This is a genomic window from Flavobacterium aquidurense, assembly GCF_001404985.1.
In the GTDB taxonomy this organism is placed as follows: Bacteria; Bacteroidota; Bacteroidia; order Flavobacteriales; family Flavobacteriaceae; genus Flavobacterium; species Flavobacterium aquidurense_B.
In genome coordinates, this window is record NZ_JRLF01000001.1 from 1 (window position 1) to 57,671 (window position 57,671).

Annotated in this window: 41 protein-coding genes and 1 pseudogene (1 of these 42 running past the window's edge); 14 read left to right on the forward strand and 28 right to left on the reverse strand. The window is 34.3% G+C overall.

The annotated features are described in order from the left end of the window. The 13 genes and pseudogenes from RC62_RS00005 to RC62_RS00065 all read right to left on the reverse strand — a co-directional run. Positions 1 to 405: pseudogene (locus RC62_RS00005) on the reverse strand (hypothetical protein); the annotation flags it as partial. 1,214 nt (positions 406 to 1,619) lie between these two features. Next, a complete protein-coding gene (locus RC62_RS00010) occupies positions 1,620 to 2,360 on the reverse strand; it encodes a rhamnogalacturonan acetylesterase (RefSeq protein WP_055091356.1) in 741 nt (246 codons plus the stop codon). A 249-nt stretch (positions 2,361 to 2,609) separates the two neighbouring features. After that, positions 2,610 to 3,953, reverse strand: a complete 1,344-nt coding sequence (locus tag RC62_RS00015) for a glycoside hydrolase family 28 protein (protein WP_055091358.1) — start codon at positions 3,951 to 3,953, stop codon at positions 2,610 to 2,612. Between the two features lie 94 nt (positions 3,954 to 4,047). Beyond that, complete coding sequence (gene pelA / locus RC62_RS00020) at positions 4,048 to 6,048, reverse strand: pectate lyase (RefSeq protein ID WP_055091360.1); 2,001 nt, start codon at positions 6,046 to 6,048, stop codon at positions 4,048 to 4,050. A gap of 233 nt (positions 6,049 to 6,281) precedes the next feature. Beyond that, positions 6,282 to 7,880 (reverse strand): glycoside hydrolase 43 family protein, encoded by a 1,599-nt coding sequence (locus RC62_RS00025; protein ID WP_055091362.1) that lies wholly within the window; start codon positions 7,878 to 7,880, stop codon positions 6,282 to 6,284. Positions 7,881 to 7,962: 82 nt separating this feature from the next. Continuing rightward, complete coding sequence (locus tag RC62_RS00030) at positions 7,963 to 9,186, reverse strand: glycoside hydrolase family 105 protein (protein WP_055091364.1); 1,224 nt, start codon at positions 9,184 to 9,186, stop codon at positions 7,963 to 7,965. A 22-nt stretch (positions 9,187 to 9,208) separates the two neighbouring features. Next, entirely contained in the window at positions 9,209 to 10,429 is a 1,221-nt protein-coding gene (locus tag RC62_RS00035) for a glycoside hydrolase family 105 protein (protein ID WP_055091366.1), read from the reverse strand. Positions 10,430 to 10,446: 17 nt separating this feature from the next. Further along, entirely contained in the window at positions 10,447 to 11,649 is a 1,203-nt protein-coding gene (locus RC62_RS00040; protein WP_055091369.1) for a glycoside hydrolase family 105 protein, read from the reverse strand. 111 nt (positions 11,650 to 11,760) lie between these two features. Then, positions 11,761 to 12,726, reverse strand: a complete 966-nt coding sequence (locus RC62_RS00045) for a DUF4861 family protein (RefSeq protein ID WP_055091371.1) — start codon at positions 12,724 to 12,726, stop codon at positions 11,761 to 11,763. 13 nt (positions 12,727 to 12,739) lie between these two features. Then, positions 12,740 to 13,675, reverse strand: coding sequence for an alpha/beta hydrolase (locus RC62_RS00050; protein WP_055091606.1), 936 nt, complete (start codon positions 13,673 to 13,675; stop codon positions 12,740 to 12,742). A 101-nt stretch (positions 13,676 to 13,776) separates the two neighbouring features. Further along, a complete protein-coding gene (locus RC62_RS00055) occupies positions 13,777 to 15,462 on the reverse strand; it encodes a RagB/SusD family nutrient uptake outer membrane protein (RefSeq protein ID WP_055091373.1) in 1,686 nt (561 codons plus the stop codon). Between the two features lie 11 nt (positions 15,463 to 15,473). Then, positions 15,474 to 18,578, reverse strand: a complete 3,105-nt coding sequence (locus RC62_RS00060; protein ID WP_055091375.1) for a SusC/RagA family TonB-linked outer membrane protein — start codon at positions 18,576 to 18,578, stop codon at positions 15,474 to 15,476. Positions 18,579 to 18,610: 32 nt separating this feature from the next. Beyond that, positions 18,611 to 20,050, reverse strand: coding sequence for a glycoside hydrolase family 28 protein (locus RC62_RS00065; protein WP_055091377.1), 1,440 nt, complete (start codon positions 20,048 to 20,050; stop codon positions 18,611 to 18,613). 285 nt (positions 20,051 to 20,335) lie between these two features. On the opposite strand from RC62_RS00065, the gene RC62_RS00070 reads away from it, so the two are divergent. Next, positions 20,336 to 21,358 carry a LacI family DNA-binding transcriptional regulator gene (locus tag RC62_RS00070; protein WP_055091380.1) on the forward strand — a complete coding sequence of 341 codons (1,023 nt, stop codon included), beginning with the start codon at positions 20,336 to 20,338 and terminating at the stop codon, positions 21,356 to 21,358. Positions 21,359 to 21,540: 182 nt separating this feature from the next. Here RC62_RS00070 and RC62_RS00075 read toward each other — a convergent pair whose 3' ends face one another. From RC62_RS00075 to RC62_RS00115, 9 genes are all read right to left on the reverse strand, one after another. Then, a complete protein-coding gene (locus RC62_RS00075) occupies positions 21,541 to 23,163 on the reverse strand; it encodes a UxaA family hydrolase (protein ID WP_055091382.1) in 1,623 nt (540 codons plus the stop codon). A 2-nt stretch (positions 23,164 to 23,165) separates the two neighbouring features. Continuing rightward, positions 23,166 to 24,629, reverse strand: a complete 1,464-nt coding sequence (locus RC62_RS00080) for a tagaturonate reductase (protein ID WP_055091384.1) — start codon at positions 24,627 to 24,629, stop codon at positions 23,166 to 23,168. Between the two features lie 225 nt (positions 24,630 to 24,854). Continuing rightward, positions 24,855 to 25,523, reverse strand: coding sequence for a bifunctional 4-hydroxy-2-oxoglutarate aldolase/2-dehydro-3-deoxy-phosphogluconate aldolase (locus RC62_RS00085; protein ID WP_055091386.1), 669 nt, complete (start codon positions 25,521 to 25,523; stop codon positions 24,855 to 24,857). Positions 25,524 to 25,534: 11 nt separating this feature from the next. Beyond that, the gene (locus RC62_RS00090; protein ID WP_055091388.1) at positions 25,535 to 26,557 is read right to left on the reverse strand and encodes a sugar kinase; all 1,023 of its coding nucleotides are present in this window, start codon (positions 26,555 to 26,557) and stop codon (positions 25,535 to 25,537) included. 193 nt (positions 26,558 to 26,750) lie between these two features. Next, positions 26,751 to 28,157 carry a glucuronate isomerase gene (gene uxaC, locus RC62_RS00095; protein WP_055091389.1) on the reverse strand — a complete coding sequence of 469 codons (1,407 nt, stop codon included), beginning with the start codon at positions 28,155 to 28,157 and terminating at the stop codon, positions 26,751 to 26,753. A gap of 22 nt (positions 28,158 to 28,179) precedes the next feature. Continuing rightward, the gene (locus tag RC62_RS00100; RefSeq protein WP_055091391.1) at positions 28,180 to 28,971 is read right to left on the reverse strand and encodes a gluconate 5-dehydrogenase; all 792 of its coding nucleotides are present in this window, start codon (positions 28,969 to 28,971) and stop codon (positions 28,180 to 28,182) included. Positions 28,972 to 28,976: 5 nt separating this feature from the next. After that, a complete protein-coding gene (gene kduI, locus RC62_RS00105) occupies positions 28,977 to 29,816 on the reverse strand; it encodes a 5-dehydro-4-deoxy-D-glucuronate isomerase (RefSeq protein WP_082421182.1) in 840 nt (279 codons plus the stop codon). A 98-nt stretch (positions 29,817 to 29,914) separates the two neighbouring features. Continuing rightward, positions 29,915 to 31,231, reverse strand: coding sequence for an MFS transporter (locus tag RC62_RS00110; RefSeq protein WP_055091395.1), 1,317 nt, complete (start codon positions 31,229 to 31,231; stop codon positions 29,915 to 29,917). A 58-nt stretch (positions 31,232 to 31,289) separates the two neighbouring features. Further along, positions 31,290 to 32,759, reverse strand: a complete 1,470-nt coding sequence (locus RC62_RS00115) for an MFS transporter (protein WP_055091397.1) — start codon at positions 32,757 to 32,759, stop codon at positions 31,290 to 31,292. A 442-nt stretch (positions 32,760 to 33,201) separates the two neighbouring features. Here RC62_RS00115 and RC62_RS00120 point away from each other — a divergent pair, with 442 nt between their 5' ends. Next, positions 33,202 to 34,143: an alpha/beta hydrolase gene (locus RC62_RS00120; protein ID WP_055091399.1), complete on the forward strand. Its 942-nt coding sequence runs from the start codon at positions 33,202 to 33,204 to the stop codon at positions 34,141 to 34,143. Positions 34,144 to 34,232: 89 nt separating this feature from the next. Here RC62_RS00120 and RC62_RS00125 read toward each other — a convergent pair whose 3' ends face one another. The 3 genes from RC62_RS00125 to RC62_RS00135 form a co-directional block, all read right to left on the reverse strand. Continuing rightward, positions 34,233 to 35,663: a PepSY-associated TM helix domain-containing protein gene (locus tag RC62_RS00125; protein ID WP_055091401.1), complete on the reverse strand. Its 1,431-nt coding sequence runs from the start codon at positions 35,661 to 35,663 to the stop codon at positions 34,233 to 34,235. 74 nt (positions 35,664 to 35,737) lie between these two features. After that, positions 35,738 to 36,973 (reverse strand): DUF4374 domain-containing protein, encoded by a 1,236-nt coding sequence (locus RC62_RS00130; protein ID WP_055091403.1) that lies wholly within the window; start codon positions 36,971 to 36,973, stop codon positions 35,738 to 35,740. 23 nt (positions 36,974 to 36,996) lie between these two features. Continuing rightward, positions 36,997 to 39,390 (reverse strand): TonB-dependent receptor, encoded by a 2,394-nt coding sequence (locus RC62_RS00135; protein WP_055091406.1) that lies wholly within the window; start codon positions 39,388 to 39,390, stop codon positions 36,997 to 36,999. Positions 39,391 to 39,497: 107 nt separating this feature from the next. Here RC62_RS00135 and RC62_RS00140 point away from each other — a divergent pair, with 107 nt between their 5' ends. From RC62_RS00140 to RC62_RS00180, 9 genes are all read left to right on the forward strand, one after another. Then, complete coding sequence (locus RC62_RS00140; RefSeq protein ID WP_055091409.1) at positions 39,498 to 40,529, forward strand: helix-turn-helix domain-containing protein; 1,032 nt, start codon at positions 39,498 to 39,500, stop codon at positions 40,527 to 40,529. Between the two features lie 933 nt (positions 40,530 to 41,462). Continuing rightward, entirely contained in the window at positions 41,463 to 41,777 is a 315-nt protein-coding gene (locus RC62_RS00145) for a hypothetical protein (protein WP_055091411.1), read from the forward strand. 229 nt (positions 41,778 to 42,006) lie between these two features. Then, a complete protein-coding gene (locus RC62_RS00150; RefSeq protein ID WP_055091413.1) occupies positions 42,007 to 42,696 on the forward strand; it encodes a hydrolase in 690 nt (229 codons plus the stop codon). A 199-nt stretch (positions 42,697 to 42,895) separates the two neighbouring features. Continuing rightward, positions 42,896 to 44,680, forward strand: coding sequence for an amidohydrolase (locus RC62_RS00155; RefSeq protein WP_055091415.1), 1,785 nt, complete (start codon positions 42,896 to 42,898; stop codon positions 44,678 to 44,680). Positions 44,681 to 44,683: 3 nt separating this feature from the next. After that, the gene (locus tag RC62_RS00160; protein WP_055091417.1) at positions 44,684 to 46,054 is read left to right on the forward strand and encodes an alginate export family protein; all 1,371 of its coding nucleotides are present in this window, start codon (positions 44,684 to 44,686) and stop codon (positions 46,052 to 46,054) included. A 25-nt stretch (positions 46,055 to 46,079) separates the two neighbouring features. Beyond that, a complete protein-coding gene (locus RC62_RS00165; RefSeq protein WP_055091419.1) occupies positions 46,080 to 46,643 on the forward strand; it encodes a 2'-5' RNA ligase family protein in 564 nt (187 codons plus the stop codon). A 252-nt stretch (positions 46,644 to 46,895) separates the two neighbouring features. Then, a complete protein-coding gene (locus tag RC62_RS00170; protein WP_055091420.1) occupies positions 46,896 to 47,819 on the forward strand; it encodes a helix-turn-helix domain-containing protein in 924 nt (307 codons plus the stop codon). A gap of 151 nt (positions 47,820 to 47,970) precedes the next feature. Continuing rightward, positions 47,971 to 48,699 carry an SDR family oxidoreductase gene (locus tag RC62_RS00175; RefSeq protein WP_055091421.1) on the forward strand — a complete coding sequence of 243 codons (729 nt, stop codon included), beginning with the start codon at positions 47,971 to 47,973 and terminating at the stop codon, positions 48,697 to 48,699. A gap of 137 nt (positions 48,700 to 48,836) precedes the next feature. Further along, complete coding sequence (locus tag RC62_RS00180; RefSeq protein ID WP_055091424.1) at positions 48,837 to 49,601, forward strand: SDR family NAD(P)-dependent oxidoreductase; 765 nt, start codon at positions 48,837 to 48,839, stop codon at positions 49,599 to 49,601. Positions 49,602 to 49,757: 156 nt separating this feature from the next. On the opposite strand, the gene RC62_RS00185 is transcribed toward RC62_RS00180, so the two are convergent. Further along, positions 49,758 to 50,231 carry a hypothetical protein gene (locus RC62_RS00185; RefSeq protein WP_055091426.1) on the reverse strand — a complete coding sequence of 158 codons (474 nt, stop codon included), beginning with the start codon at positions 50,229 to 50,231 and terminating at the stop codon, positions 49,758 to 49,760. A 150-nt stretch (positions 50,232 to 50,381) separates the two neighbouring features. Here RC62_RS00185 and RC62_RS00190 point away from each other — a divergent pair, with 150 nt between their 5' ends. Beyond that, the gene (locus RC62_RS00190) at positions 50,382 to 51,104 is read left to right on the forward strand and encodes a DUF4386 domain-containing protein (RefSeq protein ID WP_055091429.1); all 723 of its coding nucleotides are present in this window, start codon (positions 50,382 to 50,384) and stop codon (positions 51,102 to 51,104) included. A 146-nt stretch (positions 51,105 to 51,250) separates the two neighbouring features. Here the strand turns inward: RC62_RS00190 and RC62_RS00195 are convergent, their stop codons facing one another. After that, positions 51,251 to 51,949, reverse strand: coding sequence for a LytR/AlgR family response regulator transcription factor (locus tag RC62_RS00195; RefSeq protein ID WP_055091431.1), 699 nt, complete (start codon positions 51,947 to 51,949; stop codon positions 51,251 to 51,253). Next, positions 51,946 to 52,986: a sensor histidine kinase gene (locus tag RC62_RS00200; RefSeq protein ID WP_055091434.1), complete on the reverse strand. Its 1,041-nt coding sequence runs from the start codon at positions 52,984 to 52,986 to the stop codon at positions 51,946 to 51,948. Before RC62_RS00200 ends, RC62_RS00195 begins: the two co-directional genes overlap by 4 nt. A gap of 164 nt (positions 52,987 to 53,150) precedes the next feature. On the opposite strand from RC62_RS00200, the gene RC62_RS00205 reads away from it, so the two are divergent. Further along, the gene (locus RC62_RS00205; RefSeq protein WP_055091435.1) at positions 53,151 to 54,536 is read left to right on the forward strand and encodes a TolC family protein; all 1,386 of its coding nucleotides are present in this window, start codon (positions 53,151 to 53,153) and stop codon (positions 54,534 to 54,536) included. Between the two features lie 10 nt (positions 54,537 to 54,546). After that, a protein-coding gene (locus tag RC62_RS00210; protein ID WP_055091436.1) for an efflux RND transporter permease subunit crosses the window boundary here: on the forward strand, positions 54,547 to 57,671 show its 5' portion. The gene runs 160 nt beyond the window's last position; 3,125 of the gene's 3,285 nt are visible here — the first part of the coding sequence; its start codon is at positions 54,547 to 54,549; the stop codon falls past the right edge of the window.

Genomic DNA, 57,671 nt, shown 5'->3' on the forward strand with positions numbered 1-57,671 from the left:
AACCGTTCCTGTAGTCGTATCTGTATAGATACTAACATTTTTTCCAGGGTAACCTGGTTCACCCTCTTTTCCCGGCGCACCTGCACCAGCCGAGGTACCGCCATTTCCTGTAATTTCACTTGCAAGCGCTATTCTATTCCATTTATTGTTTAACCAATAGTAATATCCTGGCGTCACATCTAAAGAAGTCGCTGTATTAAAAATTAATAAGCTTTCAGCCGGACTACTAATTTTACTTACATCTGTAGTATTTTCTAGTGCAATATTTGGAATTAAAACACCTCTATTTGATGCCTTAACATGTAATTGTGCTGAAGGATCAGGGTTATTTGTTCCAATACCTACTTGTGAGTAGGCAGAAAGACTTCCTAACACAAGAAATAATGGGAGTAATTTATTCTTCATAACTTTAATATTATGGGTTATTATTTATTTTTTACGTATTTCTTTATTCAAACAGTATTATTTGAAAGTGCAAAGGTCTATCGAAATACCACCCGCTTTAGCCTGTAGAAGTTTTTATACTTACAGATTAAGACAAATATTTACGTCTGATAAAAAAATACAAAAGTCTAAACAACAACACATTAACACCTAAACTATACAATATAGATGTCATGCCTTATTTAACGTTAATGAATTTTAAATTGTGGATTTTAAAACTATCCTGAGGAATCTCATAGAGAATCAAACAAGTACATCAGATCTGGTAACAATACCAGCAACATTATTTAATCTAATGCAAAATGGTATCAAAAAGCAGATACAAAATGTAATGAATGACAAGTAGGTTTGTAAATTTTAAGAAATTTACAGAAGGACTAGAAAAAGTAATTTAAAAAGAAATAAATAAACTTTCTTTTTTACTCATTACTAACAAAAAAAGAATTGAATGAAATATTAATCCTTTTATTAGAATAAAGGATTTTATATTATCAGAAACTATTTAGAAAAGAATTGAATCAAATTTAGTATCAATAAAATTATTATCAAACCATACAGCATTATTCTTGTTCCGTGCCAAAAAGTATTATTATCAGATTTCATTTTACTTCTTATTTATAATTTGATGTTCCTTCTTTTACTTAATTGTTGATTAGACAGTATATAGCCCCAAAAACTTAACAACGTCTAAAATTTTATCCTACTATAAATTAAAAACATGTTTATATACTGTCTAAAACAACAACAAAAAAAAATAATTATGAAACTTTTAATCCTCTCAATTAAGTAGTTTAGATTAGAAGTCAAATATCCTTTTAATTGCTCATCAATATTGTCCTTAAAAGTTTTTTAAATAATAGATTAGGACAAATTTTAAAATTCAAAAAGAAACAAGAGAAATACATATTCTGAATTCAGTTTTGAAGATCAAACGTACTAAAACAAAAGAGAGAGAACCTAAGTTCTCTCTCTTTCTAAATAATCATCAAAATATTTAAAGTAGAATATTAAGAATAAAAAAAACAATTAACTTACAACCACAAACTTAATATCTGTTGCAAATTTCTGAATCATTACCAACTCTTTTTACTTCTAAAAGTTTTTAAACTTGTAGTTTAAGACATTTATTATAGATTAGTGTTTTTTTAATTCAAATTGAGGTTAAAAATTTACTGCTACTTAATACTTTTTTTAAGTTTTTCGATAGAAGTATCTTCTAATAATCTAATCTGGTTTATTACAATTTGCGCAATAGACGTCGCTCCTTTTAAAGAAAGATGTGTATCATCTGCTTTATCTTTATCGTAATATGGATTTTCTCCTGCTTTAAAATGCAAATGCAATTGCTTTGATTTTTCCGGTCCATAAGATTGCTCCAGTAATTCGGTATAATATTCCAGGTCAATAAAAGGGACTTTGTATTCTTGTGCCACGAGTCTTGTTTCTAAAGGATACTCTCCATGAGTGGGTACCAAAACTCCTTTTTCATTAAAATTACGTCTTGCAATTGAAGTCAATAATATAGGTGTTGCCCCTTTTTCACGGGTTTGTTTTACAAAACGGATCAAATTGTATCGATAACTGGTGTGTGGATTTGTATATCGTGTAGAATCTTCTATTTTTTCATCGTTATGTCCAAATTCAATAAAAACATAATCTCCTTTTTTAAGCTTTTTATAAACAGAATCCCAACGTTTTTCATTAATGAAACTTTTGGTGCTTCTGCCATTTACAGCTTTATTTTCGATTGCGATATTTTCCTTAAAGAAAGGTTGTAAAACTTGTGCCCATCCATGTTCAGGATTTTTGTCCGGATCTTTTTTATTTGCCATTGTAGAATCACCAATTGTGTATACCGTTGTTTTTTGAGCGAAACTGGCTGTAGTGATTAGCAGGAGGATTATTAAATACTTCATAATTAGACTTCTTAGATTTTTAGACTACTTAGATTGTTGGACTTCTTAGATTGTTGGATTGTTAGACTACTTAGATTGTTGGACTTTTTAAATAGTGGTTACTTTGTGTTGTTTCTGGTGTGATCCTTCCTGCGTCAGGATGACAAGATTGTGATTACTTTGTGTAGACGCACTGCAGTGCGTCTCTACGGAAAATCTTTGTCCTTTGAACCTTTGTTACTTCGAACCTTTGCACCTACTAAAAAAGAACTATTTTGCTGCCGATGGAGTGGTTGCTTTTTCTCCAATAAAAACCTCATTTAATAACACATTTTCAGCATTTGTACTTGAGATTGCATTTTTGGCCCATTTTATCTCTATATTATTTAAGGAGATATTACGAACTTTTTTATCGGGAAATCCCTGAATTACAATTCCCGATGCCGTTGCTTTATTGCAGGTTATATTCGAAAAAGAAATATTCGATATTTCAGACTGGAAACCGTTTCCTTCTCCGTGATAATTTGCAGTGATATACAAACAATCTTCTACTTCATCGAGTTCTATATTTCGAACAAAAATATTTTTTATAAAACCTCCTCTGTCGGCATTGGTTTTTAAATAGATCCCTCTTTTTAAATATCCAATAGTTTTACAATTTTCTACGTATACATTTTGTACTCCTGCTGACATTTCACTTCCTATCACAACGCCATGTAAACCTTTGAAATTGCAATTTCTAATTACAATATTTTCACTGGGCGTAGCAGAGTTTGCTCTTCCTTCATGATCTCGTCCTGCTTTAATGGCAACATTATCATCACCATTATCAAAAGACACGTTTTCGATCAAAACATCTTTGGCATACTCCGGATCAATACCGTCATTATTATAATTTAATGACTTATAACTTATACCGCGAATGGTAATACTTTGGGATTTCAACAAATGTAAACACCAAAAAGGGGAATTTTCTATACGGATGTTTTCAACCAAAATATTTTTGCAATTAAAAAACTGAATCATCTGTGGACGTAAAAAATACCCATCGCCAAACTTTCTGTCTTTAATTGGAGTATTATTATGATTCATATCACGACTCCGGTTTTTTCCTGTTGCTTCTTTCGCCTTAAAGCTTTTCCAGGTCTTGCCTCCTTCTCCATCAATTGTTCCTTCGCCGGTTATGGCGATATTCGAGCATTCGTAGGCATAAATTAACGGACTGTAATTGTAAAGCATCGTACCTTCCCAACTGGTTAAAACCATGGGCAAATAATCTTCGGGTTTATCGCTGAATTTAATTTTTGCTCCTTTTTCTATTTTAAGGTTTACATTGCTTACAAAATGAATTGGACCGTTTATTTTATAAATTCCTCTGGGTACAATAATAGTTCCTCCGTTATTCTTTTTGCACAACGCCATGGCTTTGTCAAAGACTGTTTTGTTATTGGTTAGGGAATCTCCTTTAGCCCCCAACTTCAAAACATTAATTTGATAAGAAGGAATTACCGGAAGCTGAATTCTATTAACTATGGCATCTGCTTTTGCCGATGGAAATTCGTTGTTTTGTGCAAAAGAAGTGCACGAAATCAATAAAAGGAGTAAATATTTCATAGTTTATTTTTTAGTTGCTAAGCTACTAAGCTGCTAAATTTCTAAGATTATGACTTAAATTTTAAAAAACTTAGCATCTCAGTAACTTAGTGTCTTATTTCGAATACCAATTCACGATTGAATCTTTCAGAATATTTTCTATGGTATATTTTTGAGCTTCTTTTTTTGAAAGCTGATGCGACCATATAACTCTTTTTGTGGGTTGAAATCCTTCACCTTTACAATTATATTCAGCATACAAAGCATTCTTTTCTGCTTCTGGTTTCGACCAGTTTTCCCATCCTTCAGGTTTTATATGTTTTCCCATCTCACAATTGATATAAACAGTTTTAGCATAAATGCGCCATGGTCTTCCTAAATAAACTGATGTCGCTGATGGTTCAGCCGTAAGTTTGCAATCTTTAAAAACAAAACCAAAAGGCGTTCCTTCAGGTGTTGAAGCTGCTGTAATATAAGAGCTTTTTATACTATGGATTTCACAGTTTTCGAATAATGCAGTAGCGCTTCCAAAAATAAAATCAGTGGTACCTTCAATATAACAATCTTTAAAATATTGTTTTGCTTCTTTTCCCGACAGGTATAAAGTATCCTGGTTTCCTAAAATATTACAATTTAAAATTTTAGCACGATTTGCCACAACTGATAATGCAATTGCCTGACCTTTATCTCCTGAAGTATTTTTAATGGTTAAATTTAATGCTGTAAAATCATCTCCTTCAACCAAAACGGCTGGTGTATAAAAAGTACTATTTCGGCCTAAGCCAATTTTGGAGAAATTATCATCAAAAGTAATAATAGTTTGTTCTTTGCTTTCTCCCTGTAAAACTACCTTTGTATTCCATTCCGGAATTCGGACTTTTTCATTATAAATTCCGTTTTTCACATAAATGGTAACCTTTTCATAAGGAAATGCAGGGCACGCGTAAATAGCATCCTGAATTTTTGTGAAATCTCCGGAACCATCTTGTGCAACGGTAATTAAACTAATATTTTTTTTTTCTGAATCTGAAACTTTTGTTCCGTTTTTAGTCGCCCATGCTGTATATTTTTTCAGCACTTCTTTAGGAGCATCTGTATACCAGGAATAACCATTACGCCTTTCAGAACCTATTTCATCAATAGATTTTTTCCTGATTCCGTCGCGATCACAAAAGAAGGGTTCATTTGTGTTCAGGTCCATAAATCTTGCCCAAATTGGTGCCGCATTTTGTGTTACAATCATTTTTTTATCAATGATTTTTCCAACATCATTCAAAGTACGTTTTTCTTCAAGATTGGTGATTTTAGTTTTTTCAAACCAAACCTGAGCATTTTTAACTGCGGTAACTATCTCCGGCGAAGGTTTTTCTATCGACATTAAAAGCAATACAATTTTAGCCGACTCGTATCCGCTAAGGGAAGCCAGTTCAAAAGCTCTTGCATTTGCGGGAGCTAATGTAACCTCATCATGCTGAGCACACCAAGCTGTCAATATTTCGTTTTGTTTGTATTGGGTTTTTAAGATACAATCTATTCCTTTATCAAATGCCTGTTTTGTTTTCGCAACAATTTCCTTTGAAGGCTTTATGCTATAAAAATCAGTTTCTTCGCTTACCTGTTTCATGATGTTCATAATATTTACCATCGAATCATCATTATAGGTAATGTGGGTATAATATCCTTTTTTAAGCGGATAAAACTGAGGCCAGCCCCCATTATTGTATTGAGCTTCCAACAAATAATTAAGTCCTTTCAGAAACGATTGTTTGTAACGTTCGTCTTTTATCTGTGCATACATTTTAGACATAAAAAGCATTTCCTGACATGTAGCACCATTATCGGTCGTAATTTCATGTAAATCACTCTTTAATGCCATCAGTTTTTGTTTTTCTGTTTCAGTGAGCGGGTTTTGCATCTGAATATTTTTTGGCCATCCGCCAATGTCTCTTTGATAGAGCAAAACATTTTCGGCAATCTTTTTTGCTTCCTCAGTACCAAACCACGCTGCATCATTTTTACGAATGACATCAGACCAGTTTTTATAGGTGTTTTGGGCATTTATACTAAAACAAATGCTAAAGAAAACTAATGCTATATATTTTTTTAATTGATTCACTTGTATGTTTTTATTTTCACGCAGATTTTAAAAAGACCTAAGCAAATATGCGCAGATTATTATAAAAATAAATATGCTTAACGTGCAAATCTGTTCTAGCTTTCCAAAGTTTTTGTGTATTGATTTTTTTCTTTCACGCAGATTTGGCAGATTAAGCAGATTCCTTCGACTTAGTTGCTTTCTTACTTGCTTTTTTCCTTTGTTACTTTGTTCCTTTGTCCCTTTTTTCTAACCTACTTCGTAACTCTAAACCAATCAACGGCTACATTTCCTGAATCATTGGTAACTTTTTGGCTTAGTGCAAAAAGGCCTGTTTTGGCGCCAATCCATTTTCCTTCTTTAGAAACAAAATCAGTTCCTATTGACTGGTATTTTTTATCATCCAGGCTATAGAAGAAACTGCAAACGCCTGCTTTTTTAACTTTTACCCTGAGATAAATGGTATTGTTTGCTATTAAAACTGATGTTGTTTCTGTCTCTGCAACTTTTTTATCGAAAGTTCCGGTTTTCTGATTGAGATATAATTTTCCGTTGTCGTTTTTAAAGTTCAAATAACTATAATCCAATCCCATGATTATAAGTCCTGTCGATTCTCCGTTTAACCTTGTATTAAAGGTTAGTTTGGTTGTCACGGTAAATTCTTCGGCGGGAAATTTTTGAAGCAATAAATTTGGTGCATCAAAAATTTTCTGATTGTCTTTTAAAGTGGTCTGACAAAATAAATTAAGATATCCTAAACTGGTAGGAAACCCCCAATTGATTTGAGAATTTGCCTGCCATTGCCATTGCAATCCTAATTTGGGTTCATTAAACTCATCTGATTCTGCCGGAGTTTCTATTGGATATTTCTTGCCTACATTTGGTTTTTTGAATGTTGTAACGGGTTCTCCAATTCCGTTTTTATCGAAATCCTGTCCCATTACTGGCCAGTCTTTTTCCCATTTCATGGGCTGAAGATGAACAATCCTGCCGTAAGCGCCTTTATCCTGAAAATGTATAAACCAGTCTTCTCCGGTTTGTGTTTGTACCCAGGCACCCTGATGCGGACCATTTATAGCAGTTTTTCCCTGTTCTAGGACTTTCTTCGTTTCATAAGGACCATATACATTTTTTGATCTTAAAATAGTCTGCCATCCTGTAGCAACTCCGCCGGCAGGAGCAAAAATGTAATAGTAATTATTGCGTTTATAGAATTTTGGACCTTCAATTGTTCCTTCGCTCTCATGTCCGTCAATTACCATTACTTCATCATTGTTTGCAACTGTTCCTTCAGGATTCATACTGCAAACAACCAATAAACTTTTTATTTGTGCACGGCTTCCCGCAAAAGCATGAACGAGATATACTTTACCATCATCATCCCATAAAGGGCTTGGATCTATAAGTCCTTTTCCTGCTTTTACCAAAAGCGGTTCAGACCAAGGACCTTCTGCTTTTTTGGCTTTTATCATATAAATACCAAAATCAGGGTCCGGATAATAAATATAAAATTCATTATCATGAAAATTAATACTTGGTGCCCAAACCCCATTACCGTGCTGTACGCTATTAAAAGTTTCAAATGGAGGCTGTTTTGGCAAAGCATAACTTAAAATCTTCCAGTTTACAAGATCTTTAGAATGCAGAATTGGTAATCCGGGAATGCAATTAAAAGAGGATGCGGTCATATAAAAATCATCTCCTACACGAACGACATCAGGATCTGAATAATCGGCGTGAATAATAGGATTTGTATAGGTTCCGTTTCCATTATCCGGTATCCAGACCTGAGCAAAATTATTTTGTAGCTGGAGTACTGATAATAAGAGAAAGAGGACTTTTAAGTTTTTCATTTTTTGAATAATTACTTTGGTTAAACCCGAAAAGTTTTAAAAATATGTCGGGTTTCTTTTGAACTTAAAAAGTTGGTTTACATTATCTGTTTAATTCTAATGCAGCCAGAATAAAAGGTCCGGTTGCTTTAGGATCATTGTCTTTCTTTTTTTCATTTACATAATATTCATAAGTTCCGTCACGATATGGTGTACCACCCAAACCTGCTACCTGACAGCAATTTGTTAAAGTAATACCTCCGTCTTCGTCTACTTTTTTGATTAGGATTTTAGTCAATCCGTCGAAAGCTTTGTTTGCCAGTTTTTTATATTTTGCAGGTAAATATCCTTTGTTTACTCCTTTTGCAAAAGCATAAGCAAACATTGATGATCCTGAGGCTTCAAGATAATTTCCTTCTTTCCCTCCTTTATCTGTTACCTGATACCATAAACCAGATTTGTCCTGAACTTTAGCTAAAGCCTCACAAGCATTATTTAAATACTTTACTAATTCTTTTTGTTTTGGATGGTCTTTTGGCATATAATCCAACACATCAACAAGTGCCATAACATACCAGCCTAAGGCTCTTGACCAGAAGTTTGGTGAGTTACCTGTTTCTTTATTTGACCATGGCATTTGTTTGCTTTCATCCCAGGCATGGTATAATAATCCTGTTTTTGGATCTGTTGCATGCGCCTGGATTAACTCAAATTGTTTTGCGATATCATCAAAACTTTTTCCGTTTTCGAATGTCAGTGTATATTGTGCATAAAATGGTTCTCCCATGTACAAACCGTCTAACCACATTTGATTTGGATAAATTTGTTTGTGCCAGAATCCACCACTTGCAGTTCGTGGCTGTTCAGCAATTTGTTTGCGTACCAATTGCATTGCTTTTAAATATTTATCTTCTTTTGAGGTCGCATAAATATCAAAAAGCAAACGTCCGGGCACAACTAAATCAATATTATATTTATCGAATTCATACGTTTTTATTGTTCCGTCATTTTGTACCAGTTCATCTACATAACCTCTTATATAAGCTTTATATCGTGGATCAGGATTTTTTTTATGCAATTCTTCAATAGAGTGTAAAACCAAAGCATGAACATAATCCCATTTTGGTTTTTTAGAATCGTCGATCATGTATGCTTCAGGATGACGTTTCATCAAGGTCAAAGCCATTTTATCAGACCATTTTAAATCTTTAGAAATTACGATCTCTTTTTTTGCAGGTTCTTGCGAAGTTACTTTACAGCTTGTAAAAGCCATTAAACAAACTAACACTACCGATGCAAAATAACCTTGTCTTTTATTATTTTTCATTTTAAAATATATTTAAATTCTACTATTTTTCTAATTCAAGTGCTGCGAGAATAAAGGGCCCTAACCCATGTGAGTTATCTATTTTTATTTTCTCTTTGATATAATATTCATAAGAACCATCGCGATACGGATTGCCTCCTAATCCTGCACTGGCACAAACTTGTGTAATATGAATTTCTCCATCAGGATCTACTGTAATCAATTTATTAAGGAGACCGTCAAATCCTTTTTCGGCAAGTTTTTTATACTGTGATGGTAAATATCCTTTTTTTACTCCTTTTGCAAAAGCATAAACAAACATTTCAGATCCTGAGGCTTCAAGGTAATTTCCTTCTTTTGCTGCTGAATCTGTCACCTGATACCATAATCCTGAAGGATCCTGATATTTTGCAACTGCAGCCGAAATTTCATTTAGGTACTGAATTAATTCTTTTCTTTTTGGATGATTTTTTGGCATATAATCCAACACATCAACCAGTGCCATCATGTACCAGCCAATAGAACGTGACCAAAAATTAGGTGAAGTACCGGTTTCTTTATTTGCCCACGGCATTTGTTTGCTTTCATCCCAGGCATGAAAAAGCAAACCTGTATTTTTATCGATGGTATGCAGGTGTATTTGCTCAAACTGTTTTGCGATATCATCAAAATCTTTTCCTTTATTAAATTCTGTGCTGTAACGTGCATAAAATGGTGTTCCCATATACAAACCATCAAGCCACATTTGGTACGGATAGATTTTTTTATGCCAGAATCCGCCTGAATTTGTTCTGGGATGTGTTTCTAATTGTTTTCTTAATGTTTGCATGGCAATTAAATACCTCTTGTCTTTTGTTCTTTTGTAGAGATCAAAAAGTATTTTACCGGCATTTACATTATCGATATTGTAATCTTCGAGTTTATAATTCATGATTTCTCCTGAACTATTAATTACCGTTTCTCCGTATTCGTTTACGTAATTGGCATAAACAGGATTTTTTGTCTTTTTGTAAAGTTCTTCAAAAGACATCGTTACCAAACCTAGTTTATAATCCCATTTAGGTTTCTCGTTATTATCGATTTGCCAGGCTTTTGGCGCACGTTTTATAATAGAAAGAGCCATTCGTTCTGACCATTTTAAATCTTTAGAAATTACAACTTCTTTCTTTGCAGATTCCTGAGCAGTAATTTCACCAACCGAAAATACCATCAGGCTTACTAACATGACTGAAGCAGCATAAATTTTCTTTCTATTATGTATCATTTTAAAATGCTTAATGGTTATTTATTCAATTCGATTGCGCTCAGCAAAAATGCTGCTAAAGCCGGCGAGCTATTGTCTTTTGTTTTACTGTTGATGTAATATTCATTAGTACCATCGCGAAAAGGTTTTCCTCCCAATCCAACATTCGATGAAACATTCGAAATAATGATTTGTCCTTTCTCGTCTTTTTTAACGAATTCTTTTAGATAGGCATCAAATGATTTTTGGGCAGTCTTTTTATACGATGAGACTAAATATCCTTTGTCTGCCCCTTTTGCCATACTATAAATAATCATGGCTGATGACGACGATTCTAAATAATTTCCTTTTAATTCCGGTTTATCTGCTACCTGATACCATAAACCTGATTTGCTTTTATGCTGATCTGCACTTTTTGCAATCTGATTCAAATATCCAACCAGCGTTTTATACTGCGGATGTGTCTTTGGATAATAATCTAATGTTTCTGTCAAAGCCATCATGTACCAGCCAATACCGCGTCCCCAAATGGTTGGCGATGTTCCAGTTTCAGGATTTGCCCACACAATTTCTTTACTTTCATCCCAAGCCTGATATACCAAACCTGTTTTTTTATCTCTAAGGTGATTTTGTACCAATTCAAATTGTTTTGCAATATCATCCAGTGCTTTTCCATTTTCAAACTTTACTGTGTATTGTGTATAAAATGGTTCTGCCATGTACAAACCGTCAATCCACATTTGATTGGGATAAATTTGTTTGTGCCAAAATCCACCACTTGCTGTTCTGGGCTGAGTTTCAAGCTGTGCCCTCAGTTGTTGTATAACTTTTAGATAGCGATTGTCTTTTGTTATCTCATATAAATTAAATAATAATTTTCCGGGATTTGCACAATCAATATTATATTCTTTTATATCATATTTTTTGATATTCCCCTCTGCATCAATCATTTCATCAGCATAATCTTTGATATAATCGAGGTACTTTTTATCGTTTGTTTTTTGATATAACTTTTCAAAACCAGATAATACAAGTCCCATTTTATAATCCCATTTTGGCTTTTCGGTTCCATCGATCTGATACGCCTTTGGATATTTATTCAAAATGGTAATGGCTGTTCTTTCTGACCATTTCAGTTTATCCGCCAGAACAGGATTTTCATTCGTCTGTGCGATTGTTTTACTGCTAAAAATCAATAGCAAAACGATTAAATGGATATTCTTAAAAGACGATTTAGACATGTTTTCTATATATTGAAAATAATTTTTCCCGCAGATTCAGCAGATAGAGCAGATTTTTTTTCTCTCTTTTCTCTTTCCTCTATTCTCTTTCCTCTATTCTCTTTCCTCTAACTACATTTTACCTTTTTTGTTCAGTACTTCTAATTGTGCATCTAAATATTTTACAAATTCTTCTTTAGATTTAATTCCGTTTGGTTCTTGTTCCCAAGCTCCCAGAAAGTAAAAAGAAGTTGCTTTTGTGGTTGGTTTAAAAACCAAAAGGTAATCTAAATCTGTATCAGCAACGTTTTCGATCGTATTGGTTTGATAAAAAATCGCCATTCCTAATTTGTCCGGAACTAATGATTGTTCACCGTAAGTCGCTAAATAAGCCCATTTTTTATTTTTACTTTCTTTCCTGAAGGTTTCCGTATTTTTTTGCTTTACGATTCCGGTACAGATTCCTTTAATTTCTTTAGATGCCTGAATGGTGTGTTGCGTGTAAAGCTGATCTGGTTTAATCGTTAGTACAGATGTAAAATTGATTTTATCAGCTGCTGTTTTCCAGCCGTAATAATTCACTTTTACACCAGATTCGTTTGTTTTATTGACTACACTTGCAATAGTAGAATCAACTTCACGGAAGTGTAATTTTTCGTTGTTTAAATAACGATCGATAGATCCAATTCCGATTCCTTTTCCTGCTTTCAGGATATCTGCTCCCCAATCGCTCATATTATGATACGAATCAAAATTATCCTGACCCACTAATGGCAGAATATTTGCCGAAGTTTTCTTCCCGAAAATGTCAATTGCATTTCTCCAATCCAGGTACAAACGATACCCAATTCGGTTGCTTTCCCAACCCGGACCTTCATAACGAATATCAAAAGAATGGTCTGTATGTTCCGGAGCCAGTTTTAGTCTTTCAACATTTTTAAAAACAGTTCCCCCAATATATTTACGTCCTTCCCATTTTCCATCTGTTTTTGCAGATATTTCGGCATATGTCTTAGCGGTTTTTATATCGTATTTTTGAGCATTTACTGCTGTTATACCCACTAAAAATAAGGTTGCTAATGTGATTTTCGTTTTCATCTTTTATTGTAAATTATTTAAATATTCTGTCTAAAAATTGTGTGGTATATTGTACTGTTTCATCAAACCAGGGTTCAAAAAACCAAAAGGAATGTGGGGAATTTTCTATGGTGTGTACTTCATTATAAATCTTATTTTGATTTAAAATCGCAATCATATCATCTCTTCCTGCATGAAATCTCGGGATACTACTGTTGATAAATAGTATTGGAGGTGTATTTTTATCGGTGTGATTTAATGCTGATGCTTGTTTCCAGTTTTCTGTTTTTTCATCATAAGAACCTCCAAGCCAAAACGATGCCATTTCTCCTTCTGAAGATTCAGGATGTCTAAATGCTAAAACTCCATCTACATTGATAATTGCATTTACTTTTGATGATGATTTGCTTTTATTTAAAGGATCATCAAAAGCAGGCTTTTCATTTGTAGTACCAATCAAAGCTGCCATTTGACCTCCCGAAGAGCATCCTAAAACCGCAATTTTGCCTGGATCTACATTGAATTTCTTTGCGTTATCTTTTATAAATTTAATTGCATTTTTTACATCATAAACTCCGTTTGGATATTTTGCCTCAAGCGATAATCTGTATTCTACTGTAAAACACGAATATCCTTTTGAAGCGATTTCCTGTGCTAAAAAATTCATCTGGCTTTTATTTCCGGAACGCCATCCGCCGCCGTGAATCATAACTACAGCAGGATTTTGCTTTTTTGATTTATTGATAAAACCATCAATATGCAATGTTCTTTCTTTTGTTTTGAAATAAACGACATCATAAACTTCATCAACATTCTTGTTTTTACCAACAACAGGAATTGTGATCGCAGGATATTTTTTTATCAATTTATTGTATGTACTTTTTACAGTATATGATGTATCTACACTGTAAGATTGCTGCGCTGAAACTACGCCTGAAAACAACAATAAAAGGAATACAATTTTTCGCATTAAAATCATCTATTTTATTGAGTTAAGAAAGGAGCCCGATTCATGATCGAACTCCTTTTTAACTTTCTTCAAAAAACTAAGCCTCAAAAATTTTAAAATTACTAATAACCAGGATTCTGAGGGAAATCCTTATTTTGATTTAAATCTAATGCCGTTTGTGGTATTGGTCTTAAAATTTTAAGTTTACCATCTACTCCCACAAAATTTGCAGCTTTGATTTTATAATTATAAGCCGATGCTCTTGCTACCAATGTTCCGGTACGTTTTAAATCGAACCAGCGTTTGTATTCTCCTACAAGTTCTCTTCCTCTTTCGTCTAGAATATAATCGATATTAAACTGAGCAGCTGTTGCATTTGCTACACCAGCTCTTCTTCTTACTTCGTTTAAACGATCTAAACCTGTTGCCGGGTTTCCAGCTTTTAAATATGCTTCTGCCGCTACTAAATAAGTTTCACCAAGTCTTGATATAATAATATCTCTTGTACTTACAGGACCTGTACTTGATGGTGTTGTTGGATTTGCATCGTCAAATTTCTTAACCGGAATTGTATAACAGTCCAGATTTTGGATTAAAGTATGTGCTGCAGAATATTCTCCCCAAGGATGGTATACAAATGTGGCCGATTTTCTGGAAGCATTTGCAGTATTCCATGCTGCTTTATCAGCTGGTGTGAACCATTTTGGCTCATAAAAATGTCTCACTTTTACCGCACTTGCATTTGTAGGTCTATAATAAGGATAATATAGAGTTGTTTTTGCTTTACCATCAACAGTTACTGTTTCTTCCAGAATTTCTGTCATAAAAGTAGCATCCCATCTTTTGTCGCCTTTTTCATACAATCCTAATGTATAATCAGTTGGGCATAAATTGTAGCTTCTTAACGGAGCTCCAGTTTCTGCACCTCCTAAATACGAACTAAAATAATAAAACTGATTGTTACCTAATGTTGTAGGACTTGTACTTGTAGAATTTTTATCATATTGAACAGAGAAAATGGTTTCTGCATTCAAATCGTTATCACTGGTTGCAGTCGTAACAAATAATTGATTAAAAGGGATATTTAGAGCTTGTCCTGCAATTGCTGCATCTGCGTACGCTGCTGCTTTTGTAAAATCAGCCGGAGTACCAAAAGTTTCGTAACCTCTTGTTAAATAAACTTTTGCCAATAAATCGTTTACAGCTCTTTTATTTACTTTTCCTGATGCAGCATAAGCTGCAGTTCCTACAGATGCCAAAGAAGCATCCAGATCTGCTATAATTTGTGTGTAAACTTCTTCGGCAGTATTTCTTTTAAAAGATAAAACCGGAGTCGTAATATTATCCAGCACAATTGGAACTCCACCGTAAGTCTGAACTAATAAAAAATAAGCATTTGCTCTTAAATAACGTGCTTCACCAACAAGCGTATTTAAGTTTGATGTTTGCTCTGTTAAAGTCGAATAATATAATGTTTTATTTACTGACTGAATTTGCTGATAACATGAAATATACAACTCATCAACATTACTTGACGACGGAATTAATAATGTATATTGGCTTAAGCCGGCTGGTTCAGGAGTTCTTCCTTCCGCATACATATCTGTACCTGATTCAAACAACCATGGATTTCCTCCATAAATTCCTTTAAGCCACGCATAGTTTGAATTTACCAATAACTGAAACCCTGATGCTGTTTTATAAGTAGCATCTGCGGGAACGTTAGAAAGGCTCTCTTCTTCAATATAGTCACTACATGAACTCAAAGCAGTAATGATTATTCCTAAAATTAATAGTATCTTTTTCATTTTATATCTTATTAAAATTTAACACTTAATCCCAATTGCGTAGTAACAGATGCCGGACGGTTTACACCAAAAGCAGAACCGGCCCATTCCGGATCATATCCGTCAAAATCTGTAAATACAAATGGGTCAAGAACATTTATGTAAATTCTAAAATTACTCATTTTCAACTTTTTAAGTAAATCTGAATTGAAAGTGTATCCTAAAGAGATATTTTTAATTTTAACATAAGATACATCTCTGTAATATCCAAATAATGAAGTCCAATATGCTCCTGCACCAGTAGCAACCGGTCCCGGTCTTGGGTTTGAATTATTTGCATTTGCCGGAATACCTGTACCATTAGTTGGAATAAAATAATCCATAGCCAATTTTTGACGACCTCTGTCGCTTACATCAGCAAAGTTTTGATGAAAAGTACTCAAAACAGTTTGTCCCTGGCTTGTTAACACTGAGAAATTAAAATCAAACTGTCCAACTGTTAATTTAGAATATAAACTTCCCTGCCATTCCGGATTTGCATTACCAATTACAGTTCTGTCATCCTGATTGAATTTACCATCTCCGTTTAAATCTTTTGGTCTTGCCTGACCTGGAGCCATACCGTAAGATGCTGCCTGAGCTGCTTCGCTTTCCTGCCAAACACCATCATAAACATAATTGTAATTTGGATTTAATTCTGATCCTAAAATCAGTTTATTACCAATATCACTTACCTGATCCTGATTGTAAATTGACTCTAATTTATTTACGTTTTTAGTAAACGTAAATGTTGTTTCCCAATTTACGTTTTTAGATACAATATTTTTAGTCGTTAATAAAACCTCTACCCCTTTGTTACTAACAGAACCCACATTTGAGAAGGTATTTTTCCATCCTGATTCAGAAGGTAATTGTTGTTTGTAAATTAACTTATCAGATAATCTGTCGTAAACATCTACACTACCCGAAATTCTGTTTTTTAAGAATCCATAGTCAAGACCAAAGTTAAGTTCTCTTGTTTTTTCCCACGTTAATTGTTGGTTTGCTAAATTTTCAGACTGCCATCCCGAAACCACATTTGCTCCGTTTGCATAAAAAGTCTGTTGATTTAATAAAGCCTGAGATGTGTAAGGCGCCACGTTATCGTTTCCTGTATATCCTAAACTTGCTCTAAGTTTCAAGTCAGAAATTACGGAATTATTTTCTAAGAAAGCTTCTTTACTTATTTTCCAGCCTAAAGCAACTGATGGAAAGTTTTGCCATTTATTGTCTTCTGATAATACAGAAGAACCATCCCATCTATTTGATGCAGTCAATAAATATTTATCCCTGAACGTATAGTTTAAACGAACAGCATATGAACTCAACGTATTTTTTGCATATCCTGAACTCAAATTATAACTAGTCTGAACTCCTGAACCCATATTATTTGATCCAACATCAAAAGGTTGATTGTTAGAATATAAATAAGACGTTTCATCAACATTTGAATAGATACTTTGTAATAATAATACACTAAAATCATGTACGTCATTAAAAGTATGTTTTAAATCGATTTGATTATCCCAGGTATAATTAAAGTTATTGAAGTTCTTAATAGATGCTGAATTTTTACCGTTTAAGGTAACTCCTGCATTTGTTTGTGCTCCATAAGCTGTGCTGGTAACCGTATTTTCTATTCCTGCAGCAAATGTTGTTTTGAATGTAAACCATTTTATAGGTTGATATTGTAAATAAACATTTCCTACTGTCTGCCATGTTTTTTCTGTTTGCGATGAATTTGCAATCTCAACTAACGGGTTCACTGTACTCGTTTTATTAATAGCCCATGAACCATCAGGGTAAGTAAGTTTTCCAGGCAAAAAGAATAAAGTACCTACTTTTTCATTTCCTGCTGCATCAACAGCCCAAGGAGACATAAGCGGACTTAACCTGAAAGCATCCTGCATGGCTAAATCGCTTCCTAATTGTGTATCAAGGCGCGCAATTGTAACATTTGCTCCTGTAGAAAATTTATCATTTATTTTATGGTTTAAACCTATTTTGAATGAATATTTATCAGTTGAATCATTGTCTATAAGTCCCTTGTCACTCTGAACACCAAAACCTAAGTTATAGCTTAAACCTGAATCTGAACGTCCTGAAATATTCAAATAATTATTCTCTGTCATTCCTGATTTAAGTACGGCATCATACCAATCATAATTATAACCACTTTTAGCTCTTGAAACTAATAACGGACTTTGATTTCCTGCCAATGTAGCCAATTGTGCAGGTGTTTGAGTTGCTGGTGTAGCGCTCATATAAGCTACCTGATGAAATTTCCACCATTCTTCGCCTGACATCATTTTTGGCAATCTTGCAGCCGTTTTAGTTCCGTAAGAAGTGTCATAAGTAACACTTATACCAGATTTAGCACTTATACCGCTTTTAGTCGTTACAATAATAACTCCTGAAGCTCCTCTTGAACCATAAATTGCAGCAGAAGAAGCATCTTTTAAGACATCCATTCTGGCAATATCCTGCGGATTCAAAAAGTCAATTCCATCAGTAGGCACACCATCAACAATATACAAAGGAGAAGATCCTATCAAAGAGTTATTTCCTCTGATCACTACTTTAAATCCGTCACCTGAACGTCCTGAACTCGATGAAATCTGAACACCAGGTGTGCTTCCCTGAATTGCTTCAAGCGCACTTGTTGTATTTCTTTCTGTTATTGTAGCAGCATTAATGGTACTTACTGAACCTGTAAGATCTGTTTTTTTCACAGATCCATATCCCACAACAACAACTTCGTTTAGTGAGTTTGACTGCTCGGCAAGGCTAACATTTACTTTAGATTTTCCTGCAATACTCACTTCCTGAGTCTGAAAACCCAAATAGCTAATAATTAAGATAGCCTTATTGTTAGTTACATTAATTTTAAAACTTCCCTCAAAGTCTGTAGAGGTACCGTTTTTAGTTCCTTTTTCCTGGACATTTACACCTGGTAGTGATAATCCTGCCGCATCGGTGATTTTTCCTTCTATCGTAGTCGACTGAGCATAAATTGTGGAGCTCAACACGAAATTCAGGAAAAATAAAAATACAAAATTGTATTTTATTTTTTTCTTTGGTAATTGTTTAAAGTTCATAATGGTTTTAATAGTTTGGTTAATTGATAGTTTTAATTTTTAATCGTTTCTACTTTTTTTTCATTCACATTTGTGTTTATAAAATTGACATTCTTTACATTTTTCAATAAATAGGGTTTGCCTACTTTTTCTATTACTACATTTTTAAGTGTAATATTTTCTACTGGGGATTCTTCATATCCTTCTGCCCAGACTCCATACTTTCCTCCATTTTTCACGGTAACATTTTCAAGATTTATGTTCCTGACTGTTGGTATGAAATTTCCGGTTTGCGAACCGTATACATTATAAAACATGGTTACCAGTAAAACACATTCTTTTACTGTTCCTACTTTTAGGTTCCTGACAAATACATCTTCTATAACTCCGCCTCTTTTTGAATTTGTTTTGATACGAATCGCACGATCCAGGTTAGGACTGTCCATTACACAATTGTCTACAAAAACATTATTTACACCAGCAGATATTTCACTTCCCATTACTACTCCGCCATGACCATCGATCATTTTACAATTTTGCACAATGATATTTTTACTAGGTATTGCTACTCTTCTTCCATCGGCATCACGTCCTGATTTTATAGCGATACAATCGTCTCCGGTATTAAAAATGCAGTTTTTTATAAGTACATTTTGGGAATATTCCGGATCGCAGCCATCATTATTTGGTCCGTGGCTGTTTACGGTAACACCATCAATAATGATATTATTTGTTTTTATGGGATGTAAAATCCAAAACGGAGCATTAATTATTGTAATATCTTTTACTAACGCTGTATTACACTCAAAAAATTCTATAAAGTTTGGTCGTAAATAACGTCCTTCGCCAAACACTCTTTCAGCAACCGGAACATTTTTCTCTGCCATATCAACCAGTACTTCACGATTTTGCGGATCATTTTGCGACGGAATTCCTTTTTTCCAGCCATAATCTTTACCTCCTGACCAAATCCACCAGTTTGTAGCATTGGCTTGTCCGTTTAGGGTTCCTTTTCCTGTTATGGCAACATTGGTTTTGTTTTTAGCATATATAAGAGGAGAATAATTCATTAATTCAGTTCCTTCAAATGAAGTATGGACTATTGGATACTCTTTTGGATCAATGCTAAAAAGTATTTCAGCGTTATCTTCTAAGTGTAAATTGACATTGCTTTCTAAATGTATCGGACCTGTAAGATATTTTCCGTTAGGTACTAAAACTTTTCCTCCGCCATTTTGAGCACATGCTTTAATCGCTTTTTCAAAAGCCTGAGTGTTTGATGTTTTTCCATCTGCAACAGCACCAAAATCATTAATATTAAATGTCTTGTCCGGAAATTGAGTAGAAGGAATACTTTTTATGATTGATTCCATTTTTCTCCAGGGATCAGAATCAGAAATTTTTGAAGCCTGCGTACCACATGAAGAAACTATTATAGCAACTGCGCTGGAGATGAAAAGAGTTTTAAGTGCTATAAATTTATTTACAATCATTAGTGTAGTATTTTATTGTTTAGCATTCAAATCAATACATAGATGTAATCGATTACACGAAAGTATAAAATAAGTTCTTACACACCAAATTTATTTAGAAAAAAATTATATATTTAATTTTTATTAGGAAATATAATTACACTTAATGTAAAAAAACATATAATTTATTATCATTGTAGAGACGAAAACGTTTTAATTATAAATTATGGTAATCGATAACAATTTGTGTAACGTTATAAAAAAAAATGTATTTTTGTCTAGAATTTAACTGAAAAACCTATATTAATGAGCGAAAAAATAACCATTTACGATATTGCTGAAAAATTAAATATCACTGCTGCTACGGTTTCCAGGGCTTTAAATAATAATCCTAAGATAAAAGAGAGCACGCGTGAGTTGGTTATTAAAACTGCGGCTGCAATGAATTATAAGCAAAACAAACTTGCTTTAGCATTAAAAAGCGGTCGAAGTAATAATATAGGTGTTATTGTTCCCCGTATCGACAGCAATTTCTTTGCATCTGTCATTAGAGGTATTGAAGAAGAGCTTCATCCACATGGTTATCAGGTAATTATTTGCCAGACCCATGAAAGTCCAAAAAGAGAAAACGAAAATTTATATACACTAATAGACGCACAAGTTGATGGAATCCTAATGTCGGTTACCGATGTTACTAATGAAAATGATGGTGCTTTTAGAAATGTTTTGGAAAAAAATGTTCCTTTAATATTTTTTGACCGTAGCAAACATATTGATGGCGTTAGCTCCGTAACAATCAACGACTTTAAAGGTGGATACCTTACTACAAAACATTTAATCAATGAAGGCTGCAGGTGTATAGCCCATTTATCAGGAGATCAGTCTCTTGAGATTTTCAAGAACAGGTTTTTAGGATACAAACAGGCTTTACTCGACAACGGAATGATTTTTAAAGAAGAATACGTGATTCCGGTAAAAAGTATGGTAGAAGCCGGAAAAGAAGCTGTTGACATTTTATTACAATTGGAAACCCCACCGGATGCCATATTTTCTTCAAGTGATTTTGCTGCTTTGGGTGCTATTCAGGAATTGAAAGAAAGAAATATAAGTATTCCGAAAGATTTTTGTGTAGCAGGTTTCAGTAATGAGCCTTTTACCAAATTCATGGAATTATCAATTACTTCTGTAGACCAGTCACCGCTTGAAATGGGAAAAATGTCTGCTCGTGTTTTTCTGGAACAGGTAGACAAAACCGATACTATTAAAATCGAAAAAAAGGTAGTTCTTGCTCCTGAATTACACATTCGTAAATCATCATCAAAGAACTAGCTATTAGTTTTTTTTTTAAACCATATAAGTGATATAAGTTCATTTTAGGTTTGCGGATAATTTATTATTGTAAATATGATTTAAAATAAAAATGCAGTTCTTGAAAGAACTGCATTTTTTTTATTTCTTACTTAATAGTACCTCTAAACTGAAATAAACTATATCACTTATATGGTAAAAAACTATAAAGAAACTCCTCTTTTCCAAGGAATAAAGTCATTTTGATTTAAGATTGCAGCTTTGGTTTTGATTGTACCACTTGCAACTTCTATAATGAATTCTAACATTTCATCAGCCATTTCATCGATTGATTTTTCTCCGGTGATAATTCCGCCAGTATCAATATCGATAATATCCGACATTTTGTTTGCTAACTGAGTGTTTGATGAAATCTTCACTACAGGGGCAATTGGGTTTCCTGTTGGAGTCCCCAGACCTGTTGTAAACAATACCATATTTGCACCAGAACCTACCATTGCAGTTGTACATTCAACATCGTTTCCAGGGGTACACAACAATGTAAAGCCTGGTTCGTTAATATATTCCCCATAATCGAAAACACCTGTAATTGGCGAAGTCCCACCTTTTTTAGCAGCACCCGCCGATTTCATTGCATCTGTAATCAAACCGTCTTTAATGTTCCCCGGAGACGGATTCATATCAAATCCTGAACCTGCATCTACAACTGTTTTTTCGTACCATTGCATTAAGTCTAAGAAACGTTTTCCGTCCTTATCATCTACACAACGATTTACCAATTCCTGTTCTACTCCGCATAATTCAGGAAATTCAGAAAGAATTGTAGTTCCTCCTAAAGCAACTAAATGATCCGATAACACTCCCAATGTTGGATTAGCAGAAATTCCAGAGAATCCGTCAGATCCACCACATTCCAATCCAATTCTTAATTTAGATAATGGAGCCGGTTCTCTCTTTATTTCATTCGCTTTTTTAATCGCTTCAAAAGTATCTTTTACAACACTGCTAAGCATTGTTTCGATAGTTCCTATTTGTTGCTGATCGTAAATTAAAACAGGCTTTTTACTGTCTGGATTAATGGCATCTAAAGCATCTTTAAAGATCTGAATTTGTAAATTCTGGCATCCTAAACTCAATACCGTTGCTCCGGCCACGTTAGGATTATTTACATAACCGGCCAATAATTTAGCCAGACTATGAGAATCCTGACGAATACCGCCACAACCGCCTTGATGCGTGATGAATTTTACTTCGATATTATTGAATAAATTAGCATCATTAGAAGCAGCTTCATTACCCGCACCGCCAGTTTCTGTTTTTACCAAAGAACGAAGCAATAATTGATAATCGTTCTCTTTAGGTTTCATTAATTCTTTCTCGAAGATATCTTTCAAGATTTCGATATTTCTGTTTTCACAAAATACCAGCGGAAAAAACAACCATACATTTTCAGTTCCTACCTGTCCGTCTTCTCTATGATAACCCTGCCATGTTCTGTCTTTCCATTTATCAATATTTGGCGCATTCCAGCCAATAGTTTCCGTTTTACCGGTTACTTTATCACTTTCGTGTTTTACGTTTGAAGTAGAAAGCAATCCTCCTCTTTCGATTCTTGCACTGGCTTTACCTACTAAAACACCATACATAATAATCCTGTCCCCTACATTAAAAGGAACCATTGCGATTTTATGTTTCATTTTTACATCAGTCTCAACAGTGACATCTTCACCTTCAAAGTTAATCACCTCACCTGCCGAAAGATTCACCAAAGCTACTGCTACGTTATCAGTAGGATGAACTTTTATTAATTTTTTTTGCGTTGCCATAACTAAGCTTTCTGTGTTGTTGTATTTATTTGTTTTTGAAAATTGGCAAAACCATTTTCTATACCATTTGCATCAATTTCTTCTAAAGCAATTGTAATCGCTTTTGTTAATCCCTGAATTTCAGTTAAATCTTCATCCCAGAAACTTTTGTTTTGCAATGTAAGTCTAGCTATTTTTTCATAATCATCTGATTTCCATAAACCATCAAAAAACGAAACAATATCTTCATTATCTTTTACCGGTAAACTCTGACCATCCCATGTTCCTTTGTAGAAACGAATTAAACTCGCTAATGAAAAAGTCAAATTAACAGGCAGTTTTTTGTTAGCTTTATAATATCCTAATAAACTAGGTAAAACTCTTACTTTGAATTTCGAGACAGAATTTAATGCAATATCAGCAAGTGCATGTTTGATAAACGGATTTTTAAATCGGTCCATTACCTCCTCAGTATAGGCCGTAATTTCATTTTTGTCCATATCCAGCGTTTCACTAATTTCACTAATAACGCTATTTACAAATTTTCCGGTAAAATCTCCGTTAACAGTTTCCATTACTAATTTGTTGCCATACAAAAGTGAAAAAGGAACCATTGCCGTATGCGCACCGTTTAAAATACGAACTTTAATCATTTTAAAAGGACGTATATCATCAACGATTTTTACATTCAAATCTGTTTTATGAAAAGGCAATTTTGCTTTTAAAGCGTCTCCACCTTCAATAGCCCACAGGAAAAAAGGTTCAGCAGCAACAATTAAATTATCCTGATAATCTAATTTATTATTGTATTCTTCAATTTCAGCTCTTGGATATCCAGGAACAATTCTGTCAACCAAAGTACTGTGATACGTACAAGCATCTGATACCCAAGTTTTAAATGCATCTTCTAACTTCCATGTATCGCAATATTGCAAAATATATTTTTTCAGCGTCTCTGAGTTATAATCAATCAATTCACAAGGAATGATTGTTACTCCTTTAGAAGCATCTCCATTAAAATGTTTAAATCTTTCATATAATAAAACCGTCAGCTTTGCAGGAAATGACACGGGCGGCTGCATGTCCGGAGTATCACTTTCAATGAATTCAATTCCAGCTTCAGTAGTATTAGAAACAATAAACTGAAGTTCTTCTTCTTTGGCTAAGGCCAAATAATTTGCAAATTCAGTGTATGGGTTTATAGTCTTTACAATATTAGTAATTAACTCAATATCTTGTATCTTTTCGCCTTTTTTAATTCCGTTCATAAACAAAGTATAAAGACCGTCCTGATCATTGATCAGGTTTACCATACCATCTTTCAAGGGTTGAACTATTGCAATACCGGCATTAAAATCAACTTCTTTATTTAGTTTGTGAAAAGCGTAGTCAACAAAAGCTCTTAAAAAGTTACCTTCTCCAAACTGAACGACCTTAATTGGCTGTAACGTTTCTAATCCTGTATTTATTCTATTTAATTTTTTCATCTTAAAATTTCTTTAAACCGTTATAAATAATCACATTTAAATACCTTATTTTTTCTTTTGAAACTTCTTCAAACTTGTAAAAGAAACATTACACTTGTGTGAGGAAAATAAATCTTGCTGTGAGGAATGACAAGTTTAATTTTGCAAGCGTAATGCTCAATTACAATTTCTAAAATCTAAAAAAAACGCAATCTTAAATAAGGAATTGGCATGATTACTCCTTATTTATTTTCTAATATTTTTTATAATGTCAAGAACGCTACTTACTTTGTTTTTTAAACCTTCAAAATCCTGATTGTCCAGTATATCTTTAGAAATTAACTGTGACCCAATCCCTACACAGGTTGCACCTGCATTGATCCATGAAGTCAGGCTTTCCAGAGTTGGCAAAACGCCTCCTGTTGGCATAATATTCGTCCATGGGCAAGGTCCTTTTATGGCTTTTATAAACTCCGGTCCATAAATATCACCCGGGAATAATTTAACTATTTCGCAACCTAATTCTTCCGCTCTTGCAATTTCTGTAAGTGTTCCGCAACCTGGTGACCACAGCACTTTACGACGATTACAAGCTATTGCGATATCTTCTCTAAAAACCGGAGTTACAATAAAATTAGCTCCTAAACTCATGTATAATGAAGCTGCTGCAGCATCTGTTATTGAACCTACTCCCAACATCATTCCCGGTAATTCTGCCAGAGCATACTTATTTAATGCTCCAAAAACTTCATGGGCAAAATAGCCTCTGCTTGTAAATTCCATTAATCGTGAACCGCCATCATAACAAGCTTTTAATACTTTCTTGCTTATTTCGATATCTGAATGAAAAAACAACGGAACCATTCCGTTTTCTTTCATTTGCAATGCCACTTCAATTCTTGAATATTTTGCCATATTTATATTAATTATCTAGACACTAATGCAGAACCATCACCATCTATCATATTTTCAACTTCTTTTAAAGTAACCAGATTATAATCTCCTGCAATCGTGTGTTTTAAGCAACAAGCAGCTACTGCAAAATCAAGAGCTCTCTGGTTATTATTTTCATATTGCTGCAATCCGTAAATTAGTCCTCCCATAAAAGCATCACCGCTTCCTACACGATCGACAACCGGCGTAACTTCTTTTACGGCAGCCTGATAAATAGCTTTTCCGTCGAACAAAATACCTCCAATCCTTTGATGAGAAGCACTTACAGAATAACGTAATGTAGTGGCTACTGTTTTAAGGTTAGGAATCAATTCAAACAATTTAGTATATAAAACAGGTAAAGATTTCTCATCCTGATAATTAGGATTCACTTTTGGAATTCCCATCATAAAATAAGCAGTATCAATATCTCCTAAGATAACATTGCTGTATTTTAGCATTTCCGGCATAACATCACTTGGCGTTTTGCCATATTGCCACAATTTTGATCTGTAGTTTAAGTCGCATGAAATGGTAATTCCAAGTTTATGCGCTACTTTAATCGCTTCTAAACAGGCTTCGGCAGCACTTTGAGAAATTGCCGGCGTAATACCGCTCCAATGAAACCAGCTTGCACCTTCCAGCACTTTTTCCCAGTCGATAGTACCTTTCTGGATCGTTGCCATAGAACTGTGCGCACGATCGTAAACAACATTGCTGCCACGTGTTCCTGCACCGGTTTCAAGAAAATAAATTCCTAAACGTTCGCCTCCATAAACTATGTTTTTAGACTCTACGTTCATTTTTCGCATTTCTTTTAATGCCGAAGCACCAATTTCATTATCTGGTAATCTTGTTACAAATTCTGCATTTAAACCATAATTTGCCAAAGACACACATACATTAAATTCACCTCCTCCATAAGAAGCTCCAAATGCTTTAGCTTGTGAAAAACGCAAGTGCCTCTCTGTAGAAAGACGCAACATGATTTCTCCGAATGCAACTACTTTACTCATATTGTTATATTGTTTACCAGTAAAAGATTTATTTTTTTATCATTAAGAGATTAAGAAAATTAAGCTCAGTATATTAATGGTTATTTTTTTGCCACAGATTCTATGATTAAAAAGATTATAAGCCTTATTACTAAAACCCTCTTCTTTCCTCTTTATTCTATGTTCTCTATTCTTTGCTCTCTTCTCTGTGCTCTTAAAACTTGAAATATTCTTTTGCGTTGTTATATGAAATATCAGAAACCAGTTTCCCAATCCATTCCATATCATTTGGCAATTCACCGCGTTTGATTTCATCTCCTAAAAGATTACATAAAATACGTCTGAAATATTCATGTCTTGGGAAAGAAAGGAAACTTCTTGAATCTGTCAGCATTCCTACGAAACAGCTAATTAACCCCATGTTCGAAAGTGCATTTAACTGTTTGGTCATTCCGTCTTTTTGATCTAAAAACCACCAACCTGAACCAAACTGTACTTTTCCGCGAACGCTTCCGTCATTGAAATTTCCAATCATGGTTGCCATTACTTCATTATCAGCAGGATTTAAGTTATAAATGATTGTTTTAGTCAATTTATCTTTACTGTCCAAAGCATTTAAGAAACTTGATAATTTTTGCGCCTGAGGATAATCTCCAATAGAATCCCAACCTGTATCAGGTCCTAAAATTCTGTGCATACGGGCATTATTATTTCTTAAGGCACCTAAATGAAATTGTTGTATCCAGCCAAACTGATGATAAGTCTCAGACAAGAATAACAATATGGCACTCTGGAATTTTAATGCCTCTTCAGGGCTTATAATTCTGTTTTCTCTTTTCTTTTTGAAAATCGCATTTACTTCACTTTCTGTAAATTCTTCAAAATAAATCTGATCTAAACCGTGATCACTTAATTTGCAACCGTGTTGGTTAAAGAATTCAATTCTGTTTTTTAATGCACTGCATAAATCTGCATAAGTATTAATTGCAACTCCGGACACATCCCCTAATGTGTCCAGATATGCATTATAACCATCATTAGAAATAAGGATGGCTTTATCAGGTCTGAAAGCCGTACTCATTTTAGTCCCAATTGGATTTTTTGTCAGTTTCTGGTGAAACTCCAAACTATCAATAGGGTCTTCTGTAGTACAAACTAATTCAGCGTTTACTTTTTTAAGAAGGTTTTGTGTACTGTAAGCCTGAGAATTAATTTTCTCTGTAGTTTCGATATAAATTTTCTCTGCAGATTTTTCATTCAGCAGATCATAAATATCAAAATAACGCGCTAATTCTAAGTGTGTCCAGTGATACAAAGGATTACGCATCGTATACGGAACTGTTTTTGCCCAGTTTAAGAATTTATCTTTATCAGAACCATTTCCGGTTACAAATTGCTCATTTATTCCTAATGTACGCATTGCACGCCATTTGTAGTGATCACCGTTGATCCAAACCTGAGTGATATTGTCAAAAATTTTATCTTCGGCAATAAACTGAGGATTCAGGTGATTGTGATAATCAATTATTGGTTGATTTTTAGAGTAATTATGGTATAACTCTTCCGCGAATTTATTTTCAAGTAAAAAGTTATCGTTTATGAATGTTTGATTTGCGCTCATGTCTTTTTAATATAATTGAGAATTATGCTTCGTTTGATGGCTTACCAATTGTAGCCAGGATTCCTCCATCTACATATAAAATATGACCATTAACAAAGTCACTTGCTTTTGAAGATAAAAATATTGCAGCTCCGGCTAAATCACCTGGATCTCCCCATTTTGCTGCCGGAGTACGGCTAATGATAAAATCATTAAAAGGATGTCCGTCTACTCTGATAGGTTTTGTTTGTTCTGTAGCAAAATATCCAGGTCCAATTCCGTTGATCTGAACGTTGTATTTTGCCCATTCTGTAGCCATATTTTTGGTCAGCATTTTCAATCCGCCTTTCGCAGCAGCATATGCACCAACCGTATTACGGCCCAGTTCGCTCATCATTGAGCAAATGTTGATTATTTTTCCTTGTCTTCTTTCAATCATTCCTTTTGCAACATGCTTAGAAACAATAAAAGGACTTACTAAATCAATATCAATTACTTCTTTAAAGTCAGCAACTTCCATTTCGATTAACGGAATTCTTTTGATAATTCCTGCGTTGTTGATCAAGATAGTAATTGGTCCAACTTCACTTTCAATTTTCTTCACAGCAGCAATAACTTCCTGCTCATCCGTTACATTAAATTTATAACCAACAGCATTAATTCCTTCATTTTGAAGTTCTTTTACTGCATCATCAATTTTTTGCTGAGATGAATTTCCGTTTACAACAATTGTTGCTCCGGCCTGACCCAATCCTTTTGCCATTGCCATTCCCAGTCCATGCGTACTTCCTGTAATCAGGGCAATTTTTCCTTTTATATCAAATAAGTTTGTCATGGTTCTTATCTTAAATCTGTAATTTTACAAACATCCATATCTCCGTAATCTAAATTCTCACCAGCCATTCCCCAGATAAAAGTATAATTACTCGTTCCTGAACCTGAGTGAATCGACCATGGCGGAGAAATAACTGCCTGATGGTTGTTCATCCAGATATGTCTTGTCTCCTGTGGCTGTCCCATAAAATGACAAACGGCCTGATTTTCCGGAATATCTAAATAGAAATAAACTTCCATACGACGATCGTGTACGTGTGCCGGCATAGTATTCCAGACACTTCCGGTTCTTAATTCCGTCATTCCCATTTGCAATTGGCAAGTTGTAACAACGCTGCCAATAATCATTTGGTTTACCGTACGGTGATTGGCTGTTTCTACTGTACCCAATTCTAATTTATTTGCTTCTGGAAGACTCACTTTTACCGTTGGGTATGTAGTGTGTGCCGGTGCAGAGTTGATATAATACTTAGCAGGATTATTACTGTCATTACTTTTAAAGATCACTTCTTTATTGCCGCTTCCGATGTATAAAGCATCTTTGAATCCTAACTCATAAGTTGTTCCTTCAACAACTACAGAACCGCTTCCTCCAACATTGATAATCCCTATTTCTCTTCTTTCTAAAAAATATGGCGCTTTAAGCGGATCGATACTTTCTAATGTTAAATCTCCTTTTACCGGAACCGCAGATCCTGCAATGTATCTGTCATAATGAGAGTATGTTAACACAATCTCATCTTCCTGCATTAAATCATCAATTAAGAATTCATTTCGTAATTCCTGAGTATCATATTTTTTTACAGCTTCCGGGCTTGACGCGTATCTTGAACTATATTTTGTCATAATTTTTAATTTAATGTAATCGATTGCACAAAATTAGATTTTTATCTTTAAAAACCATAATTGAAACCAAAATTTATTTTATTTTTAAGATATAAAGTTTACAATTCTACCTTTTTCATTCTTGGAACTAAAATATGCATGATGAGCCATGCCAGTAAATAAGCTGCTCCGCAAATACAAAACATGATGAAATATCCTGTTTCTATTTTACCTATTCTGGTATAATAAACGAACATATTTTTTTGTACTACCAGAGTCAGCAAAATACCTCCAAGAGCTCCAAACATTCCACCTATTCCGGTTACGGATGCAGTCGCTTTTTTAGGAAACATATCAGACACTGTTGTAAAAATATTAGCGCTCCATGCCTGATGTGCAGAAACTGCAAAACCAATAACTAAAATTGCCCACCACATATTTATTGCCCCTAAATATTGAGAAAATAAAACCGGCAAAACCGCAAATGCATACAGCAGCATACTTGTTTTTCGTGCCTTATAAGCCGGCCAATTGTTGTTTATTAGTTTTAAAGGCAACCAGCCTCCGCCAATGCTTCCTACACTTCCTATGACATAAACCAACGCACAAGGCCAGATAATTTCTGTAGCAGTCAGTTTATATTGTTTCATCAGGAAATCCGGCAACCAGAATAAATAAAACCACCAAACCGGATCTGTCAATAATTTACCAATGGCAAAAGCCCAGGTTTGACGAAACGAAAGCAATTTTATCCAGGAGACTTTTTCAGTATCTTCAACTTCTTCTTTTACAACCTGATCAGCCGTAATATATTCCAATTCTGCCTGAGACAAACGTTTTTGCTTTTGAGGCACTTCATAAAAAAGAAACCATAAAGCCAGCCACACAAAACCAACAATTCCGGTAAGGATAAAAGCCCATTGCCATCCATAATTTTCTGCTATAAAAGGAACAGATAACGGCACAATAATGGCCCCGATATTACTTCCTGAATTAAAAATTCCGGTTGCTAATGCTCTTTCTTTTTGCGGAAACCATTCGGCTGTTGCTTTTATAGCCGCAGGAAAATTTCCTGCTTCGGTAATTCCTAAAAATACACGTGCTATTAAAAAACCTCCTGTTCCGGTTGCAAATGCGTGACCAATGGCAGCTAAACTCCACAAACCGGTTGCAATTGCATATCCTAATTTTGTTCCTAATTTATCAATAATCCCACCTGCAACAAGCATTCCCATTGCATATGCAATTTTAAAAGCCAACTCAATATTCGAATAATCAATCACTTCTTGTTCCGGCGTCCAGTGAAAAGCTTCTGCTAAAAAAGGACGCAGGTAACTTATTACATTTCGATCCAGATAATTAACAGTGGTTGCAAAAAATACTAAACTACAAATAGTCCAGCGGTATTTACCGATTGCTGCATTAGCTTGATTCATGATGTTGGTTGGTTTTTGGTTGGGTTAGTTAGTTGGTGGTATTATTGCATTATAAATATTAAAGATTAGTAATTGGACTGTATTTAGGCACTAATGTTTTCATTACGATCCAGCCTGTTAAATAACAAACGGCACAGATAGAGAAAATGATAAAATATCCGGCTTCAATTCCGTGAAAGCCCATAAATGACATATTGGTTTCTTTGGCATGGTCAAACAATACTCCTGAACCTTTATTGATGATGGTAGATCCTACACCTCCGGCAAGACCACCAATTCCTGTAATTGTTGCAATTGCTTTTTTAGGAAACATATCTCCAACAGTCGTAAAGATATTTGCTGACCACGATTGATGCGCCGCTCCTGCAATACCAATGATAATTACCGGAATCCAGTAACTTATATATCCTAACGGTTGTGCTATTAAGGCTAATAATGGGAAGAAGGCAAAAATTAACATCGCTCTCATTCTTCCTTCATAAGGGTTCATTCCTTTTTTCTCTACAAAATAAGTTGGAAGCCAGCCTCCAATTATAGAAAGTAGTGTAATCATATATAACACAAACAATGGCAAAGCGGCCTGAGTAGAATCCATTCCGTAAACAGAACTTAAATACGCCGGAGTCCAGAACAAAAAGAACCACCAAACACCATCTGTCATAAATTTACCAAAAGCAAAAGCCCAGGTTTGTTTGTATTTAAAGCACTCTACAAAAGATACTTTAGTAGTAGTTTCAGGTATATAACCTACTAATTTACTATCTGCAACATCATCTTGTCGAATATATTCTAATTCTTCAGGACTAACTTTTGGGTGACGTTCCGGTTTATCATACATAAAAATCCAAAAACCCATCCATACAAAACCTAAAGCCCCAATGATAATAAAAGACATTTCCCATCCGAAGGATTTAGCAATAAATGGAATCGATATAGGGGCTGCCAATGCTCCAACAGTTGCACCTGCATTAAAAATACTAGTCGAAAAAGCCCTATCTTTTTTAGGAAAATATTCTGCTGTGGTTTTAATCGCTGCCGGAAAGTTCCCTGCCTCACCTACTGCCAGAACAAAACGGGCAAAAATGAATAATGTAACACTTACATTAATTACCATTCCGGTATCCTGAACAAGATCAATTGCGTCTTTTGCACCTTCAAAACCTACAAACCAGTTTCCTGTAATGATACCGGCAGTTGCAATACCACAAAATGCATGGAGACAAGCTCCTAAAGACCATATACCTATTGCCCAAAGAAATCCTTTTTTAGTATCTAACCAGTCTACAAATCGACCGGCAAACAATAAAGAAACAGCATAAAAAATAGAGAATAATGCTGTAATATTTCCGTAATCATTATTTGTCCAATGAAATTCAGGCGCAATAAAATCACTCCATGTCAAGGAAAGAACCTGTCTGTCTAAGTAATTAATAGTTGTTGCAAAAAATAATAATGCGCAAATACTCCATCGATAGGTTCCGGTAGATTTCTTGTTTTGGCTGATAACTGCGTCTGGTGGTTGGTTCATAGTAAAGGTGATTATAAATTGATATTTTTTTGGTCATTTAACTCGTTAATCAAAACCCAATACAAAGACATTAAAATCAATGCATTAAATACAACAAATCAAATTAATGTAATCGATTGCACAAATATAGTTTTTAATCTTTATATTCCAAATAAATTGTAAAAAAAATTATTTTAACCTCTTAAATAAACACATCAAGTAAAAAAACTAATACAAAATTACACATTAAACAATATATTTGTTAAAAGCTATCATGCGAAATTTGTCCTTATTTAGGGGTAAAATTGTACTGAAACCAACACTTTCAAATGCATAATCAATGCTCCATTCTTTTGAAAATAAAAATGGCGTTTTAACCTTATTTAACTACTCAATCAATAAAAAAGTTCTATTTTTGGAAGTCTGTCCTAAAAAAATAATATTCAACTAATTCATTATAAAATTGAAAACTTTAAAAAATTACCACTGGAACAAAGCATTATTAATTCTTGCATTATTTATAGGAATTACAATTCAGGCACAAACTCAAAACCAGATCATTCCGCTTTGGGATAAAATCCCCGGCGAAATAAAAGCATCTGATTATAAGGAAAACGAAAGCATTACTGATGGTAAAGTACAAAGCACAAGTTTAGTTACAATACCTACTTTAAGTGTCTTTTTACCGGCACAAAGCAAACCCAATCAGGCTGCAGTTCTTATTTTCCCGGGAGGAGGATATCAACATCTTGCTATTGATAAAGAAGGCACAAAAGTCGCCCAATGGTTTAACAGTTTAGGAATCGCAGCTTTTGTGGTAAAATACAGACTGCCGAGCGATAAAATCATGAAAAATAAAAATATTGGCCCATTACAGGATGCTCAGGAAGCAGTGCGTTATGTGAGACAAAATGCCGCAAAATTTAATATTGATCCCACTAAAATTGGTATTATGGGATTCTCTGCCGGAGGACATTTAGCATCGACTTTGTCCACTCATTACGATGACAAAGTTTATGAAGCATCTAAAATAAGTGCACGTCCGGATTTTTCACTTTTGATTTATCCAGTAATATCCATGCAAAATGACATTACACACAAAGGATCGCAAGTGAGCTTATTGGGCAATAAACCTTCTTCGGAATTATTGGATTCATTTTCTAACGAGAAAAGAGTTACCGCTCAGACTCCACCAACATTTTTAGTACATGCTACAGATGATACAGTTGTTTTACCTGAAAACAGTATTAATTTTTATTTGGCACTTAAAAAAAATGCAGTTCCGGCTGAATTACATATCTATGAAAAAGGCGGACACGGTTTTGGTTTAGGAGTAAAAGACACCAGTAAATTCTGGACGAGAGATTGCGAAGAATGGCTTAGAACTCACGGTTATCTTTTATAAAAACAGTAAACGAAAAAGGCGAAACTAATAAAGTTTCGCCTTTTTAATTAACATCAAAAAAAAATCAAAAACAGTATCTTATAAGATATTTAAAGAGATAATTCCTTTTCAGGAACTGCTTTAGGTTTTATAACAGGAGTTCTTTTTGCAGGAACTTTTGAAGATGTAGCCGGTTTTTTTCCAAATTTCTGTTTTCCCCACCAAATTAAAAATCCGGTAATAGGCAAACTAGCAGAAATTAAACTGGCAAAAAATGCCATAAACTTTCCAGTAAGTCCCAAAACACTTCCTACGTGAATATCGTAATTCATTCTTCGAATTTTATCCGGAATATTCGCTTCTATATATTTACCCGAAAATGGTGTTTTTATCGAAATTTCTTTAAGTGTTTGCTGATCAAAACTGTAACGGTCCATATTATAGAACGTATTTTTTTGTTTGTAAACAAATGCGCCAATAACGTCTGCCGGTTTCTCCGGTACAGTCACTAAAATTCCTGCAGCCTGAGGGTTTTCTTTTGTGATATTCAACAAAACTTTATCGACCGTAGATAATTCAAAGGTTTTAACATGAGTTGTGTCAGATTTTGGAGATTCCCTGCTTTCAACTAAAGGTTTTCCTCCGGATGTTACCCAATATAAAGATTTACTCCACCAGCCAAAACTCCAGACTAAACCTGTAAAAGAGATGAACAAAAGAAAAATCATACTATAAAAACCAAGTACATTATGCATATCATAATTAACGCGCTTAAAACTTGCAGACCATTTGATTTTAAAACTTTTATCCCTAATTGATTTGATCCATTTTACAGGCCACCACAAAACTATTCCAGATATTAATAAGAAAACAAAAATTAGGATTGCCACACCCACAATTGGTCGACCAATATCATAAGGCAGCCACAAAGCACGGTGACCATTTAAGATAAATCTAAAAAAATCAGGAGAATCACTTCTTGAAACTGATTTTACATTTAATACCTCACCCGTATAAGGATTCATGTAAACGCTGGTAAAAATACCGCCTCTTCTGTTTTTTGATTTTTCTTCTTTACCTTTTTCTTTCCCTTTACCCTGTCCTTTTTCGGGTGATTTTGTTTTATCGCTTTGGGCAAGATTTTGTTTTCTTTGTTTACCTTCTCCTGTTTTACCAGAATTTTTGCCCTCTTTATCTTTACCACCTTCCTTTTTCTGAGTAAAATAACCCACAATAGCAGCGTCGTCTTTGGCTCCAAAAGTAACACTTGTTGCATGTTTGCCTTTCATGGTTTTATCAGCAATTGTAATTAATTGCGACGGCAGTAAAAAAGCTTTTTCCTGAGGTTCTACAAAACGCCAGTCTTCAATAAAATCTTTAATTTCATTTTCAAAAACATAAATGCAACCTGTTACACTCACAATAACAACAATAATTCCGGATGCCAAACCAAGCCATAAATGCAGCCAGGCCATGACGCGCTTAAAAAGCGATTTTTTACTTTTTTTCTTATTAGGATTTGATTTTGATGAAGAAAACATATTTTGTAGCGTATAAAAGATAAATAAAAAAACCGCAGGCCCCGAAAGGCCTACGGCTCAAAAGAAACCAATTTTTAATATTTTAATTTTGCAATTGCAGTGATTTGACCGCCTTCAACTTTCATACCTTTTGTAGCTACACCAGTTGTACCATTAATAGTATAAATCCAGTTTCCTTCAGGAGTATTGATCCCTACAACAGCAGAATTACCATCTTCAGAAACAAGATTATATCTGTTTACTGTTGTAAAACTAATTTCTAAAGGCGCATCTTTTACCCATGTAAAGGTTTGTGCATACACATCAGCAACTGCAAGTTTTGCCGCTCCTTTATTGGTTCCCGGAGTACCATACATTTGCAATAAAACTTTTCCTTTAGAAATGTAGCTTGATGAGGCAATTTTATATCCACCTGATTTTTCTTCTACATTAAAGAAATAGGTTTTATCAAATTCTGTAGTCCCTTTTTTAATTTTCACTACTGCAGATGGTTTAGTAGACGTTAAAACCGAATTACTGGTTGCTGCAGCACTGGAGAATCCGTAAGCATCTCCATTTTCATCCTGATAAAGACCATTTGTAAAATAAGCCCCTAAATAACTTGTACGGTTATCTTTGATTACTTTTTCTAATTTAAGTTCCGGATAATTGTATACCGCAACCCATGTACTATCCGGATTTACTGTACCAAAATTATCAACTCCGTCACCTTTTATACTCATATACGGCATAAATACTTTATCACCAACCTGAGTTGCCCAGGTAAAAAACGCTCTTTCGCCGTTTCCTGCCAATTTTTTAGTGTCTTGTTGTGCTTCGCCGGTAATTAATGATTTTTCGGCATCGATTTTATACATAGAAGCAATAGAAGCAGCACCGCTTCTTGGTACTTTAATCGTTAATATATCTTTGTTTACAGCCGCAAAAACGTGCACTGTTTCTGCCTGAAAATCTGATTTCTTAACCAGTTTTCCTTCAGTAGTTAAGTTATAAGTCGTTACAGCTCCCGGATTTCCTTGTCCGTATAATAAACTAAAAAAGTTGTTTTGAGCCGTAATATAATAGCGATATGAACCATCTTGCTCAATTCCGTTTCCTGTTGTAGTAATTGATCCTTTAGAAATATCATCAGTCGTCAATAAATAATCTGCAATTCCTGCTGCTCCTGTAGTGGCTGTAATGATATATTTTGTTTTTCCTGTATCAACTCCTCCACCTGTTTCATTTCCTGATTTATCAGAATCGCTGCTGCAAGAGAATGTTGTAAATGCGACCAAAGCTAATAAAGCTAATTTGCTATTTTTTTTCATGTTATTGTGTATTTGTATTTAAATTAATTATGTGATTTGGTAAAAAAATATCTGAATTTTATATAGAATGCTCTACTTGGTTTTTGAAGCGAAAAATTATCATAAAGCTTATTATCCAATAGATTTTTACATTCTAAAGCAATATTGTATTTTCCGTTTGCCAGTGTATAAACAGCATTTATATCGTGACTGAATTGCTGCGGAATTTCTAATTTACTATCCTTGCTTCCCATACTTGGCCAAGACAAATAGTAGGTGTGCACGTATAATAAATTGTAGCCAACAGATAGATTATTTCCTTTTTTTATAAGATCATTAAAAAACACAGTCGCATCGGCATTACCAAAAAGGAAAGGCATATTAGGCACTCTGTCTTTGTAAAAAGGAGAAACATAATTTTGATTCGGTTCATATTCAGTCATATTTCGAATATTTTGATACGTTGCATTCAATCCCGCCGTAAATCTCGTTTTGTACGAATATCGAATCTCTCCATCTATACCATAATTAGTAACCTTGCCCTGATTAACATTGGTAGTCATGGTTTGATTATTATTAAGTGTTGGACGAATAAAATCAGTCGCATTTCTATGCAAAAGATTGACATCAAACGATAAAGCGTTTACTTTATTAAAGCTCGTCTGATAACTTGCACCTACATTAAAGTTGTTACTGGTTTCAGGTTTTAAGGCAAGATTTCCTTCTAAATTATCATTTACATTTCCAAAAATTTCTTCTGGAGTTGGCAATCGGTAACTCTTTTCGAATGAAGCTTTTAGTTGTAGATTATGCCTTAAGTAATAACTCGTTGCTGCGCCATAACCGGTAGTTGTCGTATGATCTACATATTGTTGGTACGCAATATCTCCTGCATTTCCAGACGGATTATAACTTCTGGAATAAGTGGTTTTTAAGGAATAGTCTTTTAAGAATACAGAAGTACTCCATTTTTCATTATAATCAAATTTATATCCCATTCCTAAAACGTTCTTTTGCGTTTTTTTAGGCTGTTTATAAACTAATGATTCCGGAACCAGCTCATCACTTTCCTTACGATCAAAAGTCGTAAAAGTGTTGTTAAGCATAAAAGAGTGTCTTTCTCCCAAAGCATAAGTAGCATTAGCTGTTGTTACACCATTATTGTTTTTAAATTTTCGCAGTGTACGACTTCTCTCCCCGCCTAAACCTGCATATTCTCTATAATCGCCAAACCAATTGTATCTTCTGTAAACTGTATCTACATTTTGTTCTTCACCAAAGTTGAAATTTCCGGTAAGATTCAAATTAAGGCCTTTTGTAAACAGATCTTTTACCTGATATTTTAAAGTTGGCATCAAAATGTTTCCTTTTCGATACACCTGTCCAAATACACTTACCATTCTGGCCCCGGTCTGGATATCGGCTTTATTTTCTCCGGCTGTAAAACCGAATAATAATTTATCTGCATATTTTTTTCCTGTCAGACCAATATTCACAATCACAGTTTCGTTTCGGTATTTATCATGAAACCTTTTTACACGCTGATTAGGAAAATAAGCCCCTGTATTCAAATCGGCTACGTCTACATTTACCCAATAATTGTTATCAGAATAATTCTGAAAAGCATTGATTTCAGTAGTAAAACCACTTTTAGAAGTATATCCTGCGTTTATACTGCTTCGATGTGTATTAAATGATCCAAAAGAATATGACGCATCTACAAAAGTTCTTGGTTTGCTGTTGGTAACAATATTTACTGCTCCGCCCAGCGCATCGCCGCCTAACCATATGGGCACAACTCCTTTGTAAACTTCTACACGATCTGCAAGATTTATGGGAATATTATTCATTTGAAACGACGATCCAAAATTATCCATAGGCACTCCGTCAATAAACACCTTTACCTGATTACCCTGAAAACCATTAATAGAAAGTTCAGATCTTGAACCTACACCTCCCGCTTCACGAACACGAACTCCGGAAACCCTGTCTAAGGCATGCGCCAGATCTAATGTAGAATTATGCAGTTTTTTAGCATCAATTGCAGTTACGCTATACGATTGTTTATTTACTTTATCTGTTTGCGAACGTCCTAAAACGGTTATGTTTTCCAGCTCATTTAATTCGCTTTCTAACTGAAATGAAAAATTTGAATCACGATCAGAAACTTCGACATGTTTTTTTTGAGTTGCAAAACCAATTGCCGTAATTTTTAAAGTGTACTTTCCTGGTGTTATATTTTTAAAAACAAACTTTCCGTTTTCATCTGCAATCATGCTTAAATCAGTTTTTTCAATTGCAACTGAAGCATAAGGAATTGTTTGTCCGGAATTTTCGATAACCTGTCCTGAAACTGAAACTCCTTGATTTTGCTGAGAAAATGATACCAACGAAAAGAGAAAAAATATACTAAAAAATAAAAATTTGTGAGTTGTCATATCTTTAATTAGACTAATTATAAATAACTTTGCCGCAAAAGTACCATCAACAACTTGAAAAAAGATAGGGAAAAACGGATTATTATTTTGTAAAAACGGATTATATTTTGAAAATCAGATCGAAAATTTTAGCACACGAAAACTCAATTATCAAAATTGAAATTGGCGATAATTATTACTCTAAAAATCAATTGACAGCAGAAAGTATCAATATAAAAAACAGTGATTCTGAAATTATAAAAAGCAGCCATCTTATTACTCAAGGAATGGTTATACTTGATACTCAGATGTATTTTTCGACCCCGCAAACCATTGTATTCGAAATTGACGAAGAAACTGTAGTCATGAATTTTATTTGCTGTAACAATGTCGAAGCGCATATCGATCAATTAGAATCTGAAAAATATTCTAAAGAAAATACACACAATATATTTTATACCACAAACTATAAAGCCACTTTTAAAATTCCGGCTTTTGAGCAGATTAATTATTTGTCAATTATATTATCAAAAGACTTTTATTATCAGATCATCAATGAAGATTGGGAACTTCATGAAAAATTCTCCAAAAATATCCTGCTTAAGAAATCGAGTTATCTTACTTCAAAATACCTCCCGTTTACTCCTGCAATTCAATGGGTTATTCATGAAATTAAAAATTGTAACCGCAATGGTGCCTTAAAAAAAATGTATATCGAGACAAAAGTAAAAGAGCTTTTAGTACATCAACTTGAAGCAATAATCAATTTGCCTGTGCAAAAAGATCAAATAGATGAAGATGATTACAATAAATTACAACAGGCAAAACTCATATTAGACGAAGATTATGTTCATGCCCCTACACTGGCAGAACTTTCAAGATTGATTTCGCTGAATGAATTCAAACTTAAAAAAGGATTTAAAGCCTGTTTTGGTACTACTGTAAAAAGCTACATTATAAAACTCAGAATGGAGCATGCAAAAGAGTTATTCAAGAGCAAAGCATCGACTGTGAGCGAAGTTGCTTATAAATGCGGCTATAAAGATGTGTCGCATTTTTCAGCAGCTTTTAAAAATTTCTATGGTTTTTCTCCTCAAAAATTCAAGATCAATTGGGATTATATTAATTTCTGGATCACAGGACTTTTATTATTAAGCTAATAAAAAAAGGGTTTTTAGATCCAGTTTTAACAACCAAACCTAAAAACCCGATAAAAATTAGACTATTGTATGCTTGCAAACTTATACAAAGGTATTCACCCTAAAATGAATATGTCAAACTTTCATTGTAAAAAAAAATTGTTTCTCCAAAAACAGTTGCACATAGAGAATCTGAAAATGATATTCAAAAAGGTAAAAACATCATCTACATCGATTTCTATGATGCAAAACTACTTTCTACTTTAGAAAAATCATTACGGCTTTCCTCATTCCCGGCATCTTTTTTTTCTTATTTATAATCATTCAAGCTTAATTTACTGTGTTATATTACGTTACGTTTTACTTTTAAAGTAACTTTAATGTTAAGTTTTTTATTTACTTAAATTTCATGGCATATTATTTACAAAAATCACCACATCGCTTCTTTCTTATTCTAGATTAAGTCAAAAACTTTTGGTTACACCATACATTTGTCAAACAAATTAATAGTTCTTTAAAAAAACTGAAAAATTAAAAAAGGCAGTCACAAGAAAATTAGAAACTTTTTTTCTTGTCCTGGATTAAGTGAAGACTTTTTAATTAACCAATAGATTTGTCAAACAAATTAATAGTTCATTAAAAAACTGAAAATTAAAAAAGTAATGACTCAGAAATTAGAAACTTTTTTCTTGTCCTGGATTAAGTGAAGATCTTTTAATTAACTAATACATTTGTCAAACAAATTAATGGTTCATTAAAAACCTGAAAATTAAAAAAGCAACGACTCAGAAAATTAGAAACTTTTTTCTTGTCCTAGATTAAGTGATGACTTTTTAATTAACTAATACATTTGTAAAACAAATTACAAGTTCTGACAAAACTGAAAATTAAAATCTAAAAAAACTTAGAAACTTAGTAACTCAGCATCTTAGCAACTTTAAACAAAAAACGATTATGAAAACTCTTGAATTCTTATTACTCGGAAAAAACGAAGCGATCCTGGCCATTTTGCTTCGACTTGTAAACGCAAATGAAGATTGGAATGCTGTTGCTTTCGATCACGAGAATGAAGCTCAGGAATATTTTCAAAATCACAAAATCGACATTGTTCTCCTAAGTTCCGGAATCGAAGATCATGTCGAAAAAAAGTTCACTTCTTTTTGTTTAGAACAACAACCCGAAGTCGAAGTAATTGAACATTTTGGAGGAGGAAGCGGTTTATTAAAATCAGAAATCCTGCACCGATTACATCTAAAAGGAAAAATTTAGGTACCAAAGTTTTCCTTTTTAAAATTCATCAAAAGCTTTAAAATAACTCATTCACGAATATCCAATAACAAATTGACGATATATCGTTAGGACTTTTATTGTCTTTTTTGAAAAACCCTTTAAAACCAACACATTACAAACAAGGCATTTTATTTGAATGCAAAACATTGAGAATCAAACATAAAATAATTTTAAAAAAACCTTTTATTCACAACAAAAATAAATTATCATGAAAAAAATACTTTTAACAGCAGCATTATTATTTGTAACTTTTATAGGATTCGCTCAAAAACCAAGTCCGGCGCAATTAGATCCTTTCAACCATACGCTGGTTCTTATTGATTACGAAAGCCAAATGGCATTTGCAGTAAACAACATTCCAATCGATCAGCTTCGCAACAACACCGCTTTAGTTGCCGGCGCTTCAAAAATATTCAAGGTTCCTACAATTGTAACAACCGTTGCCGAAAAATCATTTAGCGGACCTGTTTTTCGTGAAATCGAAGAATTTTACCCAAAAGCAACTTCAAACTACATAGATCGTACTTCAATGAATACCTGGGAAGATGTTCCTGCTCATAAAGCAATAGTGGCAAAAGGCAAAAAGAAATTAGTTTTTGCAGGTTTATGGACAAGCGTTTGTATCGTAGGACCAGCATTATCAGCAATCAACGAAGGTTATGACGTTTATGTAATTACAGATGCAAGCGGTGATGTTTCTAAAGAAGCACACGAAATGGCAGTAACACGTATGGTTCAGGCTGGTGCTCACCCAGTAACTTCATTACAATATTTATTAGAATTACAACGCGACTGGGCTCGTCAGGAAACTTATGTACCTGTAACAGATTTAGTTAAAAAATATGGTGGTGCTTACGGTGTTGGTGTTCAATATGCACACGAAATGCTAAAACACTAAATCAAATTGACGCAGATAAAACAGATTAGCTTTTGCGAAAACGCAGATAAAAACGGATTGAAAAACTTATTAACCATAAATAAAATCAGCGTTTTCGCAATAGTAAATCAGTAAAATCAGCGAACTGTTTTTTTCTTAAAAGAAAGGCTGTGTAACGCACAGCCATTTTTTTTATCAAAATCTTAATAAAACCATTATTATGAAACCAAAAATTATAATCACGGCATTGCTTTTAATACTTTCCCTGCCTTTTTTCGCTCAAAGCAAAAGTGCCACACTTATCGTTCATCACGCTGTAATTCATACACTGGATGATAAAAATACAATTGTTGAAGCGATGGCTATTGCCGATGGAAAAATCCTGAAAACCGGTAAAAACAGCGATATCTTAAAATTAAAAAACAAAAAAACAACCCTGATTGATGCCAAAGGAAAAGTAATCATTCCCGGAATATTCGACTCGCATATGCACATTATCCGTGGTGGAAGATTTTTTAATACTGAATTGCGCTGGGATGGCGTTCGTACTCTTAAAAAAGCTTTGGCAATGCTAAAAGAACAAGCACAAAGAACACCTAAAGGACAATGGGTTCGCGTTGTTGGAGGCTGGAATGCATATCAGTTTGAAGAAAAAAGACTGCCAACCCTGGAAGAAATCAATGAAGCAACAGGCGATGTTCCCGCTTTTGTATTGCATTTGTACGGTCACGCCTATTTGAACAAAGCAGGAATTGCAGCTTTAAAAATTGATGCAAACACTCCAAATCCAAACGGCGGATTGGTAGAAAAAGATGCAAACGGAAATCCAACCGGATTATTAATTGCTGAGCCAAATGCTTTTATCTTATACTCGACACTTTCTAAACTTCCGGAATTAACCCCTGATGAAAAAGTAAATTCGACCAAACAATTTATGACCGAAATGAATCGTCTTGGCGTAACTGCCATTATCGATGCCGGCGGCGGATTCCAGAATTTCCCTGACGATTATGGCGTAACAAACGGTTTATGCAAAGACAGCGATCTTACCATAAGAATGCCTTATTACTTATTTGCCCAAAAAGCAGGAAGTGAACTAAATGACTACAGCAAATGGGTTAGTACAGTAGAAATTGGCGAAGGCTGTGACGATCATGACGATACTAAAGTAGAATATCATGCACAAGGAGCCGGAGAAAACCTGGTAATGAGCGCAGGAGATTTCGAAAATTTTGATAAACCAAGACCGGAATTAAGCCCGGCAATGGAAGGACAATTAAAAGAAGTTTTGTCATTATTGATTAAAAAAAGATGGCCGTTTAGAATTCACGCCACTTATAATGAAAGCATTACAAGATTCCTGAATGTAATTGAAGACATTAACAAAGAAACACCACTAAACGGACTTTTATGGTTCTTTGATCACGGAGAAACGGTTTCTGTAGAAAACTTAAAACGAATTAAAGCTTTAAACGGCGGATTGGCAATTCAGCACAGAATGGCGTATCAGGGAGAAAACTTTATAAAAAGATACGGAAAAACAGCTGCTACAAACACGGTTCCGCTTAAAAAGATACTCGAAATGGGAATCAAAGTCGGAATGGGGACCGATGGAACCCGTGTTGCCAGCTACAATCCATGGGTTGGTTTGTATTGGTTAACAACAGGAAAAACTTTGGGCGGACTGAAATATATGGCAGATGAAAATATTCAGGACAGAACAGCAGCATTAAAATTATTTACTTACGGAAGTGCACAATTAATTAATTTAGAGAAAGACCGCGGAATGCTTACTGCAAACAACCTGGCAGATTTTGCCATACTTTCTGACGATTATTTTAATACTCCCGAAGAAAAAATCTTAAACATAGAATCAAAACTTACAGTTGTAAACGGTAAAGTAGTGTATGCTGATACTGATTTTAGATCCTTTGCACCACCAACTCCAAAAGCAATTCCGGATTGGAGTCCTATAAACTATTTTGGAGGTTATCAAAAAAATTAAATTATGAATACCTTGTTCCGATTATTGTTGCTTTTGGGATTTATTTCGATTGCAAATGCACAACAAAAACCTGTATTTCAAAAATTGCGGTATGACGATGATGTGACCTATTTAAAAACAGATTCGACTAAAAGCGCATACGAGAAAATAAAATATATTCCGTTAAGCAAAAATAGCCATTACTTCGCCACTATTGGTGGCGAAGCGAGATGGCAATACACCTATACCGTAAATGACAAATGGGGAGATGATTCTGATGAAGGCGATGGATATTTACTTTCTCGTTATTTACTTCACGCCGATATTCATTTAGGGGTTTTCAGAACTTTTTTTGAATTGCAAAGCAGTCTCGCAAACAGTAAAATCGATCCGAGTCCGGTAGATGAAAACCAACTCGATATTCATCAGGCATTTCTGGACATTGATTTTATTCACGATAAAAACGAGCAACTTACATTGCGTTCCGGAAGACAGGAAATGATGTACGGTTCTCAGCGTTTGGTTGCTGTTCGTGAAGGTCCGAATAACCGACTCGCTTTTGACGGAATGAAGTTATTCTACAAAAAAAACAATTGGCAGACAGATGCTTTTTTTACCCATCCGGTTGCGAATAAAATTGGGACATTTAATGATGAATTTAATGAAAATGCCAAATTCTGGGGAAGTTACACTGTAATTCATAAAGTGCCCTTTATTGAAAATATCGATTTATATTATTTAGGATTATGGAAAAACCGTTCCGTTTTTGATGATGCCATTGGAGAAGAAAACAGACATTCTATTGGAACCAGAATATGGAAAAATAAAGGCAACTGGAAATATGATTTTGAAGGTCTTTACCAATTTGGAAAAATCAACCAGAAAACCATTTCTGCCTGGACACTTTCATCTTTTGCCTGTTATACTTTTGAAAACGTAAAATTCAGTCCTGAAATAGGATTAAAAACAGAAATTATTTCTGGTGATAAAAATTCCGGCGATGACCATTTAGAAACTTTTAACCCCTTATATCCCCGTGGTGCTTATTTTGGATTGGTGGCTTTGATTGGTCCATCCAATTTAATTGATATTCATCCGTCAATAAATTTTGATTTAACAGAAAAATTAGGTCTCGGAATTGATTATGATATTTTTTGGAGACAAACTATAAGCGATGGTTTATACGCGCCAAACATGCAGCTTTTATATTCCGGAAAAAACACCACAGAACGTTTTGTGGGTTCCCAATTAATTGCAAATTTAGATTATGCCATGAATCATTTTTTATCATTTACATTAGAAACAGGATGGTTTAATGCGGGTTCATTCTTAAAAGAAGTCGGTACAGGAAAAGATTATTTTTATGGTGCTTTGACTGCACAATTTAAATTTTAAATTTGTATCAATCAAAGTTCTAAAAATGGAAAAGAAATATTCAGTTGCTATTTACCCCTCGCAAGATATTATTGATTCTGTCAAGACGATGAAGGATTCTTTAAAAAGTAAAATAGAATGGTATAACAGCTGTAATTCTGTCGCGCATATTACTATTTGCGAATTTACAATTGAAGAATCTGAAATAGAAAAAATCAAGCTGAAATTGTTTAAAATTGCTGATACCTTTACTCCTTTTCAGTCTTATTTAGATCATTTTGACTATTATGAAAATAGCGGCGCTTTTTTTATTGCTCCAAATGATGTCTCAAAAATCAACTTAAAGCAGATTCTAAAAAAAACGCAGGAAACTTTAAAAGCCTTAAAATTGAAAAAAAGTGACGATCCGCATATGTCAATTGGCCGAAAGCTAACTCCCGAGAATATCAAAATAGCCTCACAGCTTTTTACTACTATTGATCTTAATTTTTTATGTAACAATATTGTTTTGCGTGAATTGGATCCAATTAAAAAACAGTTTTTTGTAATCGATACTTTTTCATTTGGCAGTAATCCTCAGCCGGAATTAGTTCAGGGAAGTTTATTTTAAAATTTTAATCGGCGCGAGGTTGGTTAGCCTTTTCGCAGAGTTTATAAAAAAGAATTATTCGCATTTTGTGTCATTTCGAGGAACGACAAACTGTATGTTTAATTTGCTAAAGAAAACTTTGTGAACTCCCCGAAAAACCTTAAGATTCTTGAGTTTAAATAAAATACAAAATCAAACAACCTAAAACATGAAACTTTAAACTAAAAAAACTTTTATATATTTTCGTATATTTGAATTTTACAATTCACTCTTATGAAATCACTCGATTCGTTTTATCAGGATATTACAAAAGGCTCTTCAATTGATCCGAGTTCATTATTACCCAATGACATCAAAAAAGAGATTGGTCATTTTAATGTATTCGACATTAGGGAACTTCTAGAACGCATGCAGGGAAAGTCGGTAATGCCTTATGACCGACGTGCATATTATAAAATCAGCTTGATAAAAGGGAACAATCGTGCTGAATATGCTGATAAAATAATTAATATCGAAAAGCAGGGACTTTTATTTGCTACACCCAAAATCCCATACAATTATCTGCCGCAAGACACCAATCAATCCGGCCAGTTTTGTGTTTTTACGAGTGAGTTTTTATCGAAAAACAAAAGCGGAATTGACTTAGACGAATTGCCAATTTTTGCTTCAGACGGTTATCCTATTTTTCAGCTTACAGATGAAGAAGTTCTTGAAGTTGAATTGATTTTCAATAAAATACAAAAAGAAATCAATTCTGATTATATCTATAAATACGATCTGATTCGGAATTATGTAGCAGAGTTAATTCACTTTGGACAAAAATTACAACCTATAACCGCCTTATATTCTAAGCATAATTCAGCAGCAAGAGTTTCTTCTTTATTTGCCGAATTACTGGAAAGACAATTCCCAATTGAATCACCAAATCAACGATTAGAATTGAGAACTGCCAAAGATTTTGCTGAACGATTATCAGTTCACGTCAATCATTTGAATAAAGTTCTAAAAGAAAATACAGGAAAAACCACAACCGAATTGATCAGTACAAGATTAACGAATGAAGCCAAAATCCTTTTAAAACAAACAGATTGGAACATTTCTGAGATAGCTTTTTCACTAGGTTTTGAAGAATTGGCGCATTTTTCTAATTTCTTCAAAAAACAAACTTCTTTTACGCCTTTGGCTTTTAGATTGTAGATTCTGATTTTAGATTGTCGATTGTTGCAGAATAGTAACCTCAAATCTTTTACTCCTGATTTGAATTTCGCAAACATCGATTTGATATTTACAAATTCCCAAACCTACTTCGCTCCTACCTTTGTCTTATCAATTTAAAAGATCGAAAAAGATGAACTTATCAAACAACAAAATTCTAATTACTGGCGGTGCAACTGGTATTGGACTTGGATTAACCGAAAGATTTATTGAGGAAAATAACACTGTAATTATTTGCGGCAGACGTGAATCTGTTTTAAATGAAGTTAAAGCAAAATTTCCAACCGTAATTACAAAAGTATGCGACCTGGCAATCGAAGCTGAACGCAAAGCACTTTACGAATGGATTGCAGAAAATCACAGCGATTTAAATGTTTTAATTAATAATGCAGGAATTCAAAAATGGGTTTCGGTTACAGATGTAGACTTTTTCGAAAGTGCCAAAACTGAAATCGCAACAAATATAGAAGCTCCTTTACATTTAACTTCTCTTTTTATTCAGTTAAAGTCGCTTACAACCGTAATGAATGTAACTTCCGGATTATCACTTTCTCCATTTGCAAAAGTTCCGGTTTATTCAGCTACCAAAGCATTTTTCCGTTCATTCACTATTTCACTTCGTCATATATTAAAAGGTAAAAATATTGAAGTAATCGAAATTATTCCGCCTGCATTAAATACAGATTTAGGAGGTGTTGGTTTACACGACGTACATCCGGCGGTAAGTGATTTTATCGCCTCTATTTTTGAGCAATTAAAAGACGGCAAAGACGAACTTACTTTTGGAACCAGCGCAACAAGAATCAATGCAAGTGTTCCTGAGCTGAAAGCATCATTTAACGCATTACATTCTAATTTGTAAGCTTGTGAAATGTAAAATGTGATTTGTAAAATACTTTATACTAAAACATCTCACATACTAAGTATCACAAATCACATTTTACTTCTAACATCTAACATTTCACAAATCACATTTCACATAAAAACAAATAAATAAATATGGCAGTAAATACAAAAATAGCTCTTGTTACAGGCGGTAGCAGAGGTTTAGGGAAAAATATGGCAATCGCAATTGCAAAAAAAGGAATCGATGTAATCATTACCTACAACAGTAAAAAAGAGGAAGCTGATGCTGTTGTAAAAGAGATCGAAAATTTAGGCCAAAAAGCGGCTTCATTACAATTAAATGTAGCTGAATCAGGTACATTTGACGGCTTTTTCACTAATGTTTCAGAGGTTTTAAAAAATACTTTTAAAACAGATAAATTTGACTTTTTGGTAAACAATGCCGGGATAGGAATTCACAATTCATTTATTGGAACGACAGAAGAAGAATTTGATCAATTGACAAATATTCAGTTTAAAGGACCATTTTTCCTGACTCAAAAAGCTTTGACTATTATAAATGACGGTGGCGGAATTGTAAATATTTCAACCGGTTTAGCACGTTTTTCATTTCCTGGTTACGCAGCATATGCTGCTATGAAAGGCGCAATTGAAACCTTAACAAAATATCAGGCGAAAGAATTAGGTCAAAGAAAAATCAGGGTAAATGTTGTGGCTCCCGGAGCTATTGAAACTGATTTTGGTGGTGGAGTTGTTCGTGATAATGAGCAAATGAACCAACAAATTGCATCAGTTACCGCTTTAGGCAGAGTGGGTTTACCGGATGATATTGGCGGTGTTGTTGCTTTTTTATGTACCGAAGATGCAAAATGGGTAAATGCGCAGCGTATTGAAGTTTCTGGAGGAATGATGCTTTAAAATAATTATTAATTGTGAATTATAATTCACTTTTTTAAACCCGACAGGTTTTAAAAACCTGTCGGGTTTATTATGCTACAACAAAACAAAACCCGACAGATTAAAAAATCTGTCGGGTTTGTCATTAAATATAATGAATTTAGTAAGTATTCCGTATTAATCTTTTTCGACAATGACATCGAAACCTCCATTTTTATCAAAGACAACATCATAAAATTTGGAGTCTTTTTGTATACCTACTTCATAGGTTGTTTTGTTTTTGTCATCTACTACAACCGCTATTTCCTTAACGGCATTAGTTGGATAATTTTTCTTAAGATAGGTCTGCGCTTTCTGCGGAAGCTGGCTTAACGGAATCTGCAATTCATAAGCTTTAAGAACACCCAAATTATCGTAAACCGCTAATGCTTTTGTCTTTTTATCAGTTGTATATTTTGCTTCATATCGAATTTCGTCATCGTCATCACCCACATATTCCATAGTCCAAACCGGTACTTTACCAGGATATTCTTTTTGAAAAGCAAACACCACTATTTCTGGCGGAGTGACTGCTTTATTAGGAGAAACTCCATTTTGCCCAATCAAAAAACTACTGTATAAAAAGGCAATAGCAAAGAAAATATTTTTCATGATTCCCGATTTTAAATTAACAATTTTCAAAATAACGTATTAAAATTACTACTTTATTTTGAAGTAAATATCAAATTATAAAAAAATGTTAAAATAGACGGTAACAATTTTTACTTTAGCACGTCTTACGTTAAACCAAACCTTAAAAAAATGAAATTCAACCTAAAACATTTTGAAAATTCACCGCAGCTTTATGCCCGCATCGCCGGAATATTATACCTGGTTATAATAGTTATGGGATTTTGTGCCGAAACATTTGTCAGAAATAAACTTTTTGTTTCCGGAGATGCAACTGCCACAGCAAACAATATTATACATGCCGAGTTTTTGTGGAAAATTGGAATTACAGCTGACCTGATCATGCAAATTTGCGATCTGCCTGTAATGATTATTCTTTATTATCTTTTAAAACCTATAAGCAAAAAACTGGCTTTGCTTAATTTGTCTTTCAATTTGATACAAACTGCTGTATTGGTTGCGAATAAGTTAAATCTTTTAGCTGCATTATTCTTTCTGGGTGATGCTGCATATCTAAAATCTTTTACACCGGATCAATTGCATACTTTATCTTATCTTTCGATTAAACTGCACGATTTTGGCTTTGGTGTTGGACTGATTTTCTTTGGGTTTGTATGTCTGTTTGAAGGTTATTTAATTTTTAAATCCGGATATTTCCCTAAAACAATTGGAGTTTTAATGGCAATTGCAGGAATCTGTTATTTGTTTAACAGTTTTGCGTTAATCCTTATTCCGCAGCTTTCAAGTATCGCCATATTAATGCCGTGTTTGCTTGCTGAATTATCATTGAGTTTATGGCTTGTTTTTAAAGGAGTAAATCTGCCGGTCTGGAAACAACACTTTCAGCTAAAATAAAAAACTAAAGATAAGAGATAAAAAAATCGTAGAGAAAAAATCACTTGTTTTCCAATATATTAAAATCAAAAAAGCCTGCCGGAAATTAATCTTGCAGGCTCTTTTTTTGAAATAATTGAATTAGTAAGCAAATTTATTTCTAAAGTTTATTTCTTTAATCGGTCAGATAATTCTCTTTTATACGTAATCCCAACCGGAAGTTTTTCATTTTTGATCACAACAAAATCTTTGTCTGTTGTATCTATTTTATCCAATGCTACAATGTATGATTTATGAATGCGCATGAAGTTTTTCTCCGGCAAACATTTCTCTAACTCACTGGTTGTAATCGAAGCGAGATACGTTCTTTTTATCGTGTGTAGTTTTACATAGTTACCAAAACTCTGTGCAAACAAAAGTTGATCTAATTCGATATCCATAAAATAACCATCGACTTTAACGCTAACAGAATTTACAATCGTTTCTTCTGTCTTTGTTTTTAAGGATTCAGTTGCAAAAAAACGATCAATTGCTTTTAAGAACCTTGGAAAATAAATTGGTTTTAAGAGATAATCTATTACACCATAATCATAACTTTCAAGAGCAAATTCAGAATAAGCCGTTGTCAGGATCGTTTTAGGATGCGTTGGTAGAATCTTTAGCAATTCCATTCCTGAAATCTCCGGCATATTGATATCCAAAAACATTAAATCAACCGGATTTTCACGAAGATAATTCATTGCTTCGATACCATTATATCCTTGAAAAACCAACTCTAATTGTGGATTTTGCTTGATATAATTCGCCAACACATAATGTGCTGCCGGTTCATCATCTACAATTATACATTTTTTGGGTTCTCTCATTCTACAAACTTTTTCAACTGCAGTTTCAAATCTACGATATAAGTGTTCTTATCGTCCTGAATATCTAATTTATAGTCTTTTCCATAAATCAAATTCAAACGTTCGATTGTGTTTTTCAAGCCAATTTTAGTCGAAACTACATCTGTTTTTTTCGTTGGTATAGAGTTTACGGCATGCAAATGCAATAAACCGTTTTCGACTGTAATAATAATCCTCACAAAGCACTTTTCGATAGCGCATGTTCCGTGCTTAAAAGCATTTTCGATAAAAGCAATCAACAGCATTGGCGAAACTTTATACGCGTTTTCATTATCGATTTTACAATCATAAGTAATGTCGCAACGGTATCCTACCCTTTCTTTTTCAAGCTGAACATAACTGTTTATAAACTCCAGTTCATCCTCAAGAGAAACACATTTTTTACTGTTGCTTTCCAGTTGATAACGCATTAACTGTGACACTTTCATGATAAGATCCGGTGTTCTTTCCGGAAATTCCAGACTTATGCCGTAAAGCGTATTAAAGGTATTAAATAAAAAATGAGGATTTAATTGTCCTTTCAGCGAATTCAACTGCATTTCATTAAACAATAATGCTTCATCAGTTTGTTTTCTATGAATCCTGTAGAATTTAAATACAATTATAGGGCTCAAAATACAAACCAATGTTCCTAAAACACTTGCCAGTTGATACATATAACTGCGCTGATGCGAATTTTGATACAAACGGCAATTGCTAAACATGTCGAGCATCATGATCTCGTATAAAACTATCGAGAAAACAAAAACCCCAAAAAGCGTTAAAAATATATAAGTTAAAGGACGTTGAGTTTTAAAAAGAATTGGCAAAAGAAAGAAACGGTTAAATTGAGCGTGCATGTATAAAATAAAATAGAAAAACACACCCATTAATATGGAGGCTAAAGAACTAAATAACATCCAGTCATTTTTTAACGTATAGATCGTAAATGAAAAGGCAACAACGGCAATCTCCTGCCACCATTTGTTATCCAATATGTTATCAAATTTTTTATTCATTTTTAAAATTTAAATAGTCTACAAATTAACCACTAATTTTTAATTTAAATTCCCAATAAATGACAAATTCAATTGGTCATTTATTATCGCAGTACATCATTTATTGGCGGTCAAATTGAAGTAAGACAAATAATTTTGTTAGATAATTTCATACCACTAATTTTATGTACTTCAGAAAAATTACTTTGTTAGTTTTCTTGATTTTTGCCTGTGGTAGTTATTCTCAAAACCTGACTTTAAAAGAAGCTATAAAAACAGGTTTAGAAAACTACGGTTCCATCAAAGCAAAAAGCAATTACACGAATGCATCACGCGAGAGCCTCAAGCAATCCAAGCGTGATTATTTGCCAAATCTAAATTTATCGGCACAACAAGATTACGGAACCATCAACGGGCAAAACGGTGCTTTGTATGGTTTTAATGGTTTAGGAACCGCTTCTTCCGGACCTGCATTGCCGGACCAAAACTGGAACTCGGCTTTTGGTGCTTTATATCTGGTCAACATGAACTGGGATTTTTTCACTTTTGGAAAAACCAAAGAAAGAATCAATTTGGCTAAAGTAGATGTTCAGGCAAAAGAAAATGACCTCAAACAAGAGCAATTTCAGCAGGAAATCAAAATTTCAGCTGCTTATTTGAATTTACTGGCAAGCCAAAGATTATTGATTTCGCAGCAAAAGAATTTAAGCCGTGCCGAAGTTTTTAAGAAAACTGCCGTTGCACGAGTTAAAAACGGATTGTTGGCCGGAGTCGATTCTACATTGGCTACAGCCGAAGTTTCGAAAGCCAAGATTGCTTTGAACCTTGCTAAAAACTTTGTCAAGGAACAAAACAATAAATTAGTTGATTTGATGGGCGTTGCGCCACAGGATTTTGTTACAGATACTTTGTTTGTAAACGAGATCCCAAAAGAAGTTCTTAGAGGAACTGCAACTTCTGATAGTCTGCACCCTTTGCTTCAATACTACAAAACTAAGATTGATTACAGCAATCAGCAAGCAAAATTATACAAACGTTTTTATTATCCTACGATGAGCGCATTTGGTGTTTTGCAAACGCGTGCTTCAGGATTTAACAGCGATTATATCACGGATCAAACTTCCTTCAATAGAAATTATTGGGATGGTGTAAATCCGGATCGTACCAATTATTTAGTCGGAATTGGGATTAGCTGGAACCTTACAACTCCTTTTAGGGCAAGCAAACAAGTAAGTGCACAAAAATTTGTTTCGCAAGGTTTGCAGGAAGAATACAATCAGGCAGACAGAGAATTGAAATCGCAATTGAAACTTGCCGACGATAAAATACAAATCACATTAGACAATTTTGCCGAAGCGCCAATTCAGGTTGATGCAGCAAAAAGAGCGTATTTGCAAAAATCGACTTTATACAAAAACGGACTTACCGATTTAACAGATATTACCCAAACATTGTATACGCTGAATCGTGCCGAAATTGACCGCGATATCGTCAACAATAATGTATGGCAATCGTTTTTGCTTAAAGTAGCTGCTACTGGTAATTTTGACTTATTTATAAATGAATTTTAATTAGATCCCAATGAATTTAATACGTTTTGCACTCCGCAAACCCATCTCCATATTAGTATTGGTTGCGGGTCTATTTTTCTTCGGAATTGGTGCCATACAAGACATTAAGGTAGATATCCTGCCAAAAATGAACTTGCCGGTTATCTATATTGCGCATCCTTTTGGAGGTTACACACCAGACCAAATGGAAGCTTATTTTGCTAAGACTTATGTCAACATTTTACCGTTTGCCAATGGTGTAAAATCGGTGGAAACAAAGAATATACAAGGGTTAATGATCATGAAATTAACCTATTATGAAAACACAAATATGGCTCAGGCTGCAGCCGAATTAAGTTCGCTTTCGAACAGGATTCAGGCGGCATTTCCTCCCGGAACTCAACCTCCGTTCATCATTCGTTTTGATGCTTCTTCTCTTCCAATTGGTCAATTGGTTTTGAGCAGTAAAATACGTTCAAACAACGAATTGCAGGATTTAGCCAACGTTTATGTTCGTGCTTCGTTTACTTCGATTCCGGGTTTATTATCGCCGGCACCTTTTGGCGGAAGCCCAAGAACTATTGAGGTAAACGTAGATCCTGATTTATTGCGTTCGCACAATATGACGCCGGATCAGGTGGTTGAAGCGATTCGTATCAACAACCAGACTGCGCCGTCAGGAAACGTGAGAATGGGCGATGTAAACTACATTACGCCAACAAATAATACGATTAAAGAAGTTAAGGATTTTGAGAATATTCCGTTGTTTAAAGGAAGCGTTCAAAACTTAAAATTAGGCGATGTTGCCACAGTAAAAGATGGTGCCGATATTACACAAGGTTACGCTTTGGTAAACGGAAAACGTTCGGTTTATATTAGTATTGCAAAAGCCGGAGATGCTTCGACCTGGGATGTGGTTCAGAAATTAAAAGCGGAACTGCCTAAAATCCAAAGTACATTACCGGAAGATGTAAAATTATCTTATGAATTTGACCAGTCGGTTTATGTAATTAATTCCGTAAAAAGTTTGATTACAGAAGGTATTATCGGAGCGGTTTTAACCGGATTAATGGTTTTACTTTTCCTTGGAGACAGACGTGCGGCTTTGATCGTAATCTTGACGATTCCAATTTCGATTATCTCAGGAGTTTTATTCCTGAAATTATTCGGGCAAACGATCAACTTAATGTCTTTAAGCGGATTGGCTCTTGCAATTGGTATTTTGGTGGATGAAAGTACGGTTACGATCGAAAATATTCACCAGCATCTCGATATGGGCAAACCCAAGGCGCTCGCCATTTGGGATGCCTGTCAGGAAATTGCATTGCCAAAATTATTGATCTTACTATGTATTTTGGCGGTTTTTGCACCAGCCTTTACAATGGTGGGTATTCCGGGAGCGTTGTTCCTGCCTTTGGCTTTAGCAATTGGATTCTCGATGGTTATTTCGTTTTTATTATCTCAGACTTTTGTGCCTGTAATGGCAAACTGGTTAATGAAAGGACATGAAAAACACGAACATGAACATAATATTACAGATGATGAAGCAGAATTTAATGCCTGCGGATTAACCCCGGAATCTGAAAAAGACCTGATTACGCAGAAAAAAGCAATGGTCGAAAAAGAAGATCTTGACAATAACGGAAAAATTGGTGCTTTTGAGCGTTTCAGAATCCGTTTTATGAGAACATTGGATCGATTATTCCCTTATAAAAAAGCAGCTGCTTTAGTTTATTTGGTTGTAATTACGCTTCTGGCAATTCTTTTTATTAATTTTATTGGTAAAGATGTTTTCCCTAAAGTAAATTCAAGTCAGTTCCAGTTAAGAATGCGTGCTCCGGACGGAACCCGTTTAGAACGTACCGAAGAAAAAGCAATTATTGTTTTGAAAGAATTGCAAAAAATGGTGGGTAAAGAACATATCGGAATCTCGTCTGTTTATGTTGGTCAACACCCGTCGTTATTCTCGATTAACCCGATTTATTTGTTCATGGCAGGTTCTCATGAAGCAGTATTTCAGGTGAGTTTAAAAGAATATCATACGGATATGGACAACTTTAAAGACGACTTTAGAGCGAGAATTAAAAAAGTACTTCCGGATGTAAAACTTTCTTTTGAACCAATCGAATTGACCGATAAAGTGTTGAGTCAGGGATCTCCTACTCCTATCGAAGTTCGTATTGCCGGAAAAGACAAAAAGCGAAATGAATTATATGCGACTCAAATTGTCGAGAAATTAAAGAAAATCTCTTATTTCAGAGACGTACAAATTGGTCAGCCCATTCATTATCCAGCGATGAATATTGATATCGACAGAACCCGTGCAGCCGAATTGGGCGTTGACATGAACGACATATCACGATCATTAGTTGCATCGACTTCATCATCACGATATACCGAGAAAAATACCTGGGTCGACGAAAGAGCCGGATTGTCCTACAACGTTCAGGTTCAGGTTCCTTTAAACCAGATGAAAAGTAAAACCGATATTGGAGAAATTCCGGTATTAAGAAATTCGCTTCGTCCGGTTTTAAGCGACGTTGCAAAAATTACACCTGGATTTGTAAGTGGTGAAAATGACAATTTAGGGGCTATGCCATACATTACCGTTACAGCAAACATTAGCCAGACCGATTTAGGAACGGCAGTAAAAGATGTGAATGCAACAATAAACTCATTGGGAGAATTACCACGTGGTTTGTTTATTACCCCAATTGGTATGAGTAAAGTATTGGTAGAAACATTAAGCAGTTTACAAGTCGGATTATTGGTTGCCATCTTTGTGATCTTCTTAATGTTAGCCGCTAATTTCCAGTCGTTCAAAGTTTCGTTAGTGATTTTAACAACAGTTCCGGCAGTAGTTTTAGGAGCATTATTAATGCTTACAATTACTGGTTCTACGCTAAATTTACAATCGTATATGGGTATTATTATGTCGGTTGGGGTTTCGATCGCTAATGCTGTTTTATTGGTTACGAATGCAGAACAGCTTCGAAAACGAAATGGTAATGCATTAGAATCGGCACGTGAAGCTGCAGCTTTAAGGCTTCGTCCTATTATCATGACTTCTGTTGCGATGATTGCAGGAATGTTGCCAATGGCTATTGGTCATGGCGAAGGTGGCGATCAGGTTTCTCCGTTAGGTAGAGCCGTAAT

Bases quoted from the DNA above. Each gene is read 5' to 3' on its own strand.
- RC62_RS00010 (WP_055091356.1), bottom strand. From the start codon at position 2,360: ATGAAGTATTTAATAATCCTCCTGCTAATCACTACAGCCAGTTTCGCT.
- RC62_RS00015 (WP_055091358.1), bottom strand. From the start codon at position 3,953: ATGAAATATTTACTCCTTTTATTGATTTCGTGCACTTCTTTTGCACAA.
- RC62_RS00025 (WP_055091362.1), bottom strand. From the start codon at position 7,880: ATGAAAAACTTAAAAGTCCTCTTTCTCTTATTATCAGTACTCCAGCTA.
- RC62_RS00030 (WP_055091364.1), bottom strand. From the start codon at position 9,186: ATGAAAAATAATAAAAGACAAGGTTATTTTGCATCGGTAGTGTTAGTT.
- RC62_RS00035 (WP_055091366.1), bottom strand. From the start codon at position 10,429: ATGATACATAATAGAAAGAAAATTTATGCTGCTTCAGTCATGTTAGTA.
- RC62_RS00040 (WP_055091369.1), bottom strand. From the start codon at position 11,649: ATGTCTAAATCGTCTTTTAAGAATATCCATTTAATCGTTTTGCTATTG.
- RC62_RS00045 (WP_055091371.1), bottom strand. From the start codon at position 12,726: ATGAAAACGAAAATCACATTAGCAACCTTATTTTTAGTGGGTATAACA.
- RC62_RS00050 (WP_055091606.1), bottom strand. From the start codon at position 13,675: ATGCGAAAAATTGTATTCCTTTTATTGTTGTTTTCAGGCGTAGTTTCA.
- RC62_RS00055 (WP_055091373.1), bottom strand. From the start codon at position 15,462: ATGAAAAAGATACTATTAATTTTAGGAATAATCATTACTGCTTTGAGT.
- RC62_RS00060 (WP_055091375.1), bottom strand. From the start codon at position 18,578: ATGAACTTTAAACAATTACCAAAGAAAAAAATAAAATACAATTTTGTA.
- RC62_RS00065 (WP_055091377.1), bottom strand. From the start codon at position 20,050: ATGATTGTAAATAAATTTATAGCACTTAAAACTCTTTTCATCTCCAGC.
- RC62_RS00070 (WP_055091380.1), top strand. From the start codon at position 20,336: ATGAGCGAAAAAATAACCATTTACGATATTGCTGAAAAATTAAATATC.
- RC62_RS00075 (WP_055091382.1), bottom strand. From the start codon at position 23,163: ATGGCAACGCAAAAAAAATTAATAAAAGTTCATCCTACTGATAACGTA.
- RC62_RS00080 (WP_055091384.1), bottom strand. From the start codon at position 24,629: ATGAAAAAATTAAATAGAATAAATACAGGATTAGAAACGTTACAGCCA.
- RC62_RS00085 (WP_055091386.1), bottom strand. From the start codon at position 25,523: ATGGCAAAATATTCAAGAATTGAAGTGGCATTGCAAATGAAAGAAAAC.
- RC62_RS00090 (WP_055091388.1), bottom strand. From the start codon at position 26,557: ATGAGTAAAGTAGTTGCATTCGGAGAAATCATGTTGCGTCTTTCTACA.
- uxaC (WP_055091389.1), bottom strand. From the start codon at position 28,157: ATGAGCGCAAATCAAACATTCATAAACGATAACTTTTTACTTGAAAAT.
- RC62_RS00100 (WP_055091391.1), bottom strand. From the start codon at position 28,971: ATGACAAACTTATTTGATATAAAAGGAAAAATTGCCCTGATTACAGGA.
- kduI (WP_082421182.1), bottom strand. From the start codon at position 29,816: ATGACAAAATATAGTTCAAGATACGCGTCAAGCCCGGAAGCTGTAAAA.
- RC62_RS00110 (WP_055091395.1), bottom strand. From the start codon at position 31,231: ATGAATCAAGCTAATGCAGCAATCGGTAAATACCGCTGGACTATTTGT.
- RC62_RS00115 (WP_055091397.1), bottom strand. From the start codon at position 32,759: ATGAACCAACCACCAGACGCAGTTATCAGCCAAAACAAGAAATCTACC.
- RC62_RS00125 (WP_055091401.1), bottom strand. From the start codon at position 35,663: ATGTTTTCTTCATCAAAATCAAATCCTAATAAGAAAAAAAGTAAAAAA.
- RC62_RS00130 (WP_055091403.1), bottom strand. From the start codon at position 36,973: ATGAAAAAAAATAGCAAATTAGCTTTATTAGCTTTGGTCGCATTTACA.
- RC62_RS00135 (WP_055091406.1), bottom strand. From the start codon at position 39,390: ATGACAACTCACAAATTTTTATTTTTTAGTATATTTTTTCTCTTTTCG.
- RC62_RS00145 (WP_055091411.1), top strand. From the start codon at position 41,463: ATGAAAACTCTTGAATTCTTATTACTCGGAAAAAACGAAGCGATCCTG.
- RC62_RS00150 (WP_055091413.1), top strand. From the start codon at position 42,007: ATGAAAAAAATACTTTTAACAGCAGCATTATTATTTGTAACTTTTATA.
- RC62_RS00155 (WP_055091415.1), top strand. From the start codon at position 42,896: ATGAAACCAAAAATTATAATCACGGCATTGCTTTTAATACTTTCCCTG.
- RC62_RS00160 (WP_055091417.1), top strand. From the start codon at position 44,684: ATGAATACCTTGTTCCGATTATTGTTGCTTTTGGGATTTATTTCGATT.
- RC62_RS00165 (WP_055091419.1), top strand. From the start codon at position 46,080: ATGGAAAAGAAATATTCAGTTGCTATTTACCCCTCGCAAGATATTATT.
- RC62_RS00170 (WP_055091420.1), top strand. From the start codon at position 46,896: ATGAAATCACTCGATTCGTTTTATCAGGATATTACAAAAGGCTCTTCA.
- RC62_RS00175 (WP_055091421.1), top strand. From the start codon at position 47,971: ATGAACTTATCAAACAACAAAATTCTAATTACTGGCGGTGCAACTGGT.
- RC62_RS00180 (WP_055091424.1), top strand. From the start codon at position 48,837: ATGGCAGTAAATACAAAAATAGCTCTTGTTACAGGCGGTAGCAGAGGT.
- RC62_RS00185 (WP_055091426.1), bottom strand. From the start codon at position 50,231: ATGAAAAATATTTTCTTTGCTATTGCCTTTTTATACAGTAGTTTTTTG.
- RC62_RS00190 (WP_055091429.1), top strand. From the start codon at position 50,382: ATGAAATTCAACCTAAAACATTTTGAAAATTCACCGCAGCTTTATGCC.
- RC62_RS00195 (WP_055091431.1), bottom strand. From the start codon at position 51,949: ATGAGAGAACCCAAAAAATGTATAATTGTAGATGATGAACCGGCAGCA.
- RC62_RS00200 (WP_055091434.1), bottom strand. From the start codon at position 52,986: ATGAATAAAAAATTTGATAACATATTGGATAACAAATGGTGGCAGGAG.
- RC62_RS00205 (WP_055091435.1), top strand. From the start codon at position 53,151: ATGTACTTCAGAAAAATTACTTTGTTAGTTTTCTTGATTTTTGCCTGT.